This window comes from Ruegeria sp. ANG-S4, assembly GCF_000814005.1.
Taxonomy (GTDB): domain Bacteria; phylum Pseudomonadota; class Alphaproteobacteria; order Rhodobacterales; family Rhodobacteraceae; genus Ruegeria.
The window spans coordinates 575,226-632,896 of sequence record NZ_JWLK01000002.1 but is presented as its reverse complement, the minus strand read 5'-3'; the positions used below and the strand labels follow the sequence as shown (position 1 = coordinate 632,896).

Below are 57,671 nucleotides of genomic sequence, written 5' to 3'. Positions count from 1 at the left end.
TGTTCGGGCGATGCAGGACCAGACGAAAACGGGGGGAACAGAGGGTGAATAATTCGATCACGAGAACCGGTAAAGTGACCACGATAGTTGCGCTGTTGACCGCAGCACCAGCAATCGCACAGCAGGGTCCGATTGTACATGATGGTGAGTTTGAGTTTCTCCGCGCCCAGTTTGCGGAAGAATGGGACGCACAGGATACACAGATCGATTCAAGGCTGGCAGAAATTCGGGCAGCGAACAACGGCAAGCCTCCGAACTTTCTCTACATCCTGATTGATGACATCAGCTTTGGCCAAATGGGCGAGCGCAAGATGAACTATGTGATGGGTATTGAGACGCCCGCTATCAACGACTTCGCCCGCGACGGCATGTCGTTGATGCGCATGTATACCGAACCCTCGTGCACCCCCACCCGCACCGCCATGTTGACAGGCAGGCATCCGATCCGGGCGGGTGTTGAAGAGGTGAAGGTCGCTTTGGTGGGTGAGGGCCTGCCAGCCAGCGAGGTGACCTTGCCAGAGCTTCTGAAGCAGGTGGGCTATAACACATCGCACGTCGGCAAGTGGCATCAGGGCGACATCGAAGAGGCCTATCCGCACAATCAGGGGTTTGATTGGGCCGCATTCCCGCTGCATCAGCAGGTGCAACTCAGCCTGATGACCCGCGAAGCGATGCAGGCAAATAATATGCTGGGGTATCACGCATCGGGCCAAAACAACCAGTTCCTGCTGGATGAGCGGTTCAAACCATACGGGCTGGTCACTGGTGTCGAAGCCGAAGCTGGCGGTCAGGCGCGCGAGGTCGACATGGCGCCGGGCGAAGAGTGGACGCAGGCCAAATACGAAGAGATGAACGAACGCTATCAGGCGCAAGCGCTGGAACAGCTCGAGCGTGTCGCGGCACTGGATGAGCCGTTCTTTTTGCAGTACTGGCCACTTTACCCGCTGAATTTCGTCTATCCCGATCAGGCGCTCTCGCGAAATGGTGGGTTCCATGCTGACAAGTTGCAGCTTTTGGATGGCTGGATCGGAGAGGTGCTGTCCAAGCTGGAAGTGACCGGCGAGGCCGACAACACCATCGTCATGATCATGGCGGACAATGGGTTGATGTATCACTACGAGGGCACGTCAGGGTTAAACCAGCTGATTTATCGTGGGGGCAAGACCCAGCATCTTGAAGGCGGGGTGCGGACGGATGCGTTCATCCGCTGGCCCGGCGTGATCGAGGCTGACAGTGCGGCGGGCGATATCTTCCACGTCTCGGATATCTACACCACAATGGCGCGGATCGCCGGTGCAACGGATTTCATCCCGCGCGATCGGGTGATTGACGGGATCGACCAGACCGCCCTGCTGTTGGAGGGTGAAGGCAATGGCCGTCGCGATTATGTGTATGTCTATGAAGGCCCGGTATTGCGCTCGGTCGTCAAGCAAGAGTTCAAGATGCACCTGCCTGCGCCCGGCCAGCCGGGGGCTGCAGCACCCGTCTACAACGTCTACCGTGACCCCCGGGAAGAGAATCCCCTGATCGGCAATGCGCTTTGGTCGGGGGCTTCGTTTCAGGATATGGTCAAACGCCATCAGAAGATGATTGCCAAGTACCCGAACTCTGAAATCGGCAAGGATACCCCCTACGGCGGTATCGAGAACCTGCGCCCAGAAAGCAAAGAAGCGCGTGAGGTGTTCATGAGCTGGCAGTAATCGCCAGCTCAGAACGCCGCGCATGAAGCAAATCGCTGAAATTGGGTTCGAAAACAGGACGACACCATGATTGGAAAACCAGCCGATCTGCCAAAGGGTCTGCCTGCTTTGGGCTGTGCCGTATGCCTTGGGCTTGCAACAACTGCGCAGGCTCAAGACAGGACTTGGGACTTTACCGGATACCTCTACCTATGGGGACCAGCGCTGAACGGCGAAACTACGACCGGCCAGAGCATAGATCTGAGCTTTAGCGACATTGTGGACAACCTTGATTTTGCTCTCATGGGTGCGATTGAGGCGCGACGGGGCAGGATTTCGATACTTGCGGATGCACTTTATCTGAACCTCAGCGACGATCAGGATTCTGCCGTAGGGCCCGGCATACCGGCGACAGCGGACGTCGATGTCAAAGGAACGGTCTTTTCGGGTTCGCTGGGATACGACTTGATCGACCGAGACGAGACGCGGCTCTTCGCGGTGGGCGGGTTTCGGGGCATGGACCTTGAAACCAGCGCCAATTTGGCTGTCGCATCTGGATCACAGCGAATCTCGGGCGAGATCAATAATTGGGACGCCATCATCGGTCTGCGCGGGACCGCGCAGCTTTCGGATCGGTGGGGCGCATCCTACTACGCGGATATTGGCGCGGGTGACAGCGACATGACGGCACAGCTTAGTGCAGCGCTCAATTACAGGATCAATAACTGGGATCTTGTCTTTGGATACCGCTATCTGACCTGGGACCTCGGGGGCTCGCAGGTGTTGTCGGATCTGACCTTCGAGGGGCCATTTCTGGGCGCAAAATTTGGCTTTTGAGCGGCCACCGGGAGCCTGCGAGCCAAGTTAAAGACGCGAGCCCGAAGTCCAAACAACTGGGAGAGACAAAATGAGCGTTTTCAGACAAATCGGTGCCGCAGCTTTCGCCGTCGCGCTCGGCACATTTATGCCCGCCCAAGCTGCGGAAGACCGGGCCGTTCCGCTGGAGGGTGTCCTCAACACCCGCGATCTGGGTGGGCTGCAAACCGAAGATGGCCGTACCGTGCGCGCGCGGCAACTCATTAGATCCGGCGAGATTGATGAGATCAGTCCCGCCAGCATGGACCAACTGGACAAAATGGGTGTCAGCGTGATTGTCGATCTCAGGACCACGTCGGAGGCAACAGCCCGCCCTGCGCAATGGCCAGAGGGACAGGGACCTACGCGTCACAATTTTCCAGTGATGGAAAACGAAAGCCAGATGATCGACGACATGCGGGCCAGTATCAAGGAAGGTACGGCGAAAGCAGAGGAGACCGATGCGCTGTTTGCCGGGGCCTTCGGGTACATCGCAACGGACTATACAGACGAATATCGCGATCTTTTCGAAGTTCTTTTGCGCCAGCCCGAAGGCGAGGCCGTGCTGTATCATTGCTCCGGCGGAAAAGATCGAACCGGTGTCGCAACGGCGCTTGTTCTGAGTGCTCTGGGCGTCGCAAGAGAGGACATCAAATCAGATTTCATGATGAGCAACGCACTGAAAGACGCCGACAACAAGGCGGAACAAATTGCCAAGGAAGTGAACGCAACCCACGGAACACAGATGACGGCAGCTGCCGTTTGGCCCACGCTGGGCGTTCGGGAGTCATATCTTGATGAATTCTACGACAGTGTCGCAAAGCGCTATGGATCGGTAGACGGGTATCTTCGCCAAGGTCTCGGTTTGACCGATGAAGACTTCGCGAATTTGAAAAAAAGGTATCTGGACTAGCCGCGCAAATCACCCGCAACGACGGCAGGTTCGCTCTGGGCCAAATACTGAATCGCCGCCGTCATGACGTCAAAGAAATACACCCGCCATCACGTGTCGGATGTAACGGGCGCAAAGGCCATGATGACTACGATCGTCGGCCTCAGCCAAGCTGAGGCCGGGCTCACAACCTCTCAGGCCTTTTCACCGTGCAGCTTGAGGATTTCTATGACCATGGCCGCAGTCCATGTAAAATGCTCACCGCCGCACGGTTCCGCAGAAATCGGGTCGTAATACTCGGCGAAGCCGCTTTGCCGGATCAACCTCACGCTGTCCGTTCTTATCTGGTCCGCGACATCTCCCTGCCCGGCCTGATCAAGCCCGTTGGCGATCATCGTGTTGACGATCAACCAGACGGGACCCCGCCAATAGCGAAGGCTGTCGAACTCGGGTGCGACCGGGTCATGACTGGGAACCAAATACCCGCAACGCGTTGAAAGATCGACAATTCGCTTTGCCAGCGAAACGGCGCGTTCCTGTGAAATAGGGGCAAACGCTGCCAGCAAGCCCCCGATGGAAGGGCTTTGGATCAGGGAACCATTGCATCTGTCCAGGCACAGGAACTGACCGAACGTGTCGCTCCACAAGGCGTCCAGCGCCGGTATGCCAACCGCAACCCGATTGCGTGACGCCTCGGCAATCTCGGCTTCGCCCAAGGTATCCGCAAGATCGGCAAGGTCGGCGCAAGACCTCAATAGGATTGCGTTAAACCCGGGGTCAACGACCTTGAATGGCGACGCGTCGTGGAGTTTCGCGTTGTCCCACCCCAGCGAGCGAAACTTTTGGACCAGCCAGATGTAACGCTTGTATTGATCGTCTGTTGGCCGGTGCGATGGGTCCGCGTGCTGAATGTCCCGCCGCCTGAGCGGTTCTACGCCCTCGGTTGGAACGGCAGCGAATGGTTGATCCCAATCGACCGAGTTGTCGCGGCCGGACTCCCACGGATGAATGATCGCAACCAAGCCGGTGGCTTCGGGGTCTCGGCATCTGAAGAACCATTCATGCCACGCATGGATTCGAGGTAACAAAGCCCGCGCGCGTTCTTCAGCCAGCGCCCGATCCAATGCACGGTCAAACATCCGCTTCACCGCAAAACCCGTGACAGGCGGTTGCGTAATTCCGGACGTAGGAATCGGGCGATTTGTCTGCCAAACGTCGGGGCCCGGAAAATACCCGTCATCTTCTTCGTGGAAGATAATGTGGGGCACCATGCCGTCTTCCCATTGATGCGCGAACAAGGTGTCGATCTCGGTCCATGCGCGTGATTCGTCGAAATGCGAGAATCCAAGGGCCGACAGCGCACTGTCCCAATTCCATTGGAATGGGTACAGGCCCGACGTCGGCACGGTGTAACTTCCCCGGTCGTTCAGGCGCAGGATATCGGTGGCCTGTTCGATGATAACGTCGGTCATGGGATCCTCACGCAACGGCCAGCGTGGTTGCAGGATCGAACCAACGGATACGATCCGGCATCGGTGCAAGCTTGAGAACATCGCCCGGCTTGACTTGCATTTCACTGTCAAGGATCGCGCGGAACAGCTTTCCGTCCAACTCGCAGGTGACAAGTAAATGTGCGCCAAGCGGCTCGACAACCTTAGCCACGGCCTGCAGCCCGTCATCCGACAGTTTCATGTCTTCGGGCCGTATTGCGAACTGCAGGTTCGAATTGGCCGCGGACGGACCGTCGAAGGAATGACCGGCGACGGTGTATTTTCCGCCGCCCTGAGGCGTCGCATCCAGAAAGTTCATTGGTGGATTTCCAATGAACCCCGCAACAAACTCGGCTGCCGGATTTCGATAAACCTCGATCGGCGATGCGGCCTGAACGATCTTGCCTTCATGCATCACGCTGATCCTGTCGGCCATGCTCATCGCTTCGACCTGATCATGGGTGACATAAATTGCCGTCGTGTTGCTTTCGGCCAAAACACCTTTGAGTTCTGCCCGCATCTCCATGCGCAACAGCGCGTCCAGATTCGACAGCGGTTCGTCCATCAGGATCACATCGGGTTCCATCGCCAGCGCACGAGCAACCGCAACCCGTTGCCGCTGACCGCCGGATAACTCGCCGGAATAGCGGCTTAACAGCTGGTCGATATGCATCAGCCCGGCGGTCCGTTCGACCCGGCGCTTGACATCATCATCCGGCATTTTCTGCATTCTCAAACCGAACCCAATATTCTCGAACACCGTAAGGTGCGGGAATACGGCGTAGTTTTGAAACACCATCGAGATACCGCGATCCTTGGGCGGCAGGTGGTCCACGCGGCGACCACCAATCCAAACCTCGCCTTCAGATGCGGTTTCAAGTCCGCAAATGATGCGCAACAGGGTCGACTTGCCGCATCCTGACGCGCCCAGAAGCACCATGAATTCCTGATCGGCGATCGTCAGGTTTATATCGTGCAGCGCCTGATAGCTTCCGAAGGTTTTTGCGACGTTCTTGATTTCGATAACAGCCATTTTCCGGCTCCTTTCTCTGGCAACCGCAGATCAGCGATTGGCGATGCCCCACATCGCAAACAGGTATTTCCGAACAGCGAAGATGAAGATCAATGCTGGCACGACGAGTATGAAGCCGCCTGCAAATTTCAAATGCAGAGGCGAGGTATCCAGGTTCTGCAACAAAAAGGCGGTCAGTGTTCGGTTTTCGATCGTAAGAACCGCCGCCGCAAAAACCTCGTTCCAGGAGATCACAAAGGCAAATATTGCCGACGCTGTAATCCCCGGCAGAACCAGCGGCAAAATAACCTTCGTAAATGCCGTGAAGCGTGTGCATCCCAGCGTCCAGGCTGCTTCCTCCAATTCCAGCGGAATGCCGGAAAACAGCGAAAAGGTTATGAGAACCGCAAAGGGAATTGCCAGTGTCGTGTGCACCAAGGCCAACCCGAATACCGTGTCGTCAATTCCGGTACGGATGAACAGAACGGCCAGCGGAAGAGCCAACAAGGGCAAAGGGAAGGCCCGGGTCAGAAGGATGAGAAGCCGGAACAACTCTTTTCCCCGGAACTCGAACCGGGACAAGGCATAGCCCGCCGGGGCACCAATGGCGATGGACATGACCATTGTCATCGCTGCCACAAGGATCGAGTTTTTGAGCGCCGTCAGAATTCCTGCAAAATTCGCAAAGAACGTCAGACTTCCCAAATCAAATTCAGGGAAAAACGACTTGGGATACGCGTTCACGGCCTCTGGTGAGCTGAGGGTGTTGATCAGCAGGAAGTACAGCGGAACGATCACCCAGGCGCACAACAAGACGATGGCAGTCACGTAGACATAACGCCCGGCTTTTCGTGAATCCTCTCTAACGTCAACGACATCAGTGTTTGCGGTTGTCATATCGTGGCTCCTTTCGGAACGCGCAGTGCACGCATGATGATCAACGTGAAGGTGATCGAGATCGCGAGGATAATCAGGGCGATAGCCGCTGCGGCCCCACCATCGAGAAGATCAAACTGATAGGCGTAGGTTTCGCCCATGAGCACCGGGAACAGCGTCCCGCCCAAGGCTTGCACGACGGCAAAGACCTCGAATGCCAGAATGACGCGAAGGACCAACGCCGTTTGCAGGGATGGGCGCAGCAGCGGCAGCGTAATCTTGAGAAACCTCTGCCATGGCGATGCGCCAAACACCTCGCCTGCCTCATAATATTCCTTGGGAATAAGGCCAATTCCCGCGACCAGGATCACGAGCATGATCGCCGTCGCGCGCCATATTTCGGCCAGCATGATTGCGACGAAGACCATAACCGGGGTCTGATAGCTCAGGAAGTTGGTTGGGCTGTCGATCAGACCCAGCCCGCCCAGCATCGAATTCAGGAAACCGGACTGCTCAAAGATAGCCAACCAGATAATGCCGGCCGCTAGATCGGATATGCCAAGCGGGATGGTCCAAATATAAAGTATCAGATCGCGCCCACGCTTCATCCTGTTGACCATCGTGGCCATCAACAACGAAAGCGCGAGTTGAACTGGCACCACGGCAGCGGCAAGCAGAAAGGTGTTTTTCAGAGAGATCGGGAATTTCCAGTACGACGTGACTTCCCGGAAGTTGTCCAGATTGTATCCGTTTTCGTTCGAAAAGGCCTCTTGAGACACCAAGACGAAGGGGTACAAAAAGAACAGACAGAGAAACAGGGTGACCGGAAAGATCAGGAAATAGGGTAATAGTCGCGGGTTCATTAGACCGTCCCCCGGTTATCGTTGAAGCGTAAGGATTTGATGATCGCAGTGTCGTTCAGGCCGCACTTTTCGCGAACGGAAGAAGCGGAGGCGCCCGCCCAGATAGGCGCCCCCACAAGGGGAGGAGTGCTTACTCGACTGGGCAGGCACCTTCCGAGGGTGCGTCCGGAGCCCAGCAGGGTGCGCCGGTCTCTTCCATGATGCGCTCGAGCGCGCGTTTTTGATCTTCCAGCACCTGTTCGATGGGCTGACCCGCCAGAACGATACGCTCGAATGTATCGACGTAGACGCGGTTGAAATCACCGCCCTTGTCACCCAGGCCCGCTGGCAAAAGCCCCGGATTGGCATCAGGGGACGAGCTCATGGTCGCAATAGCAGCGCCCGCCGCCTGTACGGATGGGGGCAGATCGCTTGGCAATTCAACGTCAATTACCGGAAAGAAGTTCGTCGCCTTCAAAGTCGCGATTTGTGTCTCCGGCTTCAGCATGTGCGCCACCAAAGCTTTCGAAGCCTCCATGTCCGGCGCGGTGCGGGGAATTGCGACACCAGCGATGACAGGCATGAATCCACGACCTTCGGGACCGGCTGGCGCGGGGAAGGCAACAAAGTCGTCAGGGCGTTCGTTAAACGCGGAAGCCAGTCGCGACGTGTGATCGAAAGCGATCCAGACATCTTCGTTCAGCAGCTGTTCTTGCAGGAACGAGAAATTCGTCGAGCCCGGATTGGTGACGGCCCACAGTTCCTTCATCTTCTCCCACGCCGTTACGGCGGAGTCCGATGCAAAGGTGCGCACGACACCGTTTGTGTAGGACGGGTACAGGTACCCTTGGAAAAAGCGGTGCTTCAGCCCTTTGGGTCCGGCGGGGAAACCGAATTTGGCTTCACCGGTGGCCTCCATTACATTTGCGGACCATTCAATCAACTGGTCATAGGTCAGACTGTTGATATCTGCGCCTTCCGGCAGATATTCGAGCGCCTTTTTGTTTGCCGCCATTATGTAGCTGGCCTGCATCCAGGGAATGTACTGCGAAGACCCCGTCCCAAGTTTGGCCAGGTCGTTGAACGTATCGCTGGATGCACCGATACCAAGATCGTCGAGGTCCGCCAGATCTTCCGGATCCATTGCAGAGAAATCACCGTGGAGCGCGCCAAGTACACCGATGGTGCCGGAGCCAGCCTGGAGTTCCGCGTTCAGGCGCGTCAGCCAGGGCCCAGCATCATTGGGCTGGTAATCGACCTCGCCCGCGCCGTTCAAAACCTGCTCACGCATGGCCTGAGCTTCCTCGACCGGCTTTGCCTGGGTCGACCAGAATAGAACATCGGCCTGTGCTGCACTGGCACCGACGCACAGCGCGAATGCTGACGCAGCTCCGGCGATCTTTAAGCGTAGAAACATTTTTTCCTCCCAACATTGTTCTGGTTCGTGCCCGGCAGACTTTACCCAAACCCATGGACTGGTAACTGCGCAGTCTGAAAATGAAGTACAGCTGCCTCCTTCCGACTCAGCCGGGAACCATAGGAAAATGATGGTATAACGATATATCTCTAGTCAATGGTTATTTTGAAGTCCTGCCGAAGCAGGCCAGGAAACAAGCATATTTCCCTTGCTAATATAGGCAACTCTTGTTCAAATTAGATAGAACGTTCTAGCAAACTGGGTTTTGTCTTGCGCCAGAAACCTACACTCTCCAGTGTCGCCAGAGAGGCTGGCGTGTCCGTCCCGACGGTTAGTCAGGTCATGCGAGACACCGGTCGTATCTCAAAGGAAACGCGCAAAAAGGTCCTCGAAGCGGCAAAGCGGCTGCACTACGTTCCGAATTCTCGTGCAGCATCGATGAGGTCCGGCGAAAACCGCGAGGTCGGTTTTATCATCAACCAACTTTCCAACCCGTTCAATGCGGAAGTCGTCAGCGGGGTTGTGGATATGCTGGAGGCTGAAGGCTATCTGGTGTCAATTCTGGACATGCGAGATGATGCAGACCGGCAGGATCGCCAATTGGAAGCCTTTATCAGAGGAGGCCGCGGTGGCCTGCTTTGGGTTCCAGCCATAGACACGCCGCCCGAAACGGTTGAACTTATTCGGGCGCACAATATCCCGACTGTTACGTTCCTGCGCTCGATCACTCCGGAATTCGATCACGTGGGTATCCGAAATGCCGATGCAACTGCGTCGGCAACGTCCTTTCTGGCGGACTTGGGACACCGCCATATCGCCTATTTCGGAGGGACTGAAACAACCCAGGTTCGGACAGAGCGGATTGAAGGATACGCACGAACGCTGCACGCGCGCGGTCTGTGCGATCCGGTGATCTGGCCATCGGCAGAAAGCAAGGGGGCTGGCCTTCACGCGATGCTGGAACTCATGCATGCGCATCCGCAAACGACAGCGATTGTATGCAATGGCGATATGGTGGCGCTGGGTGCCTGCCTGGCATTCGATCAGTTGGGCATGAAACCGGGTCGTGAGATTTCTGTTGTCGGTTTTGACGATATCGAAGAGGCATCGGTCGCGGTTCCTGCCCTGACCACGATGGCAGTGTCGCCCAAATTGTTGGGCCGAAAACTGGCCAGCGTTTTGCTGGATCGTATCCGCGATCCTGATATGCCGACGACAGTGTCAGAGGTTTCCGCGCAGTTGGTGAAACGCATGACAACTGGCACGCCAGCGGCGTCCGATGCAGCCTAGGGTTCTGGGTCTTCGGAACTTGCAGTCCAGCCTGCGTGCCCTGCCAAAAGGGTCTTTTTCATAAACCACCGATTGTGGTCGACAGGTTCCTTGCCCATACCATTGCTGAGAACGCCAAACTCTGCGTATCCGAGCCTTTGGTAAAACGCCCGCGCCTTGGTGCTGGACGTGTCCAGCCATGCGCTGTGGCATCCTTTCATGACCGCCTGTTCCTCGATGGCCGACATAAGGTTTCTTCCAATTCCCGTCCCCCGCACCTCGCTGCAGACCCAAAGCGTCTTTACCAGAAGCCAGCCGTATGAGGTCGAACCCGTCACACCACCGACCAGGCCCGATGAATCGCTGTTTGCAGAAATCACGATTGACGAATTCTCAGACTGCTGATTGAGCTCTGCGAGGGATTTGAGCAGATTCCCTTCGATGAGTTCCGCCAATTCCGGGTGTAATGAATGTGGCGCGATTGAAATCTTGGGCCCAGCCATATCACTCGCTCCTGCTGTTCACTATTTGATGTCATGAATCACCTACCCAACAATTCTCCATCTCGGACAGAATGCAATGTGTGTTGGGCACAACCCCGCAGCGATCAACGATTTTTGCCAAACGCCTCAAAACGGCATCGACCTTGCCATCCTACGCGCGAATCTGATCGTACAAACTGTGGGTAAAGCCATTGCGAAACATAGCGAACAGAAGCCATTTTTCGCCAAACCTCTCAAACGGGGCGGGGCTCATGTTCCATGAACTGAAAAAGATAAACGCAAAGCCAAACGTCTTTGAACGATATACCGCCGAGGCGCTTTGGGCGGACGCGTACCCATCACCAGAAACCGTTCTTTTTCAATCAAAGAACACTTTCAGCCCAAAATACGGCCCGTGTTGCGTTACGTCATAGGCAAAATCACCCGAGTCCAGAGTGTCGCTGTAATCAACACTGAAATAACGATAACCGAACGTTATCGCCGTCCGCTCCCATGGCTGATAGTCAAATCCAATATTCGCTCCGACCTGTAGGTCGTTGCCTCCGGCCCCAAATCCACCCAGATCCAGTGACGCGATGGTTGTCCAGCGCTTGTTTATCCGCCACATGCCACGAGCACCGATCACGGGTTCGATCCAGTCCTGATCACCACCCAGTTTGGGGGGCTGCGTCGGACCGGGCGTCGTGATGTCAATCTCTTGCCGGATCGAGTTGTAGCGCGCACCGCCCTGCAGATCGACGGTGTAACGTTGGTTGTTTGCGCCATACGTTCCGTCTGCAATGCGGTAGGCACCCATGATTGCGAACCATTTCTGACGTACATCCACGTTTACGGCCGAGCCGCGCGGACCCGGCAGCGTGGCGTCCTCTTCGATACCAACGTAATTGGCGTCGACAATAAGCCCCAAATCACCGTTCCAGGCCTCGTATCGCCCGGCGGCCGCGAAATCCAGCACGTCAAGCACGTCACCAAGATCAAGATCAAGATCGGCCGAAACACTGGCAACGGTGGAAGTCCCCGTGGTTCTGAGCGGCGTAAAAAGGTAAAGACCCAGAGTGTGCCGCCAGCCTTCTTCGCTCTGTCCAGGCGCGGGCAAAGACTGAGACGCCGCGCTGTTGGTCAGCAACATCGACATGGCAACGGCGCTTAGGGCGCAAACGGAAATTCTGGTCGACATTGTTCAATCTCCTTGAAGGTCGCCCTGCGCAAACGGGCATCCCATCGCGCAGGCGCAGCTATTTTCAGGTCACTTGCTGACTGAGGATTGTTTGAGCAGGAATGCTTCAACAGCCGCCTTTGTCTCGGGGCGCAGGTTCTCAATGCCTTCATAGGGAACGCCACGCGCGGGCTCGATGTCGGGGTACTTTTCCTTACGTTTCAAATGGCGCCCCAAAATGCGAACGAACTCCTGACCGCCCCATGCGCCAACCTCGGTTGAGACCGGGTACTTTTCATGGGTGTCGCGATAGACATCAAAGAAATCCGCCAGGATCGCGCTTTCGCCGGCCCCCGGAATTCGCAGCTTCAGTTGATCTTTGATGATCGCACGGGGCGTGTGAACGGAATAGACGATCAGATGATCCCGCCTGCCCTTTGTTTCGCCCAACAGCAACAACGCAGATTGATCGACACCGTCTACCAACCGGTCGCGCGGGATACCCGCATCGGCCCCGGCAAAGCGGGCGAGCGTCGTGTAGAGATCGGAGACATGGACGATATCCCCGACGATCCCGTCGGCCTCGATCATACCGGGCCAGCGGATGAAACTATCGACCCGAATGCCACCCTCGGAAACGTCGCCTTTGCCACCGGCAAACACCATAGGGGTGAACCCGGATTGCGGAGAGTATTTTGTGAAGTGCCCGTTGTCACCCATCACAACAACGATCGTGTTTTCCGTCAGCCCCAACGCGTCCATCTCGTTGAAGATATCGCCCAACCAACTGTCGAGTTGCTGCATCTTGTCGACATAAAGGCCGCCATTCGGCGATTGCGGTCCCCTGCGCCCGGCGCGTGTGTTGTCCAGCGGGATCAGCGGCCAGTATTGCAGGAAAAAGGGTTCTTCGCCGCCCGCAAACTCGCGCAGTTTCTCCAGTGTCTGGGTCTGATAGCGCTGGTTCATATCGTCGTATTTTTCAGCGGTCCAACGTTCGCCCGCTTCCATCTCGACCTCTCGCGCGATGCCGCCGCGCTCGGCCTCAAGCCCGGTCACCATCGCGGCGGGATCTGGTCGAAAAAAATCATCCAGGACAAAGCGGTCATCAAAGTCAGATATGCCCACCGAGACCTGTTCCTTGATCGCGTCGTCATTGTAAATTGTCAGCTGGCCCTGCTGATGCACCGGGAACCCGGCCCAATCAAAGCCCTGATTATGGGGCCAGGATTCAGGAATATCACCCATGTGCCACTTGCCGACATGAGCCGTCGCATAGCCAGCCTCTGACAAGATCTCGGCCAGCGTTACTTCATCCTCCGGCAAGCCAAAGCCGGCAATATCCACCGTGGTATCACCCATCCCCATCCGAACCGGCAGCCGACCGGTCATCATCGCAACCCGCGTCGGCGTGCACGATGGTTCGGTATACATGCGAACCATCCGCATCGCCTCATCAGAAAAGTCGTTTATATGTGGCGTTGAGTATCCACGCACCGCATTGAGTTCGGGGATTCCCAGATCACCGAACCCGATATCGTCGATGAGGATGTTGAGGATATTGGGTGGCTTGCCTTCATTTTCTTCGCGGAACGCTTCGAGCAGTTGGTCAACCTCGGCATTGTCTTCCGCCCATTGTTCTGCGTTCTGAGCTTCAAGGATATAGTATTCCGCGTCGTGGATGATTGGCGCGTCCTGCGCCGCCGCGGCGCTGGCTGCGAGGCAAAAGAGAACCGGATATCTGGTCAGTTTTTTCATATCGACATGCTCATTGACTTTGCTCCGGTGATTGGCCGGATACGGGTTTGGGGGAAATTTGCAGATCGTCGGGATCGGGTTGGGTCGCGCTGGTGCGGTTGATATCCGTGTCGGGAAAGAATTCGACCCAGACATGCCAGAACATGCCGGAACGCAGGGTCTCGACACGGCTTAGCTTTCCGCAGTTCGAGTTTCCGAAAAAGTCGATATTTGTGACAGGTTCGCCGCTGTCATTGTACCAGACGCCGACGCTTTCGTAAGTTGGGCAATAAGATACAACCAGATCGCGGTCGCCGACTTTGGCGTTAATCAAGCCGTGGTTTTCCGCAATGAAGTCATCCGTCCAACAGACCGCCTCATCGCCGACTGTGACGCCCCAAACATAAGTTTTGTTGGGCAGTCGATTGTCGCTATGGCTCATGTTGTCCATGACCGGCGCGGCCTCTTGGTGCTGTTTGGCAATTCCGGACGCAAAAACGGTTTCGGTGAACGTGTCGAACAGGCGCAAAAACGGGTTCGAAGACGGTTTGTTCAAAAACACCTCACCATCGGGATAGGCCTTCTGGAACCCGCGAAAACTCATCCGGAAGGTCGGCCAGGGCTGCATTGCCGCCTGTTTCGAGCCGTCGCTGTCGAAATGCCCATAGATCTGCTGGATCGGCTCGCCAGTCGTGTTGTCACGCAGGATCAGGTTGTTTCCATGCTGGGCCATCACCTCAAGATCCAGCCGCTTGCCATCAATGACCGGTTTGTAGGCAAGGCCCAGATTGGCCATGGCACAATAGGTCATCACGACATCATCGCCGCCCAACCCATCAGGATTGCCCGCCAGGTGCGGGCGCATCAACTGACCGTCCGAATGCGCGCGAGCGTGCCCGTTGTTTTCGATAACCAGGACGCTCGCTGATGGGTTGATGAAATCCCGGGCCTCGGAAATTGGGTAGTAGTGCGCACTGTCTTGCTGGTTGCGCAAACCGACGTGAACCCAAACCCATGGAAAGGCGAAGAGAAACACGATCAACAAAGTCACGGCTGGCGCGCCCAGAAAAAACAGCCATCCGGGACCGCCGCCCATCACATGGCCTATGAGCATCAGGACCAAAGCGCCGATGCCGGCAGCGATGTAGGCGTTCTCGTTGCGAATAAAGCGGATCATGTTGTTCCGCTTCACCTTCAGAACCATCTGGCTGACGTCGCCAAGATCGCGAAAGTACATGAAGCCGATAGCAAGCGAAACGATCAGCCCGATATAAAACAGAAAATTGGCCAACATTGGGACAGCTTTCTTTTGCTTTGATCAGCTTTCGGGTGGCTGTGACCGGGACGCGAGGTAAAGCCGAATTTCGTCCTCCAGCCCCCGAAGGCTTTCGATTAAATCTGAGTAGGTTGGATCTTTCGCATCGCAGGGCATCAGCGCCGTAAGGCTTTCATAGTCGGCACATATTTGGGCGAACACTGTGTCCGCACTGCGCAGGCGTCCGATTTCATTCGCCTGATCCGGAAATAGAACCAACAGAGTATCCATGGTGATCCCCAAGGTGCGTGATCGCGGTGATGCCTCGACGAAAAGGCGAATTCCCCTCCTTTCCAGCGTACTATCGCTGAAATACACTTACATATTCAGGTATCTTAACGTATGTTACGACGTAACATGTTATTTTTCAAAGACTTATAAGCCGCGCAAAACCTGTAGAAGCGATGCCGACGAGGAGATTACATGCAAAGCCGGACGTCGATCCGGCACCAACACGGCCTTCGGAAGCGGAAATCCGGCAGGCTTTGGCGGCGATTCTGGAAAGCCCGGAATTCGAAGGGGCCGAGCGGTTGCAATCTTTCCTGAGCTATGTCGTGGAAAAGCTTTTGGTTGGTAAATCCGATGACATTCGGGCCAAGTCCATCGCCGAAGATGTTTACGGCAGGTCCCTGGACGCAGGTGGCGATCCGATGGCCGTTGTGCGCGTTGATGCCGGGCGCATGCGACGACGGTTGGCCAATTACTACTCAAACTCGGGCAAGGATCAGCGCCTGCGTATCCATATTGACCCTGGCGGTTATGTACCCCGGTTCGAAATGCTGGATGACAGTTCAGAAAAAAGCCAAACCCAACGATCAGCCAAGAACTGGCTGCCGTGGGCCGCTATTCTGGCGTTGCTTGCAATCGGCGCTGGGGTTTTTCTTTTTCTGCGCACATCTGACGTATCTCAGGAAACTGCCGCGACACCTGCGAACTTGAAGCAGCAACAAGCTGTGCGTGAGGCGCTCTTTTCAACGAACCCGACCAAGCTGCAGGCGGTCAATCTGGCCAACGAAGCGCGACCGTTGATGTTTCCGGTGTTGGATCGCGAACGGCTGCAAGCCGTGCGTGGCATGTTTGAACGTGCCATTTCTTTGGATGGAACTTACTTCGGCGGATATGCGGGATCCGGACAAGCCCTAGGTATCCTGGCCATCACGACGCCGCCGGGCGAAGAAAAGAGCGCTTTGCTGGATCTCGCACAGTCCCGTGCCGAAAAGGCGCTGGAATTGGCGCCGGATGAAGGGTGGAGCCATTCATCGCAAGCGCTCGTTTCCTTTGCCAAGCGGGACTTCGATGCGGCGATCGATCAATCATCGCGAGCCCTTGGCCTTGCGCCCGATGATATTCATGTCATCAATTTCGACGCGCTGTTTTCCCTGTTTGGCGGTGCTTTTGAACGTGCGATCGTGTCGGCCAAACGCGCGCGGGACAGCGATACAACCAACCAGAGGTTCCCGTACCGCAGCGTTTTGGCGTCGGCGAGTTATCATTTGGGTGACTATCAAAACTCGGTGGACCAGTTCAACGAGGCGATACGGGTGGGCGATCCTGTCAGCGCGATTTCCATCGGGTATCTGGCCGCCGGCTATCAGCGATTAGGCGAAACCGATCAGGCGCGCGCCACTGTGCTGCTTTTGGAACAAGCCTGGCCCGATTACCCTCTGGATCATTTGTTTCGTACCCTGTTTTCAGATCCACGCGACGCCGAGGCTATCCTGAGTGCACTCAATGAAATCACGCAAGCAAAAGCCAACCAATGATCTCGCCAGACTTCGAACCTGTCGACCCGCTGTGCCAGCAAAGAAACGAGTAGAAAACCTGATTGCACATCAAGAACGACGGTCTGCAGACAGAGCCATCCACCGGCACACAATGGCCCCAAGCCCAGCACATGGAAAAACCGCCGGTATGGGACAGGAAGGGTTACTTTCCAGAATGCTACCTTGTTGGCATTTTTTGCGCCTTTTATCCATTTGAGTTTCTGACGGGCCTAAGTCAGTCAGTCGACACCGCAATGCGGTTGCGGCGCTTGCGGATAGTCGGTGATTGCGATCCGGACTATCCCTTTCGTCCGTCAAATATTCCTCCAAACTGCCCGGCCTCAATGAGGTCGGGCTTTTTTGAGTTTTGAAGATGTGGCCACCGAAGAGCCGCACAATCAGAATGGCCGTTTTTGCCCGAGATTTGTCATTTATGCAGCGAAAGGGTCGATCTAGTTCTGATTGGTCAACTATAGCTGGAGCCAGTCGCTTGACCTTTACAGCCCAAAACAGAACTGCCGCGCTGACGGTCGGACTGTCCTTTGTCGCGCTCGCGCTGGCCTTTTCTGCAAGAGCCGCCCTTGGGCTGGTCATGCCGATTTTAGAGCAGGAGTTTGACTGGTCGCGCAGCTTCACGTCGGGGACAGCGGCGGTTGCCCTATTGGTCATGGCCACTGTCGCGCCTTTCGGCGGGCGGCTTGTGGACAAACAAGGCGCACGCGCGATCATGCTCATCGGCCTCGGGGCATTGGCGACAGGCTGTTTTATCGTCGCGCTTTCGTCCAATGCGGTTGTCTTTTTTCTGGCGTTCAGCGGCATCGCGGCGATTGGCTTCGGGCTTGTAGCGACCCACGTTGTATCGACCGCCGTTGAACAAGAGGTTGAAACAAAACGCGGGCTGGCAACGGGTATCGCCACATCCGGATCAACCGGCGGCCAGTTTGTGGTTGTTCCGCTTCTGGCCCTGCTCATAAGCGTCTTCGACTGGCGTCTCGCCTTTGTCGCGCTGGGGATCGGGACACTGGCGATCATGGGCCTTATTCACCGTTGGTTTCCCCGAAAGATCGTCAGCAAGGATGTACTGGACGAGGACAAAGGCAATTCCAACACATTGCGTCAAGACTTGGTGGCCATCCTAAAACTGCCCGCCTTTCAGATCCTGTTCTGGAGCTATTTGATCTGCGGATACACAACGACAGGCGTGATCGAGACCCACTTCCTTCCTTACGCGGCGTTTTGTGGATTTGGTCCGGTGCCGTCTGCTACAGCCTACGGTCTGTTGTCGGCAATAAACCTTGCAGGGATGATTTTTGCCGGTTGGCTGACGGACCGGATGAACCGGCCGCTGTTGCTTGGGCTGATCTATATGCTGCGCGGTCTGACGTTTCTCATTCTACTGAATGTCGGCGCCAGCTTTGAAACCCTGATCGTCTTTTCCGTCCTGTTCGGAATGGTCGATTATTCGACGGTTCCGGTAACGGCCAGCCTTGTTGCGTCCCACATTGGTCGCGGGGTCATGGGCCTGTCGTTTGGCCTGATCTCTGCCGGGCATCAGATCGGCGCCGCAGCCGGAGCATATTTTGGAGGCCTGTTGTACGACCTCTACACGCAGTACAGCATCGTTTGGTGGTCGTCGATCTGGCTCGCTGTGTTTGCTGGCGTTCTGGTGTTCCTGCTTAAGGAAAAGCCCCTCACAAACGTACCTGCCGAAAGCCACGCTTAGACTGACCTATTGCAATCGCCGGTCCGTCCGCTTGGAAATCCGGGGAAACGGAAAAAACGCCGGAACCCGGTTGCGATAGGTGTCATAGTCAGCACCTATGTCCCGGCGCAGGTCGGCCTCTTCCAAAGGTGTTACGGCAAACACATATGCGGCGGTGCCCAGGGCAAATACAAGCTGGCCGACGGTAAACTCGGGCACCAGCCAAGGCGCCAACAACCAGCCGAGGCTGATCGGGTGGCGGACCAACCCATACAGGAATCGGGCAGAAAAACTGACCGGCGCGGTGCGTTTTTGAAGGAAGGCGTCAAGAGGATTCCTGAGGCCAAAGAACCCTAGGTGTCCGATCTGAAAGGTTGCAACCAGCATCATGGCCATGACGCCAACAAAACAGGTTCTGATCACGGCAACCCCTACCGGATTCTCGAACTGCCAAAGCTGAATCGGGATTGGACGCCAAGCAACAATGATAAGCGTCGCCAGCGCGGCAGTCACAAGCAGATAGATGCTGCGTTCAAGGTCGGCTGGAAAGATCCGGGTCACCCACGACTTGAAGCCTCGCCTAGCTGCACCCGAGTGATGGAGCCCGAAAAGCGCTATCAGTCCCAGATCAATCGCAAGGGCAAAAAGTAACCCGGTCTGCGGACCGTCATTCAGACCACCATGCGGCCCAACACCAGCGATGAAACCGAAAAGCGCAAGAAGCGCGGCAATAGCCGCAATGTACCCGATGACGCCGATAATCAATTGAATGGTGCGCAAGATGGGTGACCCTCAGCTACTGGTTTGGCGATTTCCTTTAAGTGCCGCAGTTGTTTCCCGTTGCGCGAGAGGAGTGCGCTTGCGTTAAAATCGCTTCGCAATTCCAACTTCCGCGACATCAAGAAAAATGCTCCGACCGCATAAGCGGTCGGAGCTGTGCAACCGGTAGAGGGCACGCCGAAAGTAACCCAGACCACCGACAGCATTGGTGCGTCAGTATCAATCGACGCTCAACGATCAGACTGATCTGGGCTGACGGATCATCGGGTACATCGGGGGGGCCTCACCCGGTGCGATTTCTCCAATCGTCTCAAAGCCAAACCGTTCGTACAGCGAAATGTTCCGCGCGTTCGAGGATTCGAGATAAACCAGTGTTTCCGTCTCGTCACAGGTCCGAAGCGCGTGTTTCAGGATTGCGGCACCGTGACCAAGCCCGAGGAACCGAGGGTCAGCCGCAATCATCGGCAAGTACCAGTGTGTCTCTTCCGGGTGGTGAGCATCCATCAACTCGAACATCTTGTTCAGATCATCCGAAATCTCGGGGCGTACTGTTTCTTCCAGAATCCCTTCGATGGTGTCGCCGTCGGGCTCAATGCCGGGCTGCAACCAAAGTGAAGCTGCGCGCAATCCGTCAGTGACAAACGCTGTTCCAGCGTCAATTGCGCGCCCACCAAACGCCGCCGCAAAACGCGGCATGGCGTTCAAATAAGTCCGCGCCTCAGGCCAAATCCAACGTGCAACAGGGTCAGCGGAAAAGCCCAACGTAATGGCGTTCAAAACCTGTTCGCGTTCGGAAACGTCCGCCACACGCACCTGATGTGGCAGAGCTTCGATGTTCGTATCAAGCATCTGATTCTATCCCTTCTTGAATTCTGTACTGCTTCGCTTATAAAGAATGGATCGTCAAGGTTTCCAAGCGAGGCAGTACAAAATGGACGATAGGCCCCGACCGCGCGGGCGACCGCGCACGTTTGACACCGATGAAGCGCTTGCCAAAATTGCAGACGTGTTTCGGATGCGTGGTTTGGACGCCGCATCACTCGACGACATTTCAGAAGCAACCGGGCTCAGCCGTCCCAGCCTCTACGCTGCTTTCGGAAACAAGAATGACCTCTATCTGGCGGCACTGGACGCCTTCACGTCCAAAGTCGCGCAAACGGCCGCCCAATGTCTGGAGCAGACCGGAAAGATTGAAGACATCCTTGACGATTTCTTTGATGCCTTGGTGGATCTGTACACACCTGGCGACAAGAACACGCTTGGGTGTCTGGTTTGGGGGACTGCCCCGGCGGCTATTCATTCTGAGGCCGTACAGGCGCGTCTTTCCGCTGTGCTGTCGGCACTGGACGCGCTCTTATTGTCTGTGATGCAGCGGGCCGGAGCACATGAAACCGCCCAGGCTGCGGCGGAACTGCTTGCCAATACGGTGATCGGTGTTTCAACCCGCGCTCGGGCCGGAACCGACCCTGCGGAAATCCGCGCACATACCCGGCGTGCGGCAAAATTCATCGCGGCAGGGCTGAAAAAGTAAAGACGCGCAATGGTCGGAAGCCCCAGGCGCTAATCTATCGCCGAAAAGCTTCGAGACTGACCATCAAGAGCGAAGACACGCGGAAAGCCCCGCCGGGGCAACCGCGCGTGGTCCGAGGTTTTTAGGTGGCTTGTATGCGACGCCTCGGACATGGCCCGGGCCAATCACCAAATCAAAGCACTCTCGAAAGGAACGCCTTGGTTCGAGCCTCACGCGGGGCGGAAAAAAGCTCGTCAGGTGGTCCCTGCTCAAGGATGCGACCTGCATCAAGAAAACAGACCTTGTCTGCCAGTTCCCTTGCAAAACCCATCTCGTGCGTGGCAAGCACCATGGTCATCCCCTGCCCTCTGAGATCGCGCAGCACGTCCAACACTTCTCCGACAAGTTCGGGGTCCAGCGCGCTGGTAATCTCGTCGAACAGCATGATCTGCGGCTCCATCGCCAAAGCGCGAATGATCGCAACCCGTTGCTGTTGACCCCCCGATAGCTGGTCGGGATAGTGATCCATCCGATCGCCAAGCCCAAAACGGGAAAACAGCCGTTCGACCTGCGGGCGCAAAACATCGCGGCTTCGGCCATATACCCGGCGCGGGGCGAGCATAACGTTTTCCGCCGCCGTCATGTGCGGAAACAGGTTGTAGCTTTGAAACACGATGCCGATCTGCTGCCGAACCGGTTGGGGGTCCAGACCGGGCTCGGAAATATCTGTGCCATCCAGCCAAATCGTGCCATCGTCGATGGGCTCAAGCAGGTTCATGCAACGCAAAAGCGTGGACTTCCCCGAGCCCGACGCTCCGATCAGACAGACCATTTCACCGTCGGCAACATCCAGGTCAATGCCCTTGCACACCTCGTGATCGCCAAAGCGTTTGCGCACCCCACGCAACGACAACTTCGCCGTCATGTTCTTGCCCGGTTTTGTTTGTTCATCAGGTAATCCGCATATCGCGTTGCCGGGATTGTGAGCACCAGAAAAATCAGCGCGGCCCCGACATAGGGCGTGAAATTCGCGTAAAGCGACTTGTACACCCCGGCTTGGCGAAAAACCTCGACCGGTCCGATAAAGGACAACAGGGCGACGTCTTTCTGCAACGCGATGAAAAGGTTCATGTTTGCTGGCACCACATTCCGAATGGCTTGCGGCAGAACGACAAAACGCATGGTGTCCCGTTCGCTCAGGCCCAGCGAAGCCGCCGCAGAGCGTTGTGATTGGTGGATGGAATCGATGCCGGATCGGATCACTTCTGCCACATAGGCCGAGTAGACCAGAACCAGCGCCAGCGTTCCCCAGATATAGGGGCTGTTCCACGGCCGTGGCAGGCCTAGCCCGGGCACGCCAAAACCGATGATGTAGATGACCAGGACCACCGGTAGCCCGCGAAAGATGTCGGTGTAGGCGATCCCGAACAACCGCAACGGAAACAAAGCCGGAGCGCGAGTGTCCCGGCAAAGAGCTATGGCCAGGCCCGTAACCGCGATCAATGGCGCGGACCAGGCGAATATCATGACGTTCAAAAGAAATGCGTTCAACAGACCCGGGAACGTAGCCGCAAAAACCCGACCATTGAAGAAAGAGCGTTGCACCGCCTCCCAACCGGGGGCGAGCGGTACAAGGAATACAATGGCCAACACCACGCTGGCCGTTGAGATCAGCGCAATACGGTTCGAGCGCCGCCTGACCTCGGCCTCGTACACTTCGCGGCGCGTGGGTGCCGCGACAGTGCGACCGCTCGCACCGTCAGGCAAAGATGCGTCGTCCATTTACTTTATGACCGGAACACCCGTGGCCTCGGCCAGCCATTGCGCTTCAATGGCAGCAAGCTCACCGCTCTCGGTCAGTTCAGTCAGGGCCGCATCGACGCATTCCTTCAGCGGGTTGTCCTGTTCCATCAAGAGCCCAAACTGGTCGGGGCTCTCCGACTGCTCGGGCGGGAACTGACCCAAAAGCGCGCCGCCCTCGACCACGACCGCTGACAGATAAAGCGCAGTCGGCAGATCATAGAGCGCGGCATCGATCTGACCCGCCATGATGGCGGCATTCACATCGGCGTTGTCGTTGTAAAGCAGCGGGTCGCTGGACGGATCAATCACGTCTTCGAGCATGGGAATGGCTGTGGTCGTGGCAACGGCGCCCCATTTTAGGCCCTTGAGGCTGTCCAGCGTCGCTTCGGCCCCGGCATCGACCACGTTCTGGGTGGTCAGAACCGCCATGGCCGACGTGTAGTACGGCAGGCTGAAATCGACCATTTCCTCCCGCTCGGGGGTGATCGAGTATTGCTGCATGTTGAAGTCAAAATTCTTCGCGCCGGGCTGAATCGCTTCGTCAAAGCTCGTGCGTACCCAGGTCACGTTGTCTTGGCCAAAGCCCATTTTTTCGGCAATTGCATAGGCGACAGCCGCCTCAAACCCTTCGCCGCTTTCGGGTGCGTCGTTCATGACCCAGGGATAATAGGCCGGGTTGCCAGTAGCGATGGTCAGCGTGCCATCTGTTAACGTCTTTCCTTTCGCACAGGCCCCGCCATCCTGGGCGACAACCGAGGTTGCGGTGAAAAGTACTGCCAGAGCTCCGCCAACAATCAGTTTCATACCAATATCTCCGCTTTTTTGATCGCGCATACGATCTTACGGGCAGAAGGATTTGTCCAGTGCGTGAACGAAAACACCCGCGTCCAATATGAACATGCGGGCCGAGTTCTTGGGCAATGCCAGAAACGTGAGGCAAACGTTCAGCAGACGGCAATTAGGCGCCTAGACCGGGCAAAAGCCTGCTGATCGGCAGCTTTGTGGTCGTGTCACCGGTCTGGAAGTCGCAATATTTTCCGCGTTACATGGTGGCTGTGCTATAGTTCGCTGCAGTTTTTATTTGTTTTGGAGGTAAGTCATGATCATTCGTCTCATTGCAACACTTGGCCTTGCGCTGTCATTTGCAGCCGCCTCGCCGCAAATGGCACGGGCCGACGCCGGCGACTTTATTGGCGGTGCGGTTGTTGGGGGTGTCGTTGGTTATGCCATTGGCAAGGACCAGCAAAGGAAGAAAGCCCGGACAACGACGACGACCCGGACTTACCGCCAAGGCATCCCGTCGACCAGCCAGGGTGCACAGACCCAAACAGCGCTCAACTATTTTGGCTATAACGCCGGTCGGGTAGACGGTCAGGTCGGTCGAGGCACCCGCTCAGCGATCGAACGGTATCAGGCCTCTATGGGATATCCGGTGAATGGCTATGATTTTCAGCCCTATCAGCGCGACTTCCTGATGCAGGCATATTACTGGGGTACAAGCGGAGGACAGGCCACCACCCAACTCTCCGGACAACCGCTTTTGATGGCGTATCGCAGGCAGGTTCAAACGGGCACCACCGTAGCTGCTGCACCGCAAGCTCCGGCGCAAACCACGCCGGTCGCAACGCCGCAACCCAGCGCGCCAGAGGCGGACACAACCGAAACGGCGTCTGCCAGTCTGCCCAGCCTGTTCGCCGGCGGCACCACAGGCCCGTCGCTGGCCAATCGTTGCAGTGCCGTGATGCTTCAGACATCAACCAATGGCGGCTATACAACCTTGGCCAACATGTCGGATCCTGACTTTGCGCTCAGCGAACAGTTCTGCCTTGCCCGCAGCTATGCGATGGCGCGCGGCGAGGAGCTGATGGCCGACGTACAAGGGTTAACACCGGATCAGGTCGCCACCCAATGCGAAGCGTTTGGCAACATGCTGGCCCCCCAGGTTGTCTCCCTGTCTCTGAGTTCAAAGACGGACGCCGAAACGCAGATGCGTAAGCTTGCGCTGGATTCCGGGCTTAGCCCCGAAGATCTTGCGGCCACAAGCAAAGTCTGTCTGGCAATGGGCTACCGTCAGGACAACATGGACAGCGCGGTTGGCTCTGCATTGATGTTGGTGGCAATGGGTGAGCCTGCCTATGGTGAGTTGATTGGGCACCACCTGCGCGAAGGCTTTGGTGTACAGGAACGCCGGGACCTGGCAATGCAATGGTATGATGCGAGCCTGTCAGCGCTGGACGCCGGATCGCAGGCGGTTTTCCTGCCGTCTCAATCCGACCGGCCGCAACTCTTGCGTACGGCAATGACAGCCGCACAGTAAGCAAAAAGCAACAGGTATCCGTTGGCTGACGCTCGGCCCGCGGGTACCATCTTTGGTCCGTCTCGAACCGCAAAGTCGGTTGGCATTTCGCCTGTTGTCAGATGCGGTCTGCGAAGACTTCCCAACATACCGGAAACATTTCGATCAAGCGCCTGAGGCAAAACCAATTTGAGGTATCGGCCAAGCGGTCTATTCTCTGAATCAACGGTTTTGACCACATTTGATGAGGACACAATGGCCGCCCCTGCAATTCAGAATTGGGAACTGACCGCTGCCTTGAAAGACCTGGCCGACTGGCTTGTCCAACAAGGCTTGGAAAACGCGCCGGTCGAAACCTGGCTCGAAGCGTTTTGCAACCGGTTGGTGGCGGCAGGCATACCGATTCAAAGGGCAAATATCACCGTTCGCGCCCACCATCCCGAGATCGGCACCGTTGCCTTTCGATGGCACAGGGACGGTGGAAACGAGCGACAGGATTTCGTCCGGAGGACAGACGCCCCGGAAGAATACATTCTGAGCCCGATTTTCTATCTTCTTTCAAACAACGTTGAAGAGGTCAGGCAGGATCTGACTGCCGAAAACCCCGAGTTCCACTTCCCCATTCTTGACGAGCTTCGCGAGCGTGGGGCAACAGACTATTTTGCTGTCAAACGTTTCTTCCTGCGTCAGGATCATGCCGCACCGGTTGATCCAATGCAGCCCGAGGAAGGGGCCATTATATCCTTGGCAACCGATGCGGAGGGCGGCTTCACAAGCCAGCAGCTAGACGGGTTACGTCAACTGATACCTCCGCTTTGCCTGACGCTGAAATGCGGCGCAAACAGGTTGATGGCCGAGGATATTACAGCTGCCTATCTGGGCCGCGACGCCAGTAAACGCGTTCTTTCCGGGGACATAACCCGAGGATCATCCGAAACTATTTCTGCAGTAATTTGGTACTTTGATTTGCAAGGCTTCACCAAACTGTCAGAAGCGCTCCCGGGCAACTCGATCATAGAATTGCTGAATGACTATTTTGCCGAAGCCGTAGACGTGGTCGAAAATCACGGCGGCAACGTTCTGAAGTTCATGGGGGATGGCATGCTCGCCATCTTCGATGTCGAGCAGGTTCCGGACGCTCACAGCGTTGCAATTTACGCAGCCATCGAGCTGCGCGAAACCTTCGACAGGCTCAACAAACAGCGGCAGTTGGACGGAATGCCAACAACCGGCTTCACGCTTGCCCTGCATGCCGGCGACGTTCTTTATGGTAACATAGGCGGCAGGTCGCGCCTTGATTTCACGGTCGTTGGTCCTGCGGTTAACACAACATCTCGCATTCTCGGCATGTCCAGCGCCCTTGATCAGAACATTATTGTTTCCGACAAGGTGGCAGGCGACTTGGTGCAATCAATTCCAAATCTTGTTTCGCTGGGGCAATACAGATTGCGGGGCGTTGCCGACAGACAAGAGCTGTTTACGATCGACTGAGCCTGCGTCGAGAAGCGCCAGTCATTCCAATCAATCGACTTTCATCGATGGCCCGATCCCATCTCGGCCACCACAACGATTGGCGGAACTGGTGAAACTTTGGGATGGTAAGGCTTGCCGCAGGGGCAAGCCTTGGTCAGTTTTCAGAATTTGCCGTTGTCATGAACCATCTTGTCCGGGATCGAGTCGTTGATCGACCATTGCTCGACAATCTTGCCGCTCTGTACGCGGTACAAGTCAAAATAAGCCATGGCCTGATCGCCTTCGACGCCTTCGGAAGCCACGAAAACAAAGTTGCCTTCCGCGATAGTGAAGTGCGGCTTTAAATATCTCTGCTTGTTCAGCATTTCACGTATGCCTTCGATTCCCGCGCCAACGCTTGGGCTACGCTGCACGAAATCCTTGGTATCGACGAAATTCTGCACGGCAGCATCGGCACCCTTCGCACACAGCTCGGCGACATAGTTGTTTACAATGGCCTTGTTGTCCGCTGTTCGATCCAGATCGGAGATTTCTGTTTCACCGTCCAAACTGCTGTTCCCGCTTGACGTTTTATCGGCTGGCACGGTCGCAACCATATTGTCCCAGTGCTCTGCAACCTTGCCGTCAGCAACCCGAAACACATCGAATGAAACCATCTCGCTGGTACCAAACAGATCGGCATTTTCATACGCGTTATGGAAGACGATCATATCGCCTTCGCAAACACCGCGCAGATATCTGCGTTTCAATCCATGGTCTTTTAACGTTGGAATGACATCCAGGATCGGTTGTGAACCAGTTGCCAGATGCGGATTGTGCTGAATGTAATCCGTTGCCAGCATTGGCCCGGCTTCTTCCGTGTCATATCTTTCAAACAGGGCATCAAGCATTTTGGTGATCAGCTGTCGGTGTGCGTTCATGGTCGTTTCCATAGACTTAGGGTTATTGCCTGGCGAAGCGTTTCTCGACGCATGCCATTGGCGGACGGGTTAAACAAAACCCTTCCGGGATTCTTCCAAGCCAGGTTGCATTTTGTGCCAAAAACCTTTGATTTACAGCCGACTAGACGCTAGCCGAGCGGCAGTGCCATCTCAAACTGACCTTTGTTTTCGCGTGCTCCGCAAGCAGTCAGCAATGTCTTGAACGCCGCATCCGAGGCGTCCACGTTGATGATCCTCATCGCCGTCTTAGGCGCCTTGGACGCAGCATGTGCGATCAATCGCCGTGCCATTCCCCGACGCCGCGCACTCGGTCGAACGGCAATCTGGGCAAGTGTGTTGCTTGACCTGATGACCGCCGCCGAGCCAACGATTTGCCCCTGACTCCGGATGCAATGGCAATCCAGATCGTCTTGTATCGCACTCAAAGACTCATTTTCATAGAGCCAGCTCGGCTGCCAGTCTCGATGAGCTTGAAGCATCTCGGACACGTCGCTCCACGACGCTGTGTCGACGCCGGGGAGGGGTTCCATCGTGCCCGGAGGAATTTCGTAGAGGTCGAGCTTTCGTTTCACAACAAACCCGATCTTTTCATAAAGCGCGACCGCCGCTTGGTTATCGCGAAACACCTCAAGTCTCAGGACCGATGCCCCCTGACCTTTCAATCCGCTGATGACCCTTTGCGCGATCTGTTCGTTCAATCCGCGCCGCCGCCATTCGGGGCGTGTCCCGCTTGCGACAAGGAACGCTTGCGTGTCGCGCCTGCCAATGAACCAAAAGGAGACCAGTCGTCCCTCTGCTTTTGCAACAATCGTGGAAGAGCGACAAAAGGACCTTTGTCGAAACATCTGCGCAAGAGACCGGTCTGTGTGCCTCATGGGGATCAAATAGTCTGAAAACGCGGCATTCAGAACATCAAGAAGCTCTTGATCCGAAACATGTTCCGCGCTGCAAAATTTCATGCCCGTGCCTGTTCAGTTCTGGAGAAACCCTGTCACGTGCGCAGGATTTATCATTACGGATCAGGCGGTTCAACGTGCGAACGCAAGACGACCACGATCTTGGACGTTCCAGTTCTTTAGAGCAGATCGTTTGAGATCAGCCACGGAATGAATGCGGAACTTACTTCGGATCGTACAAATAGCCGATCCCGCGCACGGTTCTGATAATTTCCGGCTTTTCGGGGTTCGTTTCGAGCTTTCGGCGCAGTCTGGAAATCCGGATGTCGATGCTGCGATCGAACGGATCCCACGACCTGTCATGTGCCTGCTCCAAAAGCTGATCCCGGTTCAGAACCCTTCCTTTGTTTTCGGCAAACACTTTGAGCAGTCTGTATTCCATAGCTGTCAACTGGACTTCGGAACCGTCAGCAGCCAGCAGTTTGGCCGCTTGTTTGTCCAGCGTAAAGTCTCCGAAAGGGGCGCCATCTCCGCCTGAACTTTCGACGGACGTCGTTTCGTTGACGGCCCCACGGCGCAGTATCGCCTTGATCCGGGCCTCAAGTTCCCGCAGATCGACCGGTTTGCCCAAATAGTCGTCAGCCCCCATTTCAAGGCCAATAATGCGGTCAACGACATCACCTGCCGCGGTCAGCATTATTACCGGGGTCGTGTTTTCGGGGCGCAGAGACCTAAGGATCGACAGCCCGTCTTCCTGAGGCATGTTGATATCCATGATCATGACATCCACCGCCTCTGCCGAGACGATAGCCCGCAGCTGATCGCCCCCGGATGCGGCGGACACCCTGTATCCGCGCTTGCTGAGGTATTCCTGAAGCATCTCGCGCACGTCAATTTCGTCATCGCAAACCAGGATATGGGTTTTCTGATTATCCATCTGTTTGATCCTTCTGGTCCGCAAGCAGCTTACCGACCAGAGTCCTCAGCTCGGACGGGGAAACCGGTTTTTCCAGGTAAGGCAGGCCAGATTCCTGTAACAGCCCCAAGGAACTTTCGCCCATCGTGTCGCCCGTTATGTAGGCGGTCCGTCGCAGCATGTCGGGAAAACGTGCCACCAGCGCTTCGTAAATCTTGCGACCGTCGACGCCCGGCATATTCAAATCACTCAGGAAGATATCGTAGTTTGCGGACTGCAAGCGGTCCAACGCGTCCTCACCTGAATTCACGAAATCAACCTCAAAGCCCTCTCTTCTCAGGATTTCCGCGTTCAACTCGCCCACCTCGACTTCATCATCGACCACAAGAGCGCGGTGTTTTGAAAAGGAAGGGGTATCGTCACACGGCTCGTCGACCACGTCATCATCCGACCCGGCAACGGGAAGGGTTATCCGAAAGCAGGTCCCGGTATCAGCGGTCTGATCCAGGCTGATCTGACCGCCATGGGACAGAATGATCCGGTGGCAGAACGCCAGACCGATCCCGGTTCCGTCGCCAACTTCTTTCGTCGTAAAGAACGGCTCGAAAATGCGGGGGCGAATGGATTTGGGAATTCCGGGGCCGTTATCCGCAACCGTTACTTCAACCATCCCGGCATCGGGCATGGGCTTGGCTGAAAGCACGATCTGATCGCCAACGCCTGTTGCCGTCATCGCCTGTTCAGCATTGATGATGAGGTTGAGAATGACCTGGGTCAGCTGATCGGCATCACCTGCAATTGGCGCCAGATCAGCAGGAAGCGTCTGCTTGATGCTGATTTCACCGGACGTGCTGCCATAACCCGCAACATCAGCGGCTGTTTCGATCATGTTGTGCACGTCGACCTGCTCGATCTTGCTGGGTTGCTGACGGGCCATCGCAAGGAAAGTCTTGACGATCTTCGCGCAGCGTTCCGCCGCGTTGCCGATCTTTTCAATCCGAACGGTCAGATCGGGATCCGTGATTTCTTCTCTGAGCATAAGCGAGTGCCCGACAACAACCGAAAGCGGATTGTTCAACTCATGCGCAACACCGGCAAGCAGCTCTCCCAACGCAGACATTTTTTCGTTCTGGAAAAGCAACTCTCGCTGTTTCTCAAGCTCGGCTTCAATCGCCAGCTCGTCTGTCAGATCGCGTGTGTTCGAAACAATGACTTCTTCACCATTGAATTCAATTAGGCGCGATGAATCCGCCACCCAGAACTTTCGTCCTTCTGAGTCGACGAATTCCATGCGCCGGTCTTTGATTGAACCAGATTGCCTGAGGTCCTTTAAATAGCGTTCCCGTTCGCCGGGGTCGGCATAGTAGGATTTCGAACTTTCGGCATCGCCGAAAAGGGCCTTGATTTCAGGCGTGGCAAAAAGAACTTCGCCAGTATCGGCACGCGTCATGTTTATGGCTGCGGGATAGGCTTCTACGACCTGCCGGATCAGGGCGTCAGCTTTTTTCTGAACGGTCAGGTCAATGATACTGGTGACTATGACCTCTTCGCCCTTGTAATCAATCAGTTGCGATGAAATCGACGCTGGAAAGGCATTCCCCTTCGCATTCACCAGATCAAGTTTGTAGTCGTCGACATGTCCGTCCGCCAGCAACAGCGTGATGAAGTCCGCGCGCTCTTCCGGGCGCAAATAGTGCTCTTTTGCCGAACGGGACGGACCGAACATCTGAAGAGCGGCAGGCGTGCGATACAGAATTTGGCCGTCGCCGATGCGGGCCATCGTTACAATCGCCGAACTTGCATCCAACACCTTCCGGATCAGAAGATCGCCATCACGCTCTTCCACCTCGGCCTGCTTTCGTTCGGTTATGTCCTCGCGCGTAACAACAAAGCCGCCCAGTTTGGTCGGATGCACGGAAACCAGATATGTACGTCCGTCCGTTTCGACCAGTTCGTAATCCTGGATGAACTCAATCCCGTTGGCCAGTCGGTCCGAAACCCACTGCTGTTCGTTGCCAATCGCCTCGGCGTAGATACCCCGGCGCGCCGTCTCGCGCATCAGTATTTCCCAGTCCAGGCCGGGCTCCAGCAGGTCGGCAACGCCTTTGTTCATTTCAGCGTATCGCTGGTTGAACATCACAAGACGGCGGTCGTCATCATAAAGGGCGAACCCCTCTTTGAGCGATTCAATGGCATCACGAAGAAGGTCTCTCGCCTTCGCTATCTCTTCAAGATCGTTTGCCATGCCCATCGTCATCCTGTCCTTCTAAGTTATCATTGTTTCAGTGCCATTTCAAAATCAGCGTCTTGTGTTTCAATTGTTTCAATGCGCGCCCGTTTGCATCCGTGCCCGTCGAAAAGCTGCTTGTTTTCGAACCGGATAACGCGCTGTGTGAACTACTTCACATAGCTACAACTGAAACACTTTGCGGCGTTTTCAGAAATCACATTGAAACAATGAAAGGTCAGATATTGCCCATCGCAAACGTACTTGGGTTATACCGATGACTATTTCATTTAGTTCTACTGAAACACTCAACGCACCGATTGTCGCGTTGCATTCATCCGCATCCAGCGCCGCGCAATGGAAGCAGCTGACCGCTGATCTGGAGGGCCGGTTTACGGTCCATGCCATCGATTTGCCGGGCTATGGCCGGGAACCTTTGGCCGGCGACCTTGCACAAAAGGGCGCCGCCATTTCAGCAGCCCCCATCATCCGTGAGATTGAGGACATGGGCCGCGCCGTTCATCTGGTGGGGCATTCCAATGGGGGCGGTATTGCGATCAAGATCGCGCTGATGCGTCCCGATCTTGTGAAAAGTCTTACGGTTTACGAGCCTGCAACTTTTCACTTTCTCAAGGATGGCAACGACGTCAGCAAGAAGCTCCTGCGCCAAATCCAGTTGATCTCGGGCTTTGTGACTGCCGCAGCAGCTGACGGAGACGCCGCCGCAGGAATGCGTCATTTTCTGGATTTCTGGAACCATGATGGATTTTGGAACGCGCTTCCAATCCCGGCGCAACAGCGGTTTGCTGACCAAATCGGCGCGGTCATGACCGATTTTGCCAACGGTTTCGCGGAAACGTGGACCCTGAAAGACCTGTCAAAGGTTGAAGTTCCGTCATTGGTGATGACGGGACTGGAGTCACCGGAGATCGCTCAGCACACGTCCGTGGCTGTTGCAAAAGCGCTGCCCAATGCGCGGATCGCGTTGTTGCCCGAGCTTGGGCATATGGCACCGGTTTTTCAGCCGGAGTGGATCAACACGAGAATACTTGAGCACGTCGCCGGCGTGGAAAGACCAGCTGCCAACATCAGCTGGCCCGCGCAACAAGCCGCCTAGACCGCCCGCATCAGATGATGCGGCACGCTTTCAACCTGTTGGTCTTGGACCAGCATCAACTCAAAAGGATCAAAAAAATGGGTGTTCAAACAGCTATCAACCCCACAACCGACTTCACCGCGATCAAGGCAAAGCAGAATGCCGCCTGGGGTTCGGGGGACTACAGCAAAGTTGGGGTCACACTGCAGATCACCGGCGAAGAACTTGCCGAAGCGATGGATATCATGCCCAGCGCCAAGGTGCTGGACGTCGCCGCAGGCAATGGCAACGCGACGCTGGCATTCGCTCGGCGCTTTTGCGATGTCACTTCGACGGATTATGTCGAAGCGTTGCTGCACGCAAGCAGCCAGCGCGCGAAAGCTGAAGGATTGTTTGTCAACTACAAGGTCGCCGACGCCGAAAAGCTGCCTTTCGCGGAACAGTCCTTTGATGCGGTCGTTTCGACCTTCGGTGTGATGTTCACACCCAACCAAAAACAATCTGCTGCAGAGCTCCAGCGCGTGGTGAAATCCGGCGGAAAAATCGGTATGGCGAACTGGACACCCGAAAGCTTCATTGGCCAGTTGTTCAAAACCATCGGCAAACATGTCCCTCCGCCAGCAGGCGTGAACTCGCCTGCCGTTTGGGGCAACCGGGATTGGGTCCAGGACACCTTTGGCGACAATTGTGATGTGGTCTCGTTCCGGCACAAGAACTTCATGTTCCGCTACCGATCGGCCGAGCATTTTCTGGAATACTTCAGAACTTTCTATGGCCCCATGCAAAAGGCATTTCAGGCGCTGGACGGTGCCGGACAGGCAGCATTGCGCGACGATATCATGGCCCTGATCGCAAAGTTCGACATCTCGACCAACGCTTCCCTGTGCATTTCATCTGAATACGCCGAGATCATTGTCGAGCGTCTCTGACCAGCCCGACCATCTCGTCGACGTTCATTGGCGCACAAACCAATGAACGTCGATGCGCACCAGTTTTTTGGTGAACGTCGCCTTGGTAACTATTTGTTTGAAAGGGTTTTGTTATGACCGAACGCACACTTTACGAAAAGTACGGCGGGTTTTCAAAGATCAGCAAGATCGTGATCTCTTTCTATGACACCCTTCTGGACAATGACGAAGTTGGGCCGTTCTTTGATAACGTTGACATGTCGCGAATGGTCGATCACCAGACCAAGTTCATCGCATCTCTGCTGGGCGGCCCTGCTTCGTACACCGACAACCAGCTTCGCCAGTTGCATTCCCACCTCGATATTACAAATACGCATTTCGACGAACTCGAAACGGTGTTGCAAGATGCCTTGCAAAAACACAACGTGGCTGAGGAAGACATTGCGGTCGTTATTGCTGAATTCGGAAAACGCCGCCCCCTGATTGTTAGGTAAGCCATGACCATCGAAGCCATCAATGAACAGCTGCTGCGTGCAATCGGTGTCGGTGTTGCGCTGCTGGATCGTCAAACTTTGCAGTTTGGTTTTCGCAACGACACGTTTGACGAATGGTTCAGCGGGGATAACGAATCTGATCATCTGCAACAGTTATTCCCGGATCTTGATGTCGGCCAGGTGCAGAAAAATCTACACGAGACCGGACGTTACACATCCGAGATCAGCTTCAAAAAGAAACGCAGAACGCTGGTCATCGCCATGGATTTTACGGTCGCCCATGATGATGTGCTTGTCCTGGTTTGCCAGAACATCACCCGCATCAAAGAGCTGGAATCCATGATCGATTCCTATTCAATGATGGTCGAGCGGAACACGCGCGAACTTAAACGCGAAAAAGAGCAGGTTGAGAAACTCCTGCTGAATCTTATGCCGCGTTCCGTTTACGAAGAGTACAAGACCTTCGGCGTTGTAACGCCGCAGCTTTACGACCCCGTGTCCGTTCTTATGCTCGACTTCGTCGGCTTCACAGAGATGGTGGCGTCACAAGACCCTAGCGTCACCGTTACCGAACTGAATGATATCTACAGCGCGTTTGATCGTATCGGCGAGCAATTCGGTTGCGAACGTATCAAAACGATTGGAGACGCCTACATAACGGTGGCGGGCCTGCCTGATCCAACGCCGGATCACGCCAAGGCCATTGCCAACACCGCGATCCGTTTCGTGCGATACCTCAACCGTCGCAACCTCAGTCACCCGCACCAATGGCGTTGTCGGATTGGCTTGGCGACCGGATCGGTCGTTGGTTCCGTCGTCGGGATTCAAAAATACGTCTACGACATCTTCGGGCCAGCGGTGAACCTGGCCTCGCGCCTTCAGGAATTTTCCGAGCCGATGAAAATAACCGTGCAGGACGAGGTTGCGCAGGTTCTCAGAGACCAATTCGCGCTCAGCGAAATCGGCCCGAGAGACATCCGGGGATTTGGCACGCAAGAAATCTGGCGCCTGACCGACGAAAGCTGACCCAAATCTTCTTTGCACTGAACGTTTTCCAAATTCACCAGACACGGCGTTTGGCGGATACACGCCTGACACTTGAATTTTTTTCTTGTGACGTTTTGGCACACGTAGCAATGTCGTAGTGATTTTAGTTCAACAATAACAGGGTGGATACAATGGCTGGGAAGTTCGAAATCTACGAGGACAAAGCTGGCGAATACCGTTTCAGACTCAAAGCCGGAAATGGCGAAATCATCTTGGCAAGCGAAGGCTACGTGCAAAAGGCCAGTGCCGAAAATGGCATAGCGTCCGTTCAGAAGAATGCCCCGAATGACGACCGGTATGAGCGCAAAGAAACCAAGTCCGGCGGCCATATGTTCAACCTAAAGGCCAGCAACGGGCAGGTCATCGGCACCAGCGAAAGCTACACCAGCTCGTCCGGACGGGACAACGGTATCGAATCCGTCAAGCGCAATGCGCCGGATGCGCGAGTCGAAGATCTGACTTGACGTAGTCTGACCACGACGCGATCGGAACATTACAGCGACCGCTATTGACCCGGATTTTTCGGTATGTGCAGGCGTAATCCCCACCCCTGCACCCCTCTGGCAAACCGAACGCGTTGAAGATCAGCCTAATGTGCCGGTAGCGAACTCAAAAGCGAGGCTTCGGCGTTGCGCATGAAAGGACGCGCGGGCAGAGGTTTGCGGGACTTATCGGCAAGCTCTGGGAAAATCTCGATCAACTCCCGGTAAACGGCACGGTCTGCCTGCAAGATATGCTCACCGGCATAGAAACTTTCGAGCAGCGCATTTTCACAGGTTACGATTTCGTGGCGGTCAAACATGATATGGACATAGCTGACCCTATCGCACGGTGCCCGCTGCACCCGTATCCCATCACATAGATGTTTGGCGGCACACAGCAATTCGGGTGCATGGAAATGCAGTTCACAACGCCAACCTGAAACCAGAACCCGATGCTGGGGCGATACACGCAGTTCGCGCCGGTTTCCGATTGCGCCGGGCGCGAACCGGATCGGCGCGTGTTTGCCCCGACCGCAAACAGAGCGTTTGCCAATCCACCTGATGGGTTGCGGCCCGTGATCCAGTGTTTCGACCAAATCGCCAACATTCAGGTCTTCGATCAGGTGATCTCCGTTCGGAGTGCGGACGTACGTGCCTTCGGTGAAACACGCGATTTCGACCGTCTCGATACTCAGGTAGGTGAAACTGTTACCGTTCGGCAGATTGGCTGTCCCGCCGGTTGATCCGGGAAAAAATGGTGTGAATGTAGACCCTGGCGGCAAGATCAGCGTATCGCGGCCATTGCCGCCATCAACAAAGCCTGTGTTCAATCCAGCATATATGACATCTCTGCCGCCGCCGCCGTCCAGATTGCCGCTTCCGTCTTCTGCAAACAGTGTGTCGCGACCGCCGCCGCCGCTGAGATTGTTGTTACCCGAACCGCCGCGCAGGGTATCCTGACCCTGACCGCCAAAGATATTGTTGTCGCCAGAACCACCCTGAAGCGTGTCGTTACCGCGCCCACCGCTGATACTTCCGCCAAGCGAGCCGGTGTCGACAAGCGTATCGTTGCCCCGCCCGCCGGTATATCCGCCAGCGTTCAGACCAACGGACCCGCTTACATTGTCATCGTTGTTGTTGCCGGTGTACTCGACAAACTGGCTGAACGACCCACCTGCAAGATCGGCATCCGTATAGGTCGTGACTGTGCCAGTGCTTGTGTTGGTAAAGGTAATGGAGCTTCCAGTCATTGTGACCTGGATGGCGTTGCTCAGCCCCGATGCATCAATCGTGCTATCGGGGCCAATATCCAGCGAAGCCCAAAAAGCGGGATCGTTTACGTCTGCATTGGTTAAAGTGATAAAAACCGGCATGTCGCAATCCGCCGTTCACAATGGCGATGTTCAAATCCTATCAATTGAATACCATTCTAGATCACGGGTTACGCATTGCCAATCTTGAGGAATTTTTGAAACAGACCGGGCAACACGCTTCGAACCCGTCCTGCGCCCGAGCGCCGACGCGATCCAGTCGCGTATCAGTGCTCGGCCTCCAGCAGTTTTCGCGTCGCATTGGCTTCCCGGCAAATCCAGTCCGAAAATGCCTTTGCGTCTGGTGATAGCTGCACCCCGGCGTCGCGCAGAATGTGGTACTCTTCGATTCCGCGCAGTTTGAAGTCCGTCAGGCACGGAACCAATCCAAAGGACTTCTGCAAATGATCGCTGGCGGGGGGACGTGCCAGTGCGACGCCGCCCTTTGCCGCTGCCAGCGCAAGCGCCGATAACGTTGTATCCACATAGGTTATGCGGGTTTGCGCGGGCAGAAGATCGCCGCCAAAAATCTGAACCCAATTCTTTCTGTGATCCGATACTTCGATAAGCGGAAACGCCAGAATGCCGCCCAAGTCATCAATTTGATGCGCAATATCGGGATGCGCAACCGGGAAAAGATGCTCGCCGAACAAGGCAAGTGCTTCGGTGCCGGGCGGCGGTTGACCAAAGGCGATCCACAGCGTTGCATTGCGTGGCGGTATTTCGGGGCGGCCGACCATCGAACTCAGCTCAAGCTTGACGTGTGGGTGTTGGTCCAGAAATCCGGGAAGTCTGGGTGAAAGCCATCCTACCGAAAGTGTTTTCGACACTGCCACGCTCAACGGCGGCCCAACGGGAACCGATATCGCGGCCGCAGCACTCTCCATGCGGCCAAGCGACTCGCCCACAACCGCCAATAGATTGCGCCCCGCCTCGGTCAGGGACACGCCAGCCGCCGCCCGATCAAACAATGGGCGTCCAAGATGTGCCTCCAAAGCACGGATTTGTTGGCTGACGGCTGGGGGCGACATCGCAAGGCGTTCTGCGGCGCGCGCGAAACTGCCGGCACGCGCTGCCGCCTCAAAAACACGCAACCAGTTCAGGGATGGAATACGCCGGGACATGAATCGAGGATAAGCTCAGCTTATCCTCGGGGGCAACAGAGATTTCTTTTCTTGCGGCACCGTCCGTGTAGCCTGCGATAGACCAGGGGAGGATTGCATGCTGGACACGATGAGAGGCCACACAGAGGCTTATCGGCGGAACGGTTTCGTCGCCGGCTTACCTGTATTTTCCAAGGATCAGGTCGCGGACTTGCGACAGCAAATCGAAGCATTGGAGAAAAACCACGCCCAAGGCGCGGGCGGCCACGGTCTTGATCAGTTCTTCCGTGTGAACGGGCATGTTGTGATCCCCATGCTGGCCGAAGCCGCGCGGACACCCGCCATTCTGGACGCCGTCGAAGCGGTTTTGGGGCCGAACCTCCTGGCGTGGTCGGTCGAGCTTTTCATCAAGGAACCCCGCAGTACCAAGACGGTATCCTGGCATCAGGACATCACGTATTGGGGCATGGGCGAAACCGATGACGAAGTCACAGCCTGGATCGCGCTGTCCGACGTGTCAGAACAGGCCGGTTGCATGCGCTTCATCCCCGGCAGTCACAAGGGCGGTCTTGCGGATCATGAGGATACGTTTGACGAAAACAATCTTTTGTCACGCGGTCAGTCCATTGCTGGGATCGACGAAGACAAGGCGGTTTCCGGTCCACTAAAACCGGGCGAGATGTCACTCCATCACGGGCGTTGCTTTCACGCCTCTGGTCCCAACCAAAGTGATGATCGGCGCATTGGGCTTGCGATCCGTTATGTCACACCCGACGTCCGTGACCATGCTCCGGGTCAGGATTGGGCCATGCCTGTACGCGGCGAAACGCGCGCTGGTGGATGGGATTGCATCGCCGGGCCCCGCGCGCTCTTCCATCCGGCAGACCTAGCGCTGTATGATCGGATCCTGAAAGGTCAGTCCGCCACCTTGGCGGCCGGGGCCGAGCAGAATGTGGATCTTTACAGTACCGGGGGCAACACATGAGCGATACCGTCAGCTTCACAGCAATGAAAGACGGCACCAAGGAAGAATACGAGCTTCTGGAACGTCTGGAGAAACCCTTTCTGGCGCTGACCGCCGACCGGGTGCTTGATGAGTTGCGTCGTGCCGGTGACGTCACCCTGGAAGGCTACCGCATCAACCGACTGCAACACGGTTTGCAATCAGGCACCCGCGCGTTGCGCGATGGGGTGGATATTGACTGGGTTGTCGGCGCCCTTCTGCACGATATCGGCGATGGTCTGGCCCCGCAAAACCATGACCGCATGTCGGCTGAAGTCATTCGGCCTTTCGTGCGTTGGGAGGTGTCATGGACCGTGGAACACCACGGTATTTTCCAAACGCTGTATTACGGTCATCACTACGGCTGGGACCGCAACGCCCGCGACCGGTATCGCGACCACCCGCTGTTCGACACTTGTGCGATTTTCTGTGAGGCGTGGGACCAGTCGAGTTTTGACCCGGACTATCCGATGGAACCATTGGAGACTTTCGAACCCATGGTTCGCGAAGTGTTTTCGCGCAAAGCCTACGACCCCGTCGTGATCCGCGAGGGCGAAGTGACCGGTCTGCCCACCCAACTCGGCTCAGGCTAAGCGGAAAGACACGGAACGGCTTCGCTAACTGGTCTGTTCTCGGCTGTGGAAACAGATGCTGTTTACGGGCTCGACGCAGTGTGCCAGGGCTTTTCAGCGTTTGAGGCCTCCAGATTCGGATTCGGGTTCCCTCCGGCTCGATCGGACCTTACCATCGCGGTACTCGACACCCCCACAGGTACCTCAAAAGGAGATCGCGATGATCAGAACCTCGTTCATACTGGGATGCGTATCCGCCCTTGCCCTTGGACCCATGGCTGCGGCACAAGACCCCGCGCCGGAACAGGGGTATGGCTGGGAAGAAAAAAATTCCGTCACCGGAACCGATTTCATGGTGGCCGCCGCGAACCCTCTGGCGGTGCAGGCTGGGTATGATGTTCTGGCCAAAGGCGGTACTGCGGCAGATGCCATGATCGCCGTCCAGCTCATGCTGAATTTGGTCGAGCCGCAGTCGTCCGGCATCGGCGGCGGTGCTTTCATGCTGTATTGGGATGCATCGACCGGTGACCTCGTCACCTTTGATGCACGCGAGACCGCGCCCGCTGCAGCGACACCAGAAAGGTTTCTGGATGAAAATGGCGAGAGAATGCCATTTGTCCAATCCGTTTCCGGCGGCCAGTCGGTTGGCGTACCGGGTATTTTGCGCCTGATGGAGGTGTCGCACAACCTGTACGGCAAACTGCCTTGGTCCGATTTGTTCCAATCGACCATCGAGACTGCCGAGAACGGGTTCGAAGTCTCGCCGCGCATGGCCAATTCACTCCAAAGCACAGTGGATCGTGAATTTCCGCTCGACCTTTTTGACGGTGCAAAAGCGTACTTCTTCAACGACGACGGCACCCCGCTATCGGCGGGCACAATGTTGAAAAACCCCGACTTCGCCGAGACCCTTCGCATCCTGTCTACCGACGGCGCGGACGCATTTTACAGCGGACCGATTGCAGAGGATATCGTTGCGGCCGTCAACGAAACATCTGTTCTGGAGAACAATATCACACTGCAGGATCTGGCAGATTACCGTGTCAAGATTCGGCCTGCGGTGTGTGCCGATTATCGTGGGTACGACGTCTGCGGAATGGGCCCGCCGACCTCGGGCGGCCTGACAGTCGGCCAGATTCTGGGCATGCTCGACACTTTCGACGTCAAATCCATGGGGTGGACCCCCGAATTCGCGCATATCTATTCCGAAGCCGCCAAACTGGCCTATGCGGATCGCGGGCTTTACATGGCAGACAGCGACTTTGTCGACGTGCCGACCAAAGGGCTTTTGGACAAGGGTTATCTTGCCGACCGGGCCAAACTGATCGACGCCGGCAAAGCCAGCGAAAAAAGAACGGCCGGTGATCCACCCTATCAGGAGTCCGCGCTGAACCTCGCGCCTTCGCAAAACCCGGGTCGGCCCGGCACCAGCCATATTGTGATCCGCGACAGTTATGGCAACGCGCTTTCGATGACGACCACGATTGAAACTTTCTTTGGCAGCCGCGTCTTCGTCAGAGGGTTTCTTCTCAACAACGAACTCACCGATTTCGACCGCGCGCCCAAGGATGGTGATCGTCTGGTCGCAAACCGGGTCGAGGGCGGAAAGCGGCCACGCAGCTCGATGTCGCCAACCATCGTCATGAAAGATGGCGCGCCATATTTTCTCGTGGGGTCCCCCGGCGGCAGCCGGATCATCAACTATGTGGCAAAGACCATTATTGCTGTGATTGACTGGGACATGGACCCGCAGGATGCGATTGAAACCGGGCATTTTTTGCATCGCAACGGATCGACGCTGGACGTCGAACAGGGAACCAGCGCCGAGTCATTTTCGGACGCTCTTACGGCAAAGGGCCATGAGGTAAGCGCACGCGACCTAAACAGTGGATTGCACGCGATCCTTATCAAGGATGGTCAATTGATCGGCGCAGCCGATCCGCGCCGCGAAGGGATCGCTATGGGTCAATGAGTTTTCCGGGCAGCGCAAGCTGCCCGGTCACCCCTCAGGCCTCTGGACCAAGTCCATCAGTCGAAAGATCGTCCAACTTGGGCATCAGGTGCAGCAACTCACGCGCGTATTCGGTCTGGGGATTGGCGAACAGATCATCGGTGGCCTGTATCTCGACCATACGACCCTGTTTCATCACTGCCACGCGGTCACACATCTGCCGGACGACCGGCAGGTCGTGACTGATGAACAGCATGGTCAGACCCAGGTGCTCTTGTAAATCCTTCAGTATATTCAGGATTTGGGCCTGAATAGAGACGTCCAGCGCGCTTGTCGGTTCATCGCAGATCAGGAACCGAGGCTGCGTCGCCAGCGCGCGCGCAATCGAAATGCGCTGTCGCTGGCCGCCTGAAAACTCATGCGGGTACTTCAAACCCGCCTCGGAACCCAGGCCAACCTGATCCAGCAACTCGTCGACGCGCCGCTTGATATCCGGCCCGTCCATCAGGCGATGATGTCGGATCGGCTCTGCGACGATCTCATCCACACGCATCCTTGGGTTCAGCGAGGAATACGGGTCTTGAAAGATCATCTGGATTTGCTTGCGGTATTCGTCCTGCACCGGCTTGTCGCCCAGATCGCTGACCAATTGGCCATTGAACGAGATCGTTCCGCCGTCCACCGGATAAAGCCCCGCGATCATCCGGGCCACCGTTGATTTGCCAGAACCGGATTCACCCACAACCCCAAAAACCTCGCCCGCCTGGATGTCGAAACTCACCTCGTCCACCGCGGTAAAATAGGTCCGGTCCCAGGGCAACAGGCCTTTTCGCTGCAGGAACTTCTTGGTCAGGTCACGGATTTCAAAAACGGGCTTTGAGGTGTCGTTGTCCAACTTCGGCCAATGCCGCGCCATATCTTCAATGGCAAAGCGTGTTTCGCGCCCCCCATAGCTGATCTGAGGAAACCGATGCAATTTGAGCGTCGGCCGCGGCACAGCCGCAATCAGGGATTTGGTGTATTCATGGCTCGGCTGGCCCATGACCTCCGCGGTCAGCCCGCTTTCGACGACCTTCCCGTCATACATGACGGTCACCCGATCCGTTGTATCCGCAATGACCCCCATATCGTGGGTAATCAGAATGACACCCACCTGACGTTCGCGCGCCAGTTCCTTGATCAGATCCAGTATCTGCGCCTGAACCGATACATCCAGCGCCGTTGTCGGCTCGTCCGCTATGATCACGTCCGGTTCGGTGCACAAGGCCAGCGCGATCACCACGCGTTGCCGCATCCCGCCCGAGAATTGATGCGGATATTGATCCAGTCGGGTATCCGGATCGGGAATTCCAACCCGGTCGATCAGATCGCGGGCCCGCTTGTTGGCCTCGGCATCGGATCCCCCCAGATGCGCCTGAATGGTTTCCACCAGCTGTTCGCGCACCGTAAACAGCGGGTTGAGCGAGGTTAGCGGGTCCTGAAAAATCATCGAGATTTTCTTGCCGCGCAAACCGCGCATGGCGTCAGCGTCCAGCCCGCTAATCTGATCGCCACCCAGTTTGATTTCACCACTGGCAATCCGTCCCGGCCGGTCCAGCAGGCCCATGACGGCCGCACCGATGGTGGATTTTCCGGCACCGGACTCTCCGACAAGCCCGTGAATTTCGCCCGGTTCGACGGACAGGTTTGCATGATCAACGGCTGTGAACAGTTTGCGCCTTGTCGGGAACTCGACGGTGAGATTTTCGATTGTCAGAAGGCTCATGAAATCACCGCAGTTTCGGGTTGAGCGCATCGCGCAGCCAGTCGCCCAGCAGGTTCACCGACAGCGCCAATGCCAACAGTGTGCAGGCCGGGAAGAACAATATCCACCACTCACCCGAGAACAGGAACCCCTGCCCGATCCGGATCAGCGTACCCAACGAGGGCTGTGTTGGCGGCGCGCCGACCCCGAGGAAGCTCAGCGTCGCCTCGGCAATGATGGCCAATGCGAGCGAAATCGTCGCAATCACCAGAACAGGGCTCAGGACATTTGGCAGGATGTGACGGAACATGATCGGGAACGACCCGCGTCCGATCAACCGCGCGGCCTGTACATACTCTTTGTTCTTTTCCACCAGCGCAGCGCCACGTACCACCCGAGCGAACTGCACCCAATCGGACAGGGCAATCGCAATAATCAACACATAGATTGCCATCTCATTGCGGTATTCCGGCGGCGTGACACCTTTGGCAATGCCAAAAATCAGCATCGCCACCAGAATGGCCGGAAAGGTCAACTGAACGTCGGCAACCCGCATGATGAAGGTTTCGATCCACCCACCGAAATAGGCAGCCACCAATCCCAGGATCACCCCGATGATCATGGCCAACAGCACCGCAGCGGTGCCAACAAACAGCGAAATGCGCAGACCATACAAAATTGTCGAGAACACATCGCGCCCTTGATCATCAGTGCCCAGCAGAAACGTCTCTTGGGTAAATGCGTTGGGCGTCCCGGGCGGCGTAAAGCCATTCATCAGGTTCAGCGTTGCCGGGTCAAACGGGTTATATGGTGCAATCAACGGCGCGAAGATCGCCGCCAGCACCAGAACAACCACGACCAATGATGCGATGACGGCCACCGGCGAATGGCGGAAGGACCAGGCAAAATCACTGTCCCAGAACTTGGCGAACCGCGTTTTGGGCGTGGATTGCGGGGTTTGAGTGGCGTCGGTCATGTGGCCCTCGCGTCGACACGCAGGCGCGGGTCAATGGCATAGTAAAGAAGGTCGACAATCAAGTTTATCGTTACGAACATGACTGAAATCAGCATCAGATAGGCGGCCATGACGGGAATATCGACAAACTGGATCGCGTTGATGAACAGCAGCCCCACACCGGGCCATTGAAAAACCGTTTCGGTAATGATGGCAAAAGCGATGATCGAGCCCAGTTGCAGGCCCGTAATCGTGATCACTGGCACCAGCGTATTCTTCAGCGCGTGGCGGAAATTGATCACGCGGTCTGACAAGCCTCGGGCACGGGCGAAACGCACATAGTCGGCGCGCAGAACCTCCAGCATCTCGGACCGCACCAGCCGCATGATCAGTGTCATTTGATAAAGGCCCAGCGTGATTGCCGGAAGTATCAAAGCCTTGAGGCCCGAAGCGGTTAGAAACCCGGTCGACCAATTGCCGATCATCACTGTCTCGCCCCGCCCGAAACTTGGCAAGAGGTCCAACTCAACCGAGAAAACATAGATCAACAAGATCCCGATCAGGAATGTCGGCAACGATACCCCGATCAGAGAAACGGTCATGATGACGTTTGCAGCAATCCCTTGTCGTCGGATCGCGGTGAAGACGCCCAGCGCAATACCCATGGTGATGGCAAGAAAGCCCGAGACAAAAGCCAGTTCCAACGTCGCGGGCGCGCGTTCCGCGATGATTGTGGAAACCGGACGGCCCTGCCTGTACGAGACCCCGAAATTGCCCTGCACCGCGCCCCGCAGAAACTTGGCGTATTGCACGACAAAAGGCTGGTCCAGTCCAAGCTCGGTCCGCAGACGATCGATATCGGCCTGAGTGCGTTCCTGGCCCAGCATGTTGTCGATCGGATCCCCGACAAAGCGGAACATCGAGAAGGCGACCAGGCCCACGACCAAAAGCACGATCACGGACTGGAACATCCTGCGGACGATATATGCGAACATTCGTTTCCCTCGTTGGCCGGTCTCTGTAGGTCATCTTTGACCAAATGGTCAAGGTAACGCCAAAAGACCGGCGCGCTGTGCTAAGCGGTCAGTTGATTGTCACCCAGCGCAGCAAAAAGAAGTTGTCCGGGCGTTGGGTCAGGTCGACATTGCTGCGTGTGCCCCAGACCAGCGGTTGAACATACATAGGGACATAGACGTGCTCGTCCTGAATGATCCCGGTGACCTCATCCAGCATGGCCTGACGCTTGTCCGCATCCAGTTCGGACTGGATCATCGGCAAAAGCTCATCCACCCGCGCATTCGAGAACCCGCCAAAGTTCCAGCTGCCCAGCTTCTTCTCTTCGTTCGGGGTAGCAACCAGGAACCGAACGGGATGTTCGGCATCAAACGTGCCGGGGCTCCAGCCCAAGAGATACATATCGTAATTGTCCTCTCGCAGCTCTGGCCAATAGTTGCGGACCGGCATCGCATCCAGTTCGGCGGTGATCCCGATTTGGGCCAACATGCTGACCACGGCCTGACAAACGGCCTCGTCATTCAAATAGCGATCATTGGGACATTTCAGACCGAACGAGAATCCGTCGCCATAGCCGGCTTCGGCCAGCAATGCCTTGGCCGCCTCGACGTCATAGGTCGGACGGTCGGCATGGGCGCGGGAATATCCGCTCATTGCCGGGCTGACCAATTGCGATGCTGCTTCGGCGTTTCCGCGCATGATCGTCGCCAGAATGGCATCGACATTGACAGCCTGCGCTATGGCCTGGCGCACGCGGGCATCCTGGAATGGATTGGGCTTGCCGGCGTCATCGGTATACTTCAGCGCGTCAGCTTCATGATTGAAGCCAAGCATGATGACACGCGCTTCGATACCCTGAATGACTTCGACGTCGTCACTGCCCTGCAGCCGTGAAACGTCTTGAATCGGAACCGGGTTGATCATGCCCACGTCGCCCGACAGCAGCGCGGCAACGGCAGTGGCAGGATTTTGGATCGGCGTGAACTCGGCGCTGGATATGTTGTGTTCGGCTGTGTCCCACCATCCATCGAACGGCTCAAGAACCGTGCGCAAGCCGGGCTCACGCGCGGTGACTTGGAACGCGCCCGTGCCGTTTGCATTCAGCGTCGCAAAGTTGCCGGTTTCCTTGTCCGGAACAGCAGCCTCGTTCGCCTCGGCCCAGCCCTGATCCATGATCATCCAATTCGCAATTGATGACGGGAACAACGGGTTGGGTGCCGTCATCATGAAATCGACCGTGTAATCATCGACCACATTTACGGCGCTGACCGGCGCGAACCAGCTGCGCGTATCTGCCGCCTCGCCCGAGGCGCGTTCATAGCTGAACAAGACGTCCTGCGCATTGAATTCGCTGCCGTCGTGAAAGGTCACCCCCTCGCGCAGGTTGAACCGCCATCCGTCGCCATCACCGATTGGTTCCCAGCTGACGGCGAGCGCGGGTTCTACCCGCATGTCTTTGCCGCGACGAACCAACCCTTCGTAGACGTTGTTCAGAAACCCCAGAACCGGGGCCGAGTTCACCGCGTGCGGGTCCATCGTCTGCGGGTCGGTGGTTGAGGCCCACTTGAACTCTTCGGCCTGCGCGGCGCCTGCAATCAGCAGAGCAAGCCCAATGGCGCTGCTTCTTAGGGTCATGGCAAATTCTCCCTATGTGTTCTGAAAATGTCCGGTTGCGAAGAAACAAGTCAGGGCGCGATCTCGCGCCCTGACCGTTTTTTCAAACATCACCCTACTGCATGGTGAAGTATTTGATCTTCGGTGAGTCCTCGGGCTCGACAATCGTACCAACACCCGACTTCATGCCCCAGTTCAGAACTTGGTGGTGGATCGGGATGTAAAGCTGCTCATCCTGAACAACCTGCCAGATTTCCGCGATCTGCTGATCGCGGGCCGGCAGATCGGTTTCCGAGGCCAGCGCCACAATTTTGGCGTCAAGGTCCGGGTTGTTGTACCGGGTCGCGTTCCATGAACCGTATTTCTCACCCTTGGTATGAACCAGGAAGTTGAAGATGTATTCCGAGTCGTAAGTCGGAACACCCCAGCCCAGCATGTAGAAATCGGTTTCGAGGTTGGACAACAACGGGAAGTGCTGGGCCTTGGGTTTGGCGTCCAGGTTCACCGTAATCCCGATCTGGGCCAGCATACCAACTGCGGCCTGACAGATCGCCTCATCATTGATGTAGCGGTCATTGGGACAGTTCAGCGTCAGTGTGAAACCGTCCGGATAACCAGCCTCGGCCATCAACGCTTTTGCCGCTTCCAGATCTGTGGTGGACGACGCATCCATACCCTCGTCCCAGCCGTTCACGAAAGGCGGCGCGATCATACCCGCGGGGGCGGATTGGCCGCGCATCACGACCTGTTTGATCGCATCGCGGTTGATCGCCTTCGACATCGCTTGACGGACCCGTACATCTGCAAGCGGGTTTGCGCCATCAACGCTATCTGATCCCAGATCGGCATCACCCATGTTCATGCCGAAAAAGATCACCCGGTTCTGCGGCGCGGTGCGCACATCCAGACCGTCGGTACCGGCGACACGCTCAAGGTCTTGCACCGGAACATCCTGAATGAAATCAACCTCACCCGAAAGCAGTGCCGCAACGCGGGTCGCGGCATTCTGGATCGGCGTGTAGATGATTTCAGTCACTTCAAGTGGAAACTCGTCCTTGCCCCAATAATTCTCATTGGCGGTCAAAACGGTTTTCACATCCGGTTCGCGGCTGACAAGTTTGTACGGGCCGGTGCCGTTTGCGTTTTTCGCCGCAAAGGTATCCTCGCCGCCTTCATAGTCCTGAACCTTGACGGCATTGTTCGCCTCGGCCCAGCCCTTGTCCATCATGAACATGTTGGTCAGGTTGTTGGGCATGATCGGGTTGGGGCCGTCGGTTTCGATTTCGATGGTGTATTTGTCCGGCGCGCGGACCTCTTTGACCGAGGCCAACAACTCCTTGTAGTCGGAATCCGGTGTCATTGCGCGGTTCAGCGAAAAGACGACGTCTTCGCTGTCGAACTCTGCACCATCATGGAAGGTCACGCCCTCGCGCAATTTGAACACCCAGACATTCGGGTTTTCTTCGGATGGCGCCCACTCGGTCGCCAGCGACGGGACCAGTGCGCCAGAGTGATCGCGCATGACCAGCGTTTCCATGATCTGATGCGCGAAGGTCGAGGTCGGGCCTTCGTTCTGGGCATGTGGGTCCAGCGTCAGCGAGTCCCCCGCCCTGGCCCATCGCAGCGTTTCTGCCGAAGCTCCGGCAGCAATCATTGCGGTCGCACTGACGGCGACCATCAGAGTCTTAAAAGACATAATATTCTCCCCATTTTATTTTTCCCGCGCGGCAGCGCGGTTAACCGGATTTTCCGATCTTTGTGGATTTGATCATCCAGATCATTCCGAAACTTGCAACAGCAGATTGAACCGCAACGCTCCGGCTCTGCCCTTTGAAAAACTCGCTGCATGCAAAAGCCGCGCCATTCAGCGTCTATTTTGCGGAACCCCAACGCGCCTGCCGCCAAAACGGTGCAATCCCATCGTGGGGGTGGAAACAGGCCGGTGGGGTTTCGATCTGCAAGACGCCCTGGCCCGTGCGACGACAAAGTTCCTGATCAATTGGCGCAAGCCGCGCCAAGTCAAACGGCTCGGCCTGTGCATTCGGCCAGCCATTTGCAGAATCCCGCAGCACAAGCCGCATTGCCTGCACCAACCTGTCAGCAGCGGCGCTGTCCCACGGACGCAGGCCCGCACCCTCCATCAGGTTGAACAGATTGATCCAACTTTGCACGTTGAACACGCAGTAGTGCTGAGTCATCGTGCGGGTCAATTCATGTGGCTGCGCGCCATTTTCCTCGATGGTACCCAGAAGGCGCGCCTGCGCCCTCAGGTTGACCTGCTGCAAGCAGTCTGCATCCCCCAGAAACGCCGCCAAAGCAGCCTCCTGCAGATCAAAACAGGTGCCATGATTGTTCTCGTTCCGGCATTCCTTGATCCCTTGGTCGCTGGTTTTAAGCCAGTTCAGGAATTCCGCACACCAACTTTGCACCCCGGACGAAATCTCATCGTGCTGCAGCAGGCGGACGGCATCGAGGAAAAAGTAAAAGTCCTTTGTCTCGATCAGGCCATTGTCCGACCCTCGGTCATTGTTGTGACCCCGACGAACCTGAGCGTAAAAAAGGTTTGGATTCATTCGTGTCGCGGGTTCCAGGAACCAAGTCCTGATCAGCGCTTTGGCGTGATCCCGATACGCCTCATCCCCGGTGATCCGCGCCGCCAGAGCCAGCGCCGTTGTGTCGTCAAACATCCGTTGCAGGCGGGTGCGGTCAAAACGATCGCTGTCCGGTTCATACAGTCCGGTTCCCGGCACGCGATGACCATCGCGCCGGACATACGGCAGTCCATCTGCCTTCTTTGAGTTTGGCCACCAATAGGGCGCCGGGTGAAAATAATCATGCTTGTCCCCACTGGGCCCGGGATCCGGTTTGTCGACAACTGAAAACGGTCCCCGTGTCAGCGCCGCATCGGCGGTCGCCTGAATGGCGTCGTAATCCGGGTCTGCAGGACTGGCGGATAATGCGTCAAGCTCCGCCGCGCTGTAAAACACCGGCTGGCCAGAGCTTGCTTGCGCGCGAACCGGACGCGCCTCAAGCATGTCCAACGTTGCCCGAATGGCTTGATTTCGCGCGACGCCTCGGTCCCGGATCGTATTGCCTGTATCCTGTTCCAACTGCGCCTGACCGGAAAACAGCCGCGCCACCCAGCCTGCTTGCCCCACGCGGTGACCTTCGGGCGAAACCTTGCGCGGCGGGATATCGAAGCGGGCAACCGGCCACTTTTCCCAAGGCCCCGGAATGCCAAGATGCAGGAACAATTCGACCTTTGGGCGACGGCCATAGGGATGCGCTTCGTCAAATCTCAGCGGCGCATCGCAGCGAAAGGCCAATTGAGGTTCTTCTGTCGCGTTGGGGGTGACATCGTCCGCCAGCAGGTCCTGATTATCCAGCATCCTTGCCATTGGAACGGTGAAATACCGCTTGTCTCGACGGCTCATAATATCGCTGCGCACAGCTTGCCACGCGCTTTCGGTAAAGTAGCAATTTCCGTCAAATGGCAGCGCCCATTTCGCGTGTTTCAAACACAGCCCCAGCGCGACGTTTCGTGCTCCGTTGTTGTTCATGACGTAGTTGTTGCGCAGCCGGTACGCCTGCGCAATCAACGGCAACCTGCATTTCTCGTCCAGCTGGTCCAGCCTGCCATCGACAAAAACCATTGGGTCTTCGATCGTAGAAAAGTCAAAGCCGGTGGATTGCAACGCATCGGCGTCATAAGGTATGCGCTCATAATCTTGCCCGTGCTGTTCAAGCAGGTTGATCAATCTGGCCTCGTTCTCAGGGTCGAAGATACGATTCAAAACCCACAGTTTTCGACAATTCGACAGCTCAGGCTCGTTTTCCAGAATGAACCGCACGTTTTCCAGCGATTGCCCGGCTTTGTGCCGTGGGACAAGATCGTTGCCGATTACCCGGCACAAGGCGAAGGTATCAGGCATCGCGTCAATGCGCTCTTCCTCCGCCATATCAATTGGCGCCGGCGGCACACGATCCAACGAACCTGCGATACGTCCCATCTGACCAACCGGGGCAACCGGCGAACGCGTTGCCCGTTTCCTGCTGCCGAACAGCGGCTTTCCCTTTCGGCGTCGCATGACGTAGTAGACCGGCAGCAAAACCGGAGAAAACAGAACAATAAGCGGCGACAGCAACAGCAAAAGCCGATTGCGCCTGACCTTCTTGTCATGGGACGAGGCGGGCGCCTTTGTTCCACCTTTTGCGTTTGCCGTCATTCGCTTAGTCCATAGCCCGGAAAAACCTGCATATCCGAGAATTGCCGCGATGTCTCGCAGTATGCCAAATCCCGTCCCGGATTCGTGGGCGGCGTGGGGTCAGGCACCCATTTCATCCGTCCGCAACAGCTCCTTCCGGACCCACGCCGAACGGCCCGGCATAGGCAAAATCCGCTTGAAACCCGCTTGTTGAAAGGCGTATTCCGGCTCAACACGCTCAAAGAGGACTTGAACGCATGCGCATTGCAATGATCGGCACCGGATATGTTGGCCTCGTGTCAGGAGTGTGTTTTTCGGACTTCGGCCACGATGTGATTTGCGTCGACAAAGCCGCCGAGAAAATCGAGATGCTGCAAGCCGGCAAGGTCCCGATCTACGAGCCCGGCCTCGACGTATTGATGGCCAAGAACGTTGCGGCCGGTCGTCTGACCTTTACCACGGATCTTGCGGCGGCCGTTGACGGTGCGGATGCCGTCTTTATCGCGGTGGGAACACCGACGCGGCGCGGCGACGGTCACGCGGACCTGACCTACGTGATGGCTGCTGCGGGCGAGATTGCCGAAGCTTTGACCGGCTATACTGTCGTGGTCACCAAATCGACCGTGCCCGTGGGAACCAATCGAAAGGTTCACGAGGCTGTACTGGCCGCCAACCCGAACGCTGAGTTTGATGTTGCATCGAACCCGGAATTTCTGCGCGAGGGGGCCGCAATCGACGATTTCATGCGGCCCGATCGCGTGGTTGTCGGTGTTGAAAGCGAACGCGCCGGTCAGGTCATGGGCGAAATCTACCGCCCGCTGTATCTGCGGGACTTTCCGATCATAACCACCGATCTGGAAAGTGCTGAGCTGATCAAATACGCGGCAAATGCGTTTCTGGCGACCAAGATCACGTTTATCAACGAGATCGCGGGCTTGTGCGAACGTGCTGGCGGCGATGTAAAAGAGGTTGCCCGCGGCATCGGTCTGGACGGTCGAATTGGCAACAAGTTCCTCCGCGCAGGCCCAGGCTATGGCGGGTCATGTTTTCCCAAGGATACGGCGGCATTGGCGCGTATAGGACAGGATCATGCCTATCCGATGCAGATCACCGAAACGGTCATTCGCGTGAATGACGGCGTCAAAGGCCGCATGATCGAGAAAATCCGCGATGTCTGTGACGACAAATTCAACGGCAAGACCATTGCCGTTCTGGGTGTGACCTTCAAGCCAGATACCGACGACATGCGCGATGCGCCCTCACTTACGATTGTGCCCGCCCTGATTGGCAGCGGCGCGCGCGTGCGCGTGGTGGACCCGCAAGGTCGGGCCGAAGGCGAGACCCTGCTGCCGGGTGTCGAATGGATGGACGACCCCTATGAGGCCACAAAAGGCGCGGATGCCGTTGTAATCCTGACGGAATGGAACGAATTCCGGGCGCTGAATCTGACGGAAATGGCCGACGCAATGAATACGGCGCGCATGGTCGATCTGCGCAACGTGTACTCACCAGCGATGGCCGAAAGCGCCGGGTTCGAAACGTATGTTGGTGTCGGCATCGGCAATTGACGTGCCCGTTCCACACCGGCGCGATCACGTCCTTTGATCTGGTTGCCGAAACCATAACAAGCGAACCGTTTCGGTGATCTTCACCACGCGAATTACGTAATGAACACCCCAGACAGAGAATGCCTGGCCGGCGCCCAGGTCCGGGTTCCGAAGCAGTTTGCCCAGCGTTTTGAAGGACGGGATCAGCTTTTGGATCGGGGGAATGTAGTTCACCCATCCTCGGCCTGAATTCCTGCGCAGACGCGCGCCTTCGATCCGGCGGGCCTTGGCGATATGTTCGCGCAAGCTGCCCCGTGCCGAGTGGCGGACAGCAGCTTCTGCGGCAAAGACAATCGGCTCGCCTGCGGCTTTGGCACGGTCGTTCCATTCCATGTCGCCGCCGGAAAGTACCGTATCCTTGAACGGGCCAATCCTGTCGATCAGGCTGCGACGAACAATCAGATTCGCAGTGACCGCCCTGCCCCGCTCAACCCATTTTTGCTGTTCCAGACCCAGGTAGCGGTCATAGAGTTCTGTGTTGGTCCAGTCCGCGCCATTCGGAGTCAGAACGACATCCCCGCCGAAACGGTTTACTTCGGGATTCAACTGTGCGGCGCGCAATCCGGCGGCAAGGTAATCCGGCACCGGCAGACAATCCGAATCCGTAAAGAACAGCAGGTTCGCGGTCGCTTCGGCGATCCCCCGGTTGCGCGCCGCATAAGAGCCCGGCTTTGCCTCTTCCAAAACCCGCGCATTGGGCGGTAGGCGGAACCCCGCAGGAATCGGATCCAACGGGTCATTGTTGACCAGCAAAACCTCAAACCTGTCCAGGGCCAGCGTTTGCGTTGCCAGACAGTCCAGACAGGCCTGTGCCTGACCCCAACTGTGATAGGTCGGGATAATGACCGAAGCATCCATCAGGCGGTTCGTCCCATATCCGTCTACCCTGCTTTGATAGCACCAGAGAATTGGTGGTCATAAAGCTTGCGGAACGGCCCCGGTTTTTCCAGCAGTTTCTGGGCACTGCCCTGTTCACTGACTTGTCCGCTTTCGATTACGACAATCTTGTCGGCATGAAGAATCGTGGACAGCCGGTGCGCGACGATAATCGTTGTGCGCCCGCTGGTCAGGCGGTTCAGCGCTTCCTGTACCAGATGTTCGGATTCGGAGTCCAATGCGCTCGTCGGCTCGTCCAGCAAAAGGATCGGACTGTCACGCAACAGCGCGCGCGCAATCGCCAGACGCTGTTTCTGACCCCCAGACAGGAACGAGCCATTCTCGCCGACCATTGTGTCAAAGCCATTTTCGAGCTTCATGATGAAGTCATAGGCGTTTGCCGCCTTGGCAGCCTCGATCACCTCAGACTGCGTTGCCCCTTCACGGCCAAAGCGGATATTGTCGGCAACCGAAGCCGAGAACAGGAACGTCTCTTGCCCGACAAATGACATGTTGTTGCGCAGCGTCTTGAACGAAGCGTGCTTGATATCCTGCCCATCGATCAAAACGGCACCTGTTTGCGGATCGTAAAGGCGCAATGCGAGGTTCAGGATGGTGGATTTTCCGCCCCCCGACAGGCCAACCAGCGCCGTTGTCTTGCCCGCCTCAAACGTCAGCGAGAGATCCTTGAGGATAGGTTCACGACGACGATAGCCAAAGGTGACATTGTCAAAGACAACCTCACGCTGCCCATCCGGCAGGGTCGCTGGGTTCTCTTGCTCGGGCAAGGTTTCGGGTTCGTCCAGCAACTGGTACAGCATGCGGACCCTGCGTAGTCCGATCTCAAGTCCCACGCGGACCTTGGACAAGCGTTTGGCGGGCTCATAAGCCATCATCAGAGCGGTCACAAAGGACATCAGCTCGCCCGGGGTCGAACCCCGCGATCCAAACAGGCTTGCCGCGCTCAACCCAATGACCGAGGCGATCGCGAAACCGGCCAGAATATCCATCAGCGGACTGGTTGCTGCCTTGAGTCGAGCAAGTTTGTTGCGCCGTTTTTCAACGCTTTTGACCGCTGAATACATCTGGCCTGCCATGCGTTCTTCCAGGCTGAATGTCTTAACGACCCGAATACCGCGGGAGGTTTCCTGAATGACCTTCATGATTGCCGACATGGACTGCAGTTCCATATCCGCTATCTCGCGCACCTTGCGCAACAGCGTCCGCACACCCCAGATCGCAAGCGGTCCAATGATGAGCGTAACGAGCGACAGGACCGGCTGTTGATAGAACATAACCGCAACCAGACCAATCAGTGTCAAGGTATCCCGCACTGCCGAAGTCACGATCAACTCGATCACTGTGCGGGCGGCGTTTGCCGATTGCGTCACCTTCATCAACAGATCCGAGCTTTCGGTCAGATTGAAAAAGGAAACACCCTGCCGTAGGAGTTTATCGTAAAGCTGGATTTGCTTTATTGCGATAATTCGGTTCCCGGCCCGCGTCATTGCGACGACCTGAACATATGTCGCGATGCCTTTGATAAGGAAAATGACGAACACCGCGATCGAAACCGCCACGACCCGTGCCGCGTTTTCGCTGTCAAACAGCGAATCCACCACGTCCCGCATGATAAATGCCACAGCAGCCGTTGTGGCCGCGACAAATACCATCGCAATAATGGCGATGATGTAGGGAACCATCTGCGACCGTAAGTTTTCGGACAGAAGCCGCCACAGGATCGATTCATCCAAACCTTGGGTGAACTTTTGTTTCAACTTTAGCAAAGCGAAATTCCACAGTCATTACAGTCGGAACGAACCAGCGTCTTGCCTTGCCGGTTTCTGAGCCGTTTACGCTAGATAATCGGCAACCCTACCTGGGGCAAGACCGGTCTGGGTCGCACCTACCGCGGCCCGGACTTGCTCAAAAAGGTGTCCGCGCAGCAGATATCAAGTGAAACTGTCGTAACGTCATCCAATTGCCTCTTTCACCGCATCGCTCTTTTTCCTACTCAACGGACTCGATCCGCACCGCGCGAATTGAGGGGTCAACCCTGCTGTAAGCGGCCAGGACGCGCGCAGTCCATTTTTGCGAAATATAGTCGGCCATAAAACGCGACGGGGCCACAAGGGTCACATTTCCCCCTGCCCTTTCGGCTTCGCTGAGGTGTTGAAACCAACTGGACCAAAGCTCGGGGTCGCGCTGGTGCAGTATTGATTGGACCTGGGTCCAAATACCTCCGTCGCCAGATTCGGGTGGAGCCGGTTTCGACTGGAATGGAATAACATTTGTCTTTGGTTCGGGGTCTGTCTGCATTCTGTCCTGGAAATCAGAGCCGATCGTTGGCCAGACCTCAGACGTATCCAACAGGATTTGTTTCAGATCCAGTTCATAGACAGCAACCCTTCCACGGGCAGCAGGTCTTTTGACCGTGACCCATCCGCTTGTCCGCAGCTTCGCCATCTCTCGCTTGACGGTTCGTTCATCCACCGACCAGATGCGTGCGATTTCTTCGCGCCCGATCGACAGCTCGTTTTTTCGCCAATTGTACCGTGTCGTGATCAGGGACATCACGCGAAGGATGGTACGATGACGGTGTTTGTCCCCTGACAGTGCATAGACGGTCAGGGCAGATAGGATATCGTATTTTAAAGCGGACGCGTTACGTCCAACCGGTTTTGCAACCTGCATTATCCTTCTCACCGCTCTATCTGCCTCGAAAGGGCTTATGCCCCCTAATCGCGTCTTTGACCAACGCTTTTCGCTATCGTGCCCTGATTAGCGTCCATCGCTCCGATTCTGTCAAGCCCGGGGTCGAAATTCGTGCCTCGCGGTTGCTTTGGCTGCAATCAAAATAGAAAGAAATTGGTGAATCTTTGGTGATGGGGGACAATCAGAGTGTCCCCTTATTTCATGGTTATGTCCCCCCAAATGGGGTGTGTAGCGCCATGTTGACCCCCTAAATGCTGCGGTCTGTTCCTCTCGAACCGCACCATCACCCGGTAAACGCCATGCGAATCGCTCAGAGCCCGGAAGGCCCTTGTTTTCTTACCCGCGGGTAAGGTGTGAATGCTACAATAATTTCTTTTGCCAAAACTGCAAATCGGGCGTAAATAGCAAGTACAACAAATTTTACGTCCATTGAACGAGACCCGAGGCATGTACACGCACGAAGACCTTAATGCATTGCGAACGCAATCTCTCAAGTTGCAGGGATGGATTCGCCGCCAGACTTTCAGCCCGGAAATGGAAAAGACGCTGCGCCGGTTCTCCAGCTGGGAAGTGGCCGAGCTGATCTTTCGGATCAACCAGTCCACGTTTCGCGGCAAGTTGGCCGCCGATCCCTCTCTTCCGGGTGGAGAGGTTGAGCCCGAAGGCCGACAGCGGTGGTTCAGCCTGGAGGAAGTAAATGAGCTGCGCCGCCGGCTCAAACTCAACCGAAAGGTGCTGATGCCGCCGCGCCCTGCCGGAAAGCGTGCTATTCGCGCTGCCGTGGCGAATTTCAAAGGCGGCGCGGGAAAATCCACGGTTGCCCTTCATCTTGCCCATGCGGCGGCGTTGGACGGGTATCGTGTTCTGGTCGTGGATTTCGACCCGCAGGCGACCCTGAGTCATTCTATGGGCCTGACGGACGTGGCCGAAGATTTCACGGTCTGGGGTATCATGGCCAGGGACCTGATCCGAGAGACCCAGCGAATGAACAACCGCCCCGCAGCGGCCGAGTCGGGAACCGCCCTGCCCCGCCGCGAATTGCCGCCTTCAATCACCGATATGGGGCTCGGCGACCTTCGGATTTCAGATTTCATCAAGCAAACGTCCTGGTCGACGATTGATGCTGTTCCATCCTGCGCCAATGCGGCCTTCGTGGAATTTGCGTCCGCCCAGTACCGGCATCTCAATCCGGAATGGTCGTTCTTTGCGGCGGTGTCTCGATACCTTGATCAGATCCCGGATGACGCCTACGACTTGATCCTGTTCGATTGTCCGCCAGCCATTGGCTATCAATCAATGAACGCCGTGTTTGCGGCGGATATGCTCTACATCCCGTCGGGCCCCGGATATTGGGAATACGATTCGACCACCTCCTTCATAGGTCAATTGGCCGAGGCGCTAGAGGATCTGGCATACGGGTTCGACAAGACCTTACCCACGGGTAAGATCGGCTTGCCCAAGACGTTTTGTGAAATCCGCTTCCTGTTGACACGGTATGAACCCGGAAATGCTCTGCACCTCGCAATGTATGATGCTTTCAGCAAGGTCTTTGGCGAACACTTGGCGGAACACCCGGTCGAAATGACCCGAGCTGTGGAGCAGTCAGGCCGTTTCCTAAGTTCCGTTTA

49 protein-coding genes (1 of these 49 only partly in view) are annotated in these 57,671 nt (G+C 56.4%); 19 read left to right on the top strand and 30 right to left on the bottom strand.

Annotation, left to right across the window (positions count from 1 at the left end; all coding sequences use genetic code 11):
• Window positions 1-74 precede the first annotated feature (74 nt).
• The 3 genes from RA28_RS10370 to RA28_RS10360 all read left to right on the top strand — a co-directional run bounded on the left by RA28_RS10370 (window position 75) and on the right by RA28_RS10360 (window position 3,447).
• Window positions 75-1,700 carry a sulfatase-like hydrolase/transferase gene (locus RA28_RS10370; RefSeq protein ID WP_241481103.1) on the top strand — a complete coding sequence of 542 codons (1,626 nt, stop codon included), beginning with the start codon at window positions 75-77 and terminating at the stop codon, window positions 1,698-1,700.
• A gap of 66 nt (window positions 1,701-1,766) precedes the next feature.
• The gene (locus tag RA28_RS10365; RefSeq protein ID WP_039527596.1) at window positions 1,767-2,516 is read left to right on the top strand and encodes a hypothetical protein; all 750 of its coding nucleotides are present in this window, start codon (window positions 1,767-1,769) and stop codon (window positions 2,514-2,516) included.
• 70 nt (window positions 2,517-2,586) lie between these two features.
• Window positions 2,587-3,447, top strand: a complete 861-nt coding sequence (locus RA28_RS10360; protein ID WP_039527592.1) for a tyrosine-protein phosphatase — start codon at window positions 2,587-2,589, stop codon at window positions 3,445-3,447.
• A 173-nt stretch (window positions 3,448-3,620) separates the two neighbouring features.
• Here RA28_RS10360 and RA28_RS10355 read toward each other — a convergent pair whose 3' ends face one another.
• The 5 genes from RA28_RS10355 to RA28_RS10335 all read right to left on the bottom strand — a co-directional run bounded on the left by RA28_RS10355 (window position 3,621) and on the right by RA28_RS10335 (window position 9,063).
• A complete protein-coding gene (locus RA28_RS10355) occupies window positions 3,621-4,898 on the bottom strand; it encodes an MGH1-like glycoside hydrolase domain-containing protein (RefSeq protein WP_039527589.1) in 1,278 nt (425 codons plus the stop codon).
• Window positions 4,899-4,905: 7 nt separating this feature from the next.
• The gene (locus RA28_RS10350) at window positions 4,906-5,949 is read right to left on the bottom strand and encodes an ABC transporter ATP-binding protein (RefSeq protein ID WP_039527587.1); all 1,044 of its coding nucleotides are present in this window, start codon (window positions 5,947-5,949) and stop codon (window positions 4,906-4,908) included.
• 30 nt (window positions 5,950-5,979) lie between these two features.
• A complete protein-coding gene (locus RA28_RS10345) occupies window positions 5,980-6,825 on the bottom strand; it encodes a carbohydrate ABC transporter permease (protein ID WP_039527584.1) in 846 nt (281 codons plus the stop codon).
• Window positions 6,822-7,667: a carbohydrate ABC transporter permease gene (locus RA28_RS10340; RefSeq protein WP_039527581.1), complete on the bottom strand. Its 846-nt coding sequence runs from the start codon at window positions 7,665-7,667 to the stop codon at window positions 6,822-6,824. The genes RA28_RS10345 and RA28_RS10340 overlap by 4 nt, the downstream gene beginning before the upstream one ends.
• Window positions 7,668-7,797: 130 nt before the next feature.
• Window positions 7,798-9,063, bottom strand: coding sequence for an ABC transporter substrate-binding protein (locus RA28_RS10335; protein WP_039527579.1), 1,266 nt, complete (start codon window positions 9,061-9,063; stop codon window positions 7,798-7,800).
• 270 nt (window positions 9,064-9,333) lie between these two features.
• Between RA28_RS10335 and RA28_RS10330 the strand changes: the two genes are divergently transcribed.
• Window positions 9,334-10,353: a LacI family DNA-binding transcriptional regulator gene (locus tag RA28_RS10330; protein WP_039527576.1), complete on the top strand. Its 1,020-nt coding sequence runs from the start codon at window positions 9,334-9,336 to the stop codon at window positions 10,351-10,353.
• Here the strand turns inward: RA28_RS10330 and RA28_RS10325 are convergent.
• From RA28_RS10325 to RA28_RS10300, 5 genes are all read right to left on the bottom strand, one after another.
• Window positions 10,350-10,835, bottom strand: coding sequence for a GNAT family N-acetyltransferase (locus RA28_RS10325; protein WP_052261419.1), 486 nt, complete (start codon window positions 10,833-10,835; stop codon window positions 10,350-10,352). The two genes, RA28_RS10330 and RA28_RS10325, sit on opposite strands and share 4 nt — an antisense overlap.
• A gap of 358 nt (window positions 10,836-11,193) precedes the next feature.
• Window positions 11,194-12,012, bottom strand: a complete 819-nt coding sequence (locus tag RA28_RS10315) for a hypothetical protein (protein ID WP_152612056.1) — start codon at window positions 12,010-12,012, stop codon at window positions 11,194-11,196.
• Window positions 12,013-12,081: 69 nt separating this feature from the next.
• The gene (locus RA28_RS10310) at window positions 12,082-13,746 is read right to left on the bottom strand and encodes a sulfatase-like hydrolase/transferase (RefSeq protein WP_039527567.1); all 1,665 of its coding nucleotides are present in this window, start codon (window positions 13,744-13,746) and stop codon (window positions 12,082-12,084) included.
• Between the two features lie 10 nt (window positions 13,747-13,756).
• Window positions 13,757-15,019 (bottom strand): DUF3179 domain-containing (seleno)protein, encoded by a 1,263-nt coding sequence (locus tag RA28_RS10305; protein WP_082029798.1) that lies wholly within the window; start codon window positions 15,017-15,019, stop codon window positions 13,757-13,759.
• 24 nt (window positions 15,020-15,043) lie between these two features.
• On the bottom strand, window positions 15,044-15,271 hold the full coding sequence (locus tag RA28_RS10300; protein ID WP_039527564.1) for a hypothetical protein: 228 nt from the start codon (window positions 15,269-15,271) through the stop codon (window positions 15,044-15,046).
• A 173-nt stretch (window positions 15,272-15,444) separates the two neighbouring features.
• On the opposite strand from RA28_RS10300, the gene RA28_RS22225 reads away from it, so the two are divergent.
• On the top strand, window positions 15,445-16,803 hold the full coding sequence (locus RA28_RS22225; RefSeq protein WP_052261418.1) for a tetratricopeptide repeat protein: 1,359 nt from the start codon (window positions 15,445-15,447) through the stop codon (window positions 16,801-16,803).
• Window positions 16,804-17,293: 490 nt separating this feature from the next.
• Window positions 17,294-18,526, top strand: a complete 1,233-nt coding sequence (locus RA28_RS10290; RefSeq protein WP_039527560.1) for an MFS transporter — start codon at window positions 17,294-17,296, stop codon at window positions 18,524-18,526.
• Between the two features lie 6 nt (window positions 18,527-18,532).
• Here the strand turns inward: RA28_RS10290 and RA28_RS10285 are convergent, their stop codons facing one another.
• Both RA28_RS10285 and RA28_RS10280 read right to left on the bottom strand, forming a co-directional pair.
• Window positions 18,533-19,285, bottom strand: coding sequence for a methyltransferase family protein (locus RA28_RS10285; RefSeq protein WP_193747387.1), 753 nt, complete (start codon window positions 19,283-19,285; stop codon window positions 18,533-18,535).
• Between the two features lie 237 nt (window positions 19,286-19,522).
• On the bottom strand, window positions 19,523-20,134 hold the full coding sequence (locus tag RA28_RS10280) for a GNAT family N-acetyltransferase (RefSeq protein ID WP_052261416.1): 612 nt from the start codon (window positions 20,132-20,134) through the stop codon (window positions 19,523-19,525).
• Between the two features lie 82 nt (window positions 20,135-20,216).
• Between RA28_RS10280 and RA28_RS10275 the strand changes: the two genes are divergently transcribed.
• Complete coding sequence (locus RA28_RS10275) at window positions 20,217-20,816, top strand: TetR/AcrR family transcriptional regulator (protein ID WP_039527558.1); 600 nt, start codon at window positions 20,217-20,219, stop codon at window positions 20,814-20,816.
• A 172-nt stretch (window positions 20,817-20,988) separates the two neighbouring features.
• Here RA28_RS10275 and RA28_RS10270 read toward each other — a convergent pair whose 3' ends face one another.
• Genes RA28_RS10270 through RA28_RS10260 form a run of 3 tightly spaced genes read right to left on the bottom strand, consistent with a single transcriptional unit; the run spans window position 20,989 to window position 23,402 of the window.
• The gene (locus RA28_RS10270) at window positions 20,989-21,720 is read right to left on the bottom strand and encodes an amino acid ABC transporter ATP-binding protein (RefSeq protein ID WP_039527555.1); all 732 of its coding nucleotides are present in this window, start codon (window positions 21,718-21,720) and stop codon (window positions 20,989-20,991) included.
• A complete protein-coding gene (locus RA28_RS10265; protein WP_052261415.1) occupies window positions 21,717-22,577 on the bottom strand; it encodes an amino acid ABC transporter permease in 861 nt (286 codons plus the stop codon). The genes RA28_RS10270 and RA28_RS10265 overlap by 4 nt, the downstream gene beginning before the upstream one ends.
• The gene (locus RA28_RS10260; protein WP_039527937.1) at window positions 22,578-23,402 is read right to left on the bottom strand and encodes an ABC transporter substrate-binding protein; all 825 of its coding nucleotides are present in this window, start codon (window positions 23,400-23,402) and stop codon (window positions 22,578-22,580) included.
• A 295-nt stretch (window positions 23,403-23,697) separates the two neighbouring features.
• Between RA28_RS10260 and RA28_RS10255 the strand changes: the two genes are divergently transcribed.
• The gene (locus tag RA28_RS10255) at window positions 23,698-24,915 is read left to right on the top strand and encodes a peptidoglycan-binding domain-containing protein (protein ID WP_039527554.1); all 1,218 of its coding nucleotides are present in this window, start codon (window positions 23,698-23,700) and stop codon (window positions 24,913-24,915) included.
• A gap of 234 nt (window positions 24,916-25,149) precedes the next feature.
• Entirely contained in the window at window positions 25,150-26,385 is a 1,236-nt protein-coding gene (locus tag RA28_RS10250; protein ID WP_052261414.1) for an adenylate/guanylate cyclase domain-containing protein, read from the top strand.
• A 143-nt stretch (window positions 26,386-26,528) separates the two neighbouring features.
• Here the strand turns inward: RA28_RS10250 and RA28_RS10245 are convergent, their stop codons facing one another.
• The 4 genes from RA28_RS10245 to RA28_RS10230 all read right to left on the bottom strand — a co-directional run bounded on the left by RA28_RS10245 (window position 26,529) and on the right by RA28_RS10230 (window position 31,365).
• On the bottom strand, window positions 26,529-27,257 hold the full coding sequence (locus RA28_RS10245; RefSeq protein WP_152612054.1) for a nuclear transport factor 2 family protein: 729 nt from the start codon (window positions 27,255-27,257) through the stop codon (window positions 26,529-26,531).
• A gap of 179 nt (window positions 27,258-27,436) precedes the next feature.
• The gene (locus tag RA28_RS10240; RefSeq protein WP_039527551.1) at window positions 27,437-28,267 is read right to left on the bottom strand and encodes a GNAT family N-acetyltransferase; all 831 of its coding nucleotides are present in this window, start codon (window positions 28,265-28,267) and stop codon (window positions 27,437-27,439) included.
• A gap of 160 nt (window positions 28,268-28,427) precedes the next feature.
• Complete coding sequence (locus RA28_RS10235; protein WP_039527549.1) at window positions 28,428-29,141, bottom strand: response regulator; 714 nt, start codon at window positions 29,139-29,141, stop codon at window positions 28,428-28,430.
• Window positions 29,134-31,365 carry an ATP-binding protein gene (locus RA28_RS10230; protein ID WP_241481102.1) on the bottom strand — a complete coding sequence of 744 codons (2,232 nt, stop codon included), beginning with the start codon at window positions 31,363-31,365 and terminating at the stop codon, window positions 29,134-29,136. The genes RA28_RS10235 and RA28_RS10230 overlap by 8 nt, the downstream gene beginning before the upstream one ends.
• Window positions 31,366-31,624: 259 nt before the next feature.
• Between RA28_RS10230 and RA28_RS10220 the strand changes: the two genes are divergently transcribed.
• The 5 genes from RA28_RS10220 (at window position 31,625) to RA28_RS10200 (ending at window position 35,356) form a co-directional block, all read left to right on the top strand.
• Entirely contained in the window at window positions 31,625-32,464 is an 840-nt protein-coding gene (locus RA28_RS10220; protein WP_039527541.1) for an alpha/beta fold hydrolase, read from the top strand.
• 77 nt (window positions 32,465-32,541) lie between these two features.
• Window positions 32,542-33,372 (top strand): class I SAM-dependent methyltransferase, encoded by an 831-nt coding sequence (locus RA28_RS10215; RefSeq protein WP_039527931.1) that lies wholly within the window; start codon window positions 32,542-32,544, stop codon window positions 33,370-33,372.
• 113 nt (window positions 33,373-33,485) lie between these two features.
• Complete coding sequence (locus RA28_RS10210) at window positions 33,486-33,845, top strand: group I truncated hemoglobin (RefSeq protein ID WP_039527538.1); 360 nt, start codon at window positions 33,486-33,488, stop codon at window positions 33,843-33,845.
• Between the two features lie 3 nt (window positions 33,846-33,848).
• The gene (locus RA28_RS10205) at window positions 33,849-34,871 is read left to right on the top strand and encodes an adenylate/guanylate cyclase domain-containing protein (protein ID WP_039527535.1); all 1,023 of its coding nucleotides are present in this window, start codon (window positions 33,849-33,851) and stop codon (window positions 34,869-34,871) included.
• 152 nt (window positions 34,872-35,023) lie between these two features.
• Window positions 35,024-35,356 carry a YegP family protein gene (locus tag RA28_RS10200; RefSeq protein WP_039527532.1) on the top strand — a complete coding sequence of 111 codons (333 nt, stop codon included), beginning with the start codon at window positions 35,024-35,026 and terminating at the stop codon, window positions 35,354-35,356.
• A gap of 125 nt (window positions 35,357-35,481) precedes the next feature.
• On the opposite strand, the gene RA28_RS10195 is transcribed toward RA28_RS10200, so the two are convergent.
• Window positions 35,482-36,747 carry a Hint domain-containing protein gene (locus tag RA28_RS10195; protein WP_039527530.1) on the bottom strand — a complete coding sequence of 422 codons (1,266 nt, stop codon included), beginning with the start codon at window positions 36,745-36,747 and terminating at the stop codon, window positions 35,482-35,484.
• A gap of 164 nt (window positions 36,748-36,911) precedes the next feature.
• The gene (locus RA28_RS10190; protein ID WP_052261412.1) at window positions 36,912-37,808 is read right to left on the bottom strand and encodes a LysR family transcriptional regulator; all 897 of its coding nucleotides are present in this window, start codon (window positions 37,806-37,808) and stop codon (window positions 36,912-36,914) included.
• Window positions 37,809-37,905: 97 nt separating this feature from the next.
• On the opposite strand from RA28_RS10190, the gene RA28_RS10185 reads away from it, so the two are divergent.
• From RA28_RS10185 to ggt, 3 genes are all read left to right on the top strand, one after another.
• Window positions 37,906-38,772: a phytanoyl-CoA dioxygenase family protein gene (locus RA28_RS10185; RefSeq protein WP_039527526.1), complete on the top strand. Its 867-nt coding sequence runs from the start codon at window positions 37,906-37,908 to the stop codon at window positions 38,770-38,772.
• Window positions 38,769-39,383 (top strand): HD domain-containing protein, encoded by a 615-nt coding sequence (locus RA28_RS10180; protein ID WP_039527523.1) that lies wholly within the window; start codon window positions 38,769-38,771, stop codon window positions 39,381-39,383. The genes RA28_RS10185 and RA28_RS10180 overlap by 4 nt, the downstream gene beginning before the upstream one ends.
• Before the next feature lie 199 nt (window positions 39,384-39,582).
• Window positions 39,583-41,334: a gamma-glutamyltransferase gene (gene ggt / locus RA28_RS10175; RefSeq protein WP_039527519.1), complete on the top strand. Its 1,752-nt coding sequence runs from the start codon at window positions 39,583-39,585 to the stop codon at window positions 41,332-41,334.
• 34 nt (window positions 41,335-41,368) lie between these two features.
• On the opposite strand, the gene RA28_RS10170 is transcribed toward ggt, so the two are convergent.
• From RA28_RS10170 to RA28_RS10145, 6 genes are all read right to left on the bottom strand, one after another.
• A complete protein-coding gene (locus tag RA28_RS10170; protein WP_039527516.1) occupies window positions 41,369-43,078 on the bottom strand; it encodes an ABC transporter ATP-binding protein in 1,710 nt (569 codons plus the stop codon).
• A 4-nt stretch (window positions 43,079-43,082) separates the two neighbouring features.
• Entirely contained in the window at window positions 43,083-44,033 is a 951-nt protein-coding gene (locus RA28_RS10165) for an ABC transporter permease (protein ID WP_039527512.1), read from the bottom strand.
• Entirely contained in the window at window positions 44,030-45,007 is a 978-nt protein-coding gene (locus RA28_RS10160) for an ABC transporter permease (protein WP_039527510.1), read from the bottom strand. The genes RA28_RS10165 and RA28_RS10160 overlap by 4 nt, the downstream gene beginning before the upstream one ends.
• Before the next feature lie 88 nt (window positions 45,008-45,095).
• Entirely contained in the window at window positions 45,096-46,661 is a 1,566-nt protein-coding gene (locus RA28_RS10155) for an ABC transporter substrate-binding protein (RefSeq protein ID WP_039527507.1), read from the bottom strand.
• A gap of 94 nt (window positions 46,662-46,755) precedes the next feature.
• Window positions 46,756-48,336 (bottom strand): ABC transporter substrate-binding protein, encoded by a 1,581-nt coding sequence (locus RA28_RS10150; protein WP_052261410.1) that lies wholly within the window; start codon window positions 48,334-48,336, stop codon window positions 46,756-46,758.
• 175 nt (window positions 48,337-48,511) lie between these two features.
• Window positions 48,512-50,866, bottom strand: coding sequence for an alginate lyase family protein (locus RA28_RS10145; RefSeq protein ID WP_082029796.1), 2,355 nt, complete (start codon window positions 50,864-50,866; stop codon window positions 48,512-48,514).
• 236 nt (window positions 50,867-51,102) lie between these two features.
• Between RA28_RS10145 and RA28_RS10140 the strand changes: the two genes are divergently transcribed.
• Window positions 51,103-52,413: a UDP-glucose dehydrogenase family protein gene (locus RA28_RS10140; protein ID WP_039527499.1), complete on the top strand. Its 1,311-nt coding sequence runs from the start codon at window positions 51,103-51,105 to the stop codon at window positions 52,411-52,413.
• A gap of 24 nt (window positions 52,414-52,437) precedes the next feature.
• Here RA28_RS10140 and RA28_RS10135 read toward each other — a convergent pair whose 3' ends face one another.
• From RA28_RS10135 to RA28_RS10125, 3 genes are all read right to left on the bottom strand, one after another.
• A complete protein-coding gene (locus RA28_RS10135; protein ID WP_052261409.1) occupies window positions 52,438-53,310 on the bottom strand; it encodes a glycosyltransferase family 2 protein in 873 nt (290 codons plus the stop codon).
• Between the two features lie 23 nt (window positions 53,311-53,333).
• Complete coding sequence (locus RA28_RS10130; protein WP_241481101.1) at window positions 53,334-55,082, bottom strand: ABC transporter ATP-binding protein; 1,749 nt, start codon at window positions 55,080-55,082, stop codon at window positions 53,334-53,336.
• A 256-nt stretch (window positions 55,083-55,338) separates the two neighbouring features.
• Complete coding sequence (locus tag RA28_RS10125; RefSeq protein WP_039527493.1) at window positions 55,339-56,022, bottom strand: DnaA N-terminal domain-containing protein; 684 nt, start codon at window positions 56,020-56,022, stop codon at window positions 55,339-55,341.
• A 468-nt stretch (window positions 56,023-56,490) separates the two neighbouring features.
• Between RA28_RS10125 and RA28_RS10120 the strand changes: the two genes are divergently transcribed.
• Window positions 56,491-57,671, top strand: partial view of an AAA family ATPase gene (locus RA28_RS10120; protein WP_039527490.1) — the 5' portion only. It continues 127 nt past the right edge of the window; only the first 1,181 of its 1,308 coding nucleotides appear in the window; it begins with the start codon at window positions 56,491-56,493; its stop codon lies off the right edge, out of view.

Coding starts and splice junctions, on each gene's coding strand:
- RA28_RS10205 (WP_039527535.1), top strand. CDS start 33,849: ATGACCATCGAAGCCATCAATGAACAGCTGCTGCGTGCAATCGGTGTC.
- RA28_RS10300 (WP_039527564.1), bottom strand. CDS start 15,271: ATGGATACTCTGTTGGTTCTATTTCCGGATCAGGCGAATGAAATCGGA.
- RA28_RS10245 (WP_152612054.1), bottom strand. CDS start 27,257: ATGCTTGATGCCCTGTTTGAAAGATATGACACGGAAGAAGCCGGGCCA.
- RA28_RS10255 (WP_039527554.1), top strand. CDS start 23,698: ATGATCATTCGTCTCATTGCAACACTTGGCCTTGCGCTGTCATTTGCA.
- RA28_RS10325 (WP_052261419.1), bottom strand. CDS start 10,835: ATGGCTGGGCCCAAGATTTCAATCGCGCCACATTCATTACACCCGGAA.
- RA28_RS10185 (WP_039527526.1), top strand. CDS start 37,906: ATGCTGGACACGATGAGAGGCCACACAGAGGCTTATCGGCGGAACGGT.
- RA28_RS10355 (WP_039527589.1), bottom strand. CDS start 4,898: ATGACCGACGTTATCATCGAACAGGCCACCGATATCCTGCGCCTGAAC.
- RA28_RS10260 (WP_039527937.1), bottom strand. CDS start 23,402: ATGAAACTGATTGTTGGCGGAGCTCTGGCAGTACTTTTCACCGCAACC.
- RA28_RS10195 (WP_039527530.1), bottom strand. CDS start 36,747: ATGCCGGTTTTTATCACTTTAACCAATGCAGACGTAAACGATCCCGCT.
- ggt (WP_039527519.1), top strand. CDS start 39,583: ATGATCAGAACCTCGTTCATACTGGGATGCGTATCCGCCCTTGCCCTT.
- RA28_RS10190 (WP_052261412.1), bottom strand. CDS start 37,808: ATGTCCCGGCGTATTCCATCCCTGAACTGGTTGCGTGTTTTTGAGGCG.
- RA28_RS10280 (WP_052261416.1), bottom strand. CDS start 20,134: ATGCTTGATACGAACATCGAAGCTCTGCCACATCAGGTGCGTGTGGCG.
- RA28_RS10220 (WP_039527541.1), top strand. CDS start 31,625: ATGACTATTTCATTTAGTTCTACTGAAACACTCAACGCACCGATTGTC.
- RA28_RS10230 (WP_241481102.1), bottom strand. CDS start 31,365: ATGGCAAACGATCTTGAAGAGATAGCGAAGGCGAGAGACCTTCTTCGT.
- RA28_RS10345 (WP_039527584.1), bottom strand. CDS start 6,825: ATGACAACCGCAAACACTGATGTCGTTGACGTTAGAGAGGATTCACGA.
- RA28_RS10155 (WP_039527507.1), bottom strand. CDS start 46,661: ATGACCCTAAGAAGCAGCGCCATTGGGCTTGCTCTGCTGATTGCAGGC.
- RA28_RS10305 (WP_082029798.1), bottom strand. CDS start 15,019: ATGTTGGCCAATTTTCTGTTTTATATCGGGCTGATCGTTTCGCTTGCT.
- RA28_RS10335 (WP_039527579.1), bottom strand. CDS start 9,063: ATGTTTCTACGCTTAAAGATCGCCGGAGCTGCGTCAGCATTCGCGCTG.
- RA28_RS10315 (WP_152612056.1), bottom strand. CDS start 12,012: ATGTCGACCAGAATTTCCGTTTGCGCCCTAAGCGCCGTTGCCATGTCG.
- RA28_RS10170 (WP_039527516.1), bottom strand. CDS start 43,078: ATGAGCCTTCTGACAATCGAAAATCTCACCGTCGAGTTCCCGACAAGG.
- RA28_RS10270 (WP_039527555.1), bottom strand. CDS start 21,720: ATGACGGCGAAGTTGTCGTTGCGTGGGGTGCGCAAACGCTTTGGCGAT.
- RA28_RS22225 (WP_052261418.1), top strand. CDS start 15,445: ATGCCGACGAGGAGATTACATGCAAAGCCGGACGTCGATCCGGCACCA.
- RA28_RS10140 (WP_039527499.1), top strand. CDS start 51,103: ATGCGCATTGCAATGATCGGCACCGGATATGTTGGCCTCGTGTCAGGA.
- RA28_RS10145 (WP_082029796.1), bottom strand. CDS start 50,866: ATGACGGCAAACGCAAAAGGTGGAACAAAGGCGCCCGCCTCGTCCCAT.
- RA28_RS10350 (WP_039527587.1), bottom strand. CDS start 5,949: ATGGCTGTTATCGAAATCAAGAACGTCGCAAAAACCTTCGGAAGCTAT.
- RA28_RS10340 (WP_039527581.1), bottom strand. CDS start 7,667: ATGAACCCGCGACTATTACCCTATTTCCTGATCTTTCCGGTCACCCTG.
- RA28_RS10135 (WP_052261409.1), bottom strand. CDS start 53,310: ATGGATGCTTCGGTCATTATCCCGACCTATCACAGTTGGGGTCAGGCA.
- RA28_RS10250 (WP_052261414.1), top strand. CDS start 25,150: ATGGCCGCCCCTGCAATTCAGAATTGGGAACTGACCGCTGCCTTGAAA.
- RA28_RS10215 (WP_039527931.1), top strand. CDS start 32,542: ATGGGTGTTCAAACAGCTATCAACCCCACAACCGACTTCACCGCGATC.
- RA28_RS10275 (WP_039527558.1), top strand. CDS start 20,217: ATGGACGATAGGCCCCGACCGCGCGGGCGACCGCGCACGTTTGACACC.
- RA28_RS10125 (WP_039527493.1), bottom strand. CDS start 56,022: ATGCAGGTTGCAAAACCGGTTGGACGTAACGCGTCCGCTTTAAAATAC.
- RA28_RS10210 (WP_039527538.1), top strand. CDS start 33,486: ATGACCGAACGCACACTTTACGAAAAGTACGGCGGGTTTTCAAAGATC.
- RA28_RS10265 (WP_052261415.1), bottom strand. CDS start 22,577: ATGGACGACGCATCTTTGCCTGACGGTGCGAGCGGTCGCACTGTCGCG.
- RA28_RS10180 (WP_039527523.1), top strand. CDS start 38,769: ATGAGCGATACCGTCAGCTTCACAGCAATGAAAGACGGCACCAAGGAA.
- RA28_RS10200 (WP_039527532.1), top strand. CDS start 35,024: ATGGCTGGGAAGTTCGAAATCTACGAGGACAAAGCTGGCGAATACCGT.
- RA28_RS10240 (WP_039527551.1), bottom strand. CDS start 28,267: ATGAAATTTTGCAGCGCGGAACATGTTTCGGATCAAGAGCTTCTTGAT.
- RA28_RS10360 (WP_039527592.1), top strand. CDS start 2,587: ATGAGCGTTTTCAGACAAATCGGTGCCGCAGCTTTCGCCGTCGCGCTC.
- RA28_RS10160 (WP_039527510.1), bottom strand. CDS start 45,007: ATGTTCGCATATATCGTCCGCAGGATGTTCCAGTCCGTGATCGTGCTT.
- RA28_RS10365 (WP_039527596.1), top strand. CDS start 1,767: ATGATTGGAAAACCAGCCGATCTGCCAAAGGGTCTGCCTGCTTTGGGC.
- RA28_RS10150 (WP_052261410.1), bottom strand. CDS start 48,336: ATGTCTTTTAAGACTCTGATGGTCGCCGTCAGTGCGACCGCAATGATT.
- RA28_RS10310 (WP_039527567.1), bottom strand. CDS start 13,746: ATGAAAAAACTGACCAGATATCCGGTTCTCTTTTGCCTCGCAGCCAGC.
- RA28_RS10235 (WP_039527549.1), bottom strand. CDS start 29,141: ATGGATAATCAGAAAACCCATATCCTGGTTTGCGATGACGAAATTGAC.
- RA28_RS10165 (WP_039527512.1), bottom strand. CDS start 44,033: ATGACCGACGCCACTCAAACCCCGCAATCCACGCCCAAAACGCGGTTC.